The 41,308-nt window shown below is 64.0% G+C and carries 36 protein-coding genes (1 of these 36 only partly in view); 18 read left to right on the top strand and 18 right to left on the bottom strand.

Annotation, left to right across the window (positions count from 1 at the left end; translation table 11 throughout):
* Positions 1–54 precede the first annotated feature (54 nt).
* The 5 genes from clpB to ACTNAU_RS06755 all read right to left on the bottom strand — a co-directional run bounded on the left by clpB (position 55) and on the right by ACTNAU_RS06755 (position 7,687).
* Positions 55–2,679: an ATP-dependent chaperone ClpB gene (clpB, locus tag ACTNAU_RS06775; RefSeq protein ID WP_441097949.1), complete on the bottom strand. Its 2,625-nt coding sequence runs from the start codon at positions 2,677–2,679 to the stop codon at positions 55–57.
* Positions 2,680–2,887: 208 nt separating this feature from the next.
* Complete coding sequence (locus tag ACTNAU_RS06770; protein WP_441097948.1) at positions 2,888–3,517, bottom strand: ABC-2 transporter permease; 630 nt, start codon at positions 3,515–3,517, stop codon at positions 2,888–2,890.
* Positions 3,514–4,380 (bottom strand): ABC transporter ATP-binding protein, encoded by an 867-nt coding sequence (locus ACTNAU_RS06765; RefSeq protein WP_256136370.1) that lies wholly within the window; start codon positions 4,378–4,380, stop codon positions 3,514–3,516. The genes ACTNAU_RS06770 and ACTNAU_RS06765 overlap by 4 nt, the downstream gene beginning before the upstream one ends.
* Positions 4,381–4,384: 4 nt before the next feature.
* On the bottom strand, positions 4,385–4,759 hold the full coding sequence (locus ACTNAU_RS06760; RefSeq protein WP_021660241.1) for a GntR family transcriptional regulator: 375 nt from the start codon (positions 4,757–4,759) through the stop codon (positions 4,385–4,387).
* A 405-nt stretch (positions 4,760–5,164) separates the two neighbouring features.
* Positions 5,165–7,687 carry a YDG domain-containing protein gene (locus tag ACTNAU_RS06755; RefSeq protein ID WP_441097947.1) on the bottom strand — a complete coding sequence of 841 codons (2,523 nt, stop codon included), beginning with the start codon at positions 7,685–7,687 and terminating at the stop codon, positions 5,165–5,167.
* Between the two features lie 210 nt (positions 7,688–7,897).
* Here ACTNAU_RS06755 and ACTNAU_RS06750 point away from each other — a divergent pair, with 210 nt between their 5' ends.
* Positions 7,898–9,121, top strand: a complete 1,224-nt coding sequence (locus ACTNAU_RS06750; protein WP_441097946.1) for an RNA polymerase sigma factor — start codon at positions 7,898–7,900, stop codon at positions 9,119–9,121.
* Positions 9,122–9,205: 84 nt separating this feature from the next.
* Here ACTNAU_RS06750 and ACTNAU_RS06745 read toward each other — a convergent pair whose 3' ends face one another.
* Together ACTNAU_RS06745 and ACTNAU_RS06740 are read right to left on the bottom strand one after the other, a co-directional pair.
* A complete protein-coding gene (locus ACTNAU_RS06745) occupies positions 9,206–9,850 on the bottom strand; it encodes an ECF transporter S component (RefSeq protein ID WP_441097945.1) in 645 nt (214 codons plus the stop codon).
* A gap of 74 nt (positions 9,851–9,924) precedes the next feature.
* Positions 9,925–10,719 carry a type III pantothenate kinase gene (locus ACTNAU_RS06740; protein WP_441097944.1) on the bottom strand — a complete coding sequence of 265 codons (795 nt, stop codon included), beginning with the start codon at positions 10,717–10,719 and terminating at the stop codon, positions 9,925–9,927.
* 403 nt (positions 10,720–11,122) lie between these two features.
* On the opposite strand from ACTNAU_RS06740, the gene ACTNAU_RS06735 reads away from it, so the two are divergent.
* The 4 genes from ACTNAU_RS06735 (at position 11,123) to ACTNAU_RS06720 (ending at position 14,303) form a co-directional block, all read left to right on the top strand.
* Positions 11,123–11,737: an ECF transporter S component gene (locus tag ACTNAU_RS06735; protein WP_185914931.1), complete on the top strand. Its 615-nt coding sequence runs from the start codon at positions 11,123–11,125 to the stop codon at positions 11,735–11,737.
* A 117-nt stretch (positions 11,738–11,854) separates the two neighbouring features.
* The gene (locus ACTNAU_RS06730; RefSeq protein WP_207721196.1) at positions 11,855–12,643 is read left to right on the top strand and encodes an energy-coupling factor transporter transmembrane component T family protein; all 789 of its coding nucleotides are present in this window, start codon (positions 11,855–11,857) and stop codon (positions 12,641–12,643) included.
* Entirely contained in the window at positions 12,640–13,494 is an 855-nt protein-coding gene (locus tag ACTNAU_RS06725; protein WP_216401837.1) for an energy-coupling factor ABC transporter ATP-binding protein, read from the top strand. The genes ACTNAU_RS06730 and ACTNAU_RS06725 overlap by 4 nt, the downstream gene beginning before the upstream one ends.
* Complete coding sequence (locus ACTNAU_RS06720) at positions 13,494–14,303, top strand: energy-coupling factor ABC transporter ATP-binding protein (RefSeq protein WP_207721195.1); 810 nt, start codon at positions 13,494–13,496, stop codon at positions 14,301–14,303. The genes ACTNAU_RS06725 and ACTNAU_RS06720 overlap by 1 nt, the downstream gene beginning before the upstream one ends.
* A 93-nt stretch (positions 14,304–14,396) precedes the next feature.
* Here ACTNAU_RS06720 and ACTNAU_RS06715 read toward each other — a convergent pair whose 3' ends face one another.
* The 4 genes from ACTNAU_RS06715 to ACTNAU_RS06700 form a co-directional block, all read right to left on the bottom strand.
* Complete coding sequence (locus ACTNAU_RS06715; protein WP_441097943.1) at positions 14,397–14,537, bottom strand: OadG-related small transporter subunit; 141 nt, start codon at positions 14,535–14,537, stop codon at positions 14,397–14,399.
* A gap of 12 nt (positions 14,538–14,549) precedes the next feature.
* Positions 14,550–15,674, bottom strand: coding sequence for a sodium ion-translocating decarboxylase subunit beta (locus tag ACTNAU_RS06710; RefSeq protein ID WP_021658325.1), 1,125 nt, complete (start codon positions 15,672–15,674; stop codon positions 14,550–14,552).
* 268 nt (positions 15,675–15,942) lie between these two features.
* A complete protein-coding gene (locus ACTNAU_RS06705; protein ID WP_185914929.1) occupies positions 15,943–16,212 on the bottom strand; it encodes a hypothetical protein in 270 nt (89 codons plus the stop codon).
* A 265-nt stretch (positions 16,213–16,477) separates the two neighbouring features.
* A complete protein-coding gene (locus tag ACTNAU_RS06700; protein ID WP_441097942.1) occupies positions 16,478–19,807 on the bottom strand; it encodes a hypothetical protein in 3,330 nt (1,109 codons plus the stop codon).
* 189 nt (positions 19,808–19,996) lie between these two features.
* Between ACTNAU_RS06700 and ACTNAU_RS06695 the strand changes: the two genes are divergently transcribed.
* On the top strand, positions 19,997–21,205 hold the full coding sequence (locus tag ACTNAU_RS06695; RefSeq protein WP_441097941.1) for an RNA polymerase sigma factor: 1,209 nt from the start codon (positions 19,997–19,999) through the stop codon (positions 21,203–21,205).
* A 70-nt stretch (positions 21,206–21,275) separates the two neighbouring features.
* Here ACTNAU_RS06695 and ACTNAU_RS06690 read toward each other — a convergent pair whose 3' ends face one another.
* Complete coding sequence (locus tag ACTNAU_RS06690) at positions 21,276–22,559, bottom strand: hemolysin family protein (RefSeq protein ID WP_441097950.1); 1,284 nt, start codon at positions 22,557–22,559, stop codon at positions 21,276–21,278.
* A 63-nt stretch (positions 22,560–22,622) separates the two neighbouring features.
* Between ACTNAU_RS06690 and ACTNAU_RS06685 the strand changes: the two genes are divergently transcribed.
* Positions 22,623–23,894, top strand: a complete 1,272-nt coding sequence (locus tag ACTNAU_RS06685) for a DUF368 domain-containing protein (RefSeq protein ID WP_441097940.1) — start codon at positions 22,623–22,625, stop codon at positions 23,892–23,894.
* A gap of 88 nt (positions 23,895–23,982) precedes the next feature.
* Positions 23,983–24,435, top strand: coding sequence for a hypothetical protein (locus tag ACTNAU_RS06680; protein ID WP_185914924.1), 453 nt, complete (start codon positions 23,983–23,985; stop codon positions 24,433–24,435).
* Positions 24,436–24,516: 81 nt separating this feature from the next.
* Here ACTNAU_RS06680 and ACTNAU_RS06675 read toward each other — a convergent pair whose 3' ends face one another.
* Entirely contained in the window at positions 24,517–25,077 is a 561-nt protein-coding gene (locus ACTNAU_RS06675; protein ID WP_441097939.1) for a zinc-ribbon domain-containing protein, read from the bottom strand.
* 211 nt (positions 25,078–25,288) lie between these two features.
* Between ACTNAU_RS06675 and ACTNAU_RS06670 the strand changes: the two genes are divergently transcribed.
* From ACTNAU_RS06670 to ACTNAU_RS06655, 4 genes are all read left to right on the top strand, one after another.
* The gene (locus ACTNAU_RS06670; RefSeq protein WP_185914922.1) at positions 25,289–26,890 is read left to right on the top strand and encodes an ABC-F family ATP-binding cassette domain-containing protein; all 1,602 of its coding nucleotides are present in this window, start codon (positions 25,289–25,291) and stop codon (positions 26,888–26,890) included.
* A 469-nt stretch (positions 26,891–27,359) separates the two neighbouring features.
* Positions 27,360–28,307 carry a D-alanyl-D-alanine carboxypeptidase family protein gene (locus ACTNAU_RS06665; protein ID WP_185914921.1) on the top strand — a complete coding sequence of 316 codons (948 nt, stop codon included), beginning with the start codon at positions 27,360–27,362 and terminating at the stop codon, positions 28,305–28,307.
* A gap of 58 nt (positions 28,308–28,365) precedes the next feature.
* The gene (locus ACTNAU_RS06660) at positions 28,366–29,883 is read left to right on the top strand and encodes an NAD(P)H-hydrate dehydratase (protein ID WP_441097938.1); all 1,518 of its coding nucleotides are present in this window, start codon (positions 28,366–28,368) and stop codon (positions 29,881–29,883) included.
* Positions 29,884–29,914: 31 nt separating this feature from the next.
* A complete protein-coding gene (locus tag ACTNAU_RS06655) occupies positions 29,915–30,586 on the top strand; it encodes a hypothetical protein (protein ID WP_441097937.1) in 672 nt (223 codons plus the stop codon).
* A gap of 63 nt (positions 30,587–30,649) precedes the next feature.
* Here ACTNAU_RS06655 and ACTNAU_RS06650 read toward each other — a convergent pair whose 3' ends face one another.
* Positions 30,650–31,780: a PfkB family carbohydrate kinase gene (locus tag ACTNAU_RS06650; protein WP_256136358.1), complete on the bottom strand. Its 1,131-nt coding sequence runs from the start codon at positions 31,778–31,780 to the stop codon at positions 30,650–30,652.
* A 125-nt stretch (positions 31,781–31,905) separates the two neighbouring features.
* Positions 31,906–33,633 carry a DUF4080 domain-containing protein gene (locus tag ACTNAU_RS06645; RefSeq protein ID WP_441097936.1) on the bottom strand — a complete coding sequence of 576 codons (1,728 nt, stop codon included), beginning with the start codon at positions 33,631–33,633 and terminating at the stop codon, positions 31,906–31,908.
* 275 nt (positions 33,634–33,908) lie between these two features.
* On the opposite strand from ACTNAU_RS06645, the gene ACTNAU_RS06640 reads away from it, so the two are divergent.
* Positions 33,909–34,451 (top strand): NADH peroxidase, encoded by a 543-nt coding sequence (locus ACTNAU_RS06640; protein ID WP_021658517.1) that lies wholly within the window; start codon positions 33,909–33,911, stop codon positions 34,449–34,451.
* 169 nt (positions 34,452–34,620) lie between these two features.
* Here the strand turns inward: ACTNAU_RS06640 and ACTNAU_RS06635 are convergent, their stop codons facing one another.
* Together ACTNAU_RS06635 and ACTNAU_RS06630 are read right to left on the bottom strand one after the other, a co-directional pair.
* Positions 34,621–34,974, bottom strand: coding sequence for a helix-turn-helix domain-containing protein (locus ACTNAU_RS06635; RefSeq protein WP_441097935.1), 354 nt, complete (start codon positions 34,972–34,974; stop codon positions 34,621–34,623).
* The gene (locus ACTNAU_RS06630) at positions 34,967–35,314 is read right to left on the bottom strand and encodes a helix-turn-helix transcriptional regulator (RefSeq protein WP_441097934.1); all 348 of its coding nucleotides are present in this window, start codon (positions 35,312–35,314) and stop codon (positions 34,967–34,969) included. Before ACTNAU_RS06630 ends, ACTNAU_RS06635 begins: the two co-directional genes overlap by 8 nt.
* Positions 35,315–35,479: 165 nt before the next feature.
* On the opposite strand from ACTNAU_RS06630, the gene ACTNAU_RS06625 reads away from it, so the two are divergent.
* The 3 genes from ACTNAU_RS06625 to ACTNAU_RS06615 all read left to right on the top strand — a co-directional run bounded on the left by ACTNAU_RS06625 (position 35,480) and on the right by ACTNAU_RS06615 (position 39,006).
* The gene (locus ACTNAU_RS06625) at positions 35,480–36,169 is read left to right on the top strand and encodes a hypothetical protein (RefSeq protein WP_441097933.1); all 690 of its coding nucleotides are present in this window, start codon (positions 35,480–35,482) and stop codon (positions 36,167–36,169) included.
* A 119-nt stretch (positions 36,170–36,288) separates the two neighbouring features.
* A complete protein-coding gene (gene dinB / locus ACTNAU_RS06620; protein WP_441097932.1) occupies positions 36,289–37,566 on the top strand; it encodes a DNA polymerase IV in 1,278 nt (425 codons plus the stop codon).
* A gap of 222 nt (positions 37,567–37,788) precedes the next feature.
* A complete protein-coding gene (locus ACTNAU_RS06615) occupies positions 37,789–39,006 on the top strand; it encodes a CPBP family glutamic-type intramembrane protease (protein WP_441097931.1) in 1,218 nt (405 codons plus the stop codon).
* Positions 39,007–39,232: 226 nt separating this feature from the next.
* Here the strand turns inward: ACTNAU_RS06615 and ACTNAU_RS06610 are convergent, their stop codons facing one another.
* Positions 39,233–40,171, bottom strand: coding sequence for an alpha/beta hydrolase (locus ACTNAU_RS06610; protein WP_441097930.1), 939 nt, complete (start codon positions 40,169–40,171; stop codon positions 39,233–39,235).
* 265 nt (positions 40,172–40,436) lie between these two features.
* Here ACTNAU_RS06610 and ACTNAU_RS06605 point away from each other — a divergent pair, with 265 nt between their 5' ends.
* Together ACTNAU_RS06605 and ACTNAU_RS06600 are read left to right on the top strand one after the other, a co-directional pair.
* On the top strand, positions 40,437–40,775 hold the full coding sequence (locus ACTNAU_RS06605; protein ID WP_441097929.1) for a PadR family transcriptional regulator: 339 nt from the start codon (positions 40,437–40,439) through the stop codon (positions 40,773–40,775).
* Positions 40,762–41,308, top strand: the 5' portion of a protein-coding gene (locus ACTNAU_RS06600; protein ID WP_185914908.1) for a hypothetical protein. It continues 113 nt past the right edge of the window; 547 of the gene's 660 nt are visible here — the first part of the coding sequence; the start codon lies at positions 40,762–40,764; the stop codon falls past the right edge of the window. The genes ACTNAU_RS06605 and ACTNAU_RS06600 overlap by 14 nt, the downstream gene beginning before the upstream one ends.

The raw sequence follows: 41,308 nt of genomic DNA, 5'->3' as shown, positions 1-41,308 counted from the left end.
CGGCAGCGGCACTCTCGCACCCGCTGCCGGGCCCCCTTTCTGTCTGTCGAAAAATCAGAGCGCCTGCAACTCGCCCTTGGGCTCGGCGGTCAGCTGGTGGCCGTCATAGTCCACCACAATAGCGGTGCGGGGCGCCAACTCGGCGCGGATGATCAGCCGGGCAATCAGGGTCTCCACCTTGCTCTGGATGAAGCGCTTGAGGGGTCTGGCGCCGTAGACCGGGTCGTACCCCTGGGCCACCACATACTCCTTGGCGGCGGCGGTCAGCTCCACCGACAGCTGCTTGTCGGCCAACCGGCGGCGCAGGTCTGCGATCTGCAGCTCCACAATGCCGGATATCTCCTCCCTGGTGAGGGGTTTGTAGAAGACGATTTCGTCCAGCCGGTTGAGGAATTCGGGCCGGAACTGGCGGCGCAGCAGCCCGCTGACCTCCTCCTTGGCGCCCTCGGAAATCTGCCCGTCGGAGCCGATCCCCTCCAGAATGGCGCCGGAACCCAGGTTGGAGGTGAGGATGATGATGGTGTTCTTAAAGTCCACCGTCCGCCCCTGGGAGTCGGTGATCCGCCCGTCGTCGAGCACCTGCAAGAGGATGTTGAAGACGTCGGGGTGGGCCTTCTCCACCTCGTCAAAGAGGATGACGCTGTAGGGGTGGCGGCGCACCTGCTCGGTCAGCTGGCCCCCCTCCTCGTAGCCCACATAGCCCGGAGGCGCGCCGATGAGGCGGGAGACGGCGAACTTCTCCATGTACTCGGTCATGTCGATGCGCACCATGCTGCGCTCGTCGTCGAAGAGGGCCTGCGCCAGGGCCTTGGCCAGCTCGGTCTTGCCCACGCCGGTGGGCCCCAAAAAGAGGAAGGAACCGATGGGGCGATCCGGGTCCTGGATCCCCGCCCGGGAGCGGAGGATGGCCTCGGAGACCTTCTCCACCGCCTCGTCCTGCCCCACCACCCGGCGGTGCAGCTCTTCGGGCAGCCGCAGCAGCTTGTCGCGCTCCCCCTCCACCAGCCGGGAGACGGGGATGCCGGTCCAGCGGCCGACGATCTTGGCGATCTCCTCGTCGGTGACCCGGTCGCGCAGCAGGCTGCCCGCGCCCTTCTGTCCCTGCTCGGCGATCTTCTCCTCCTCTTCCAGTTCCTTTTTCAGGCCGGGCAGCCGCCCGTACTTGAGCTCGGCGGCCCGGTTCAAGTCGTATTGCTGCTCCGCCTGTTCGATCTCGGCGTTCACCTGCTCGATTTCAGCGCGGAGGTTCTGCACCTTGGAGATGGCGTTTTTCTCGTTTTCCCACTTGGCCTTCATCTCCTTGAACTGGGCCCGCAGGTCGGCCAGCTCCTTTTGGATCTCCGCCAGGTGGTCCTGGGAGAGGCGGTCGGTCTCCTTCTTCAGGGCCGCCTCCTCAATTTCGTACTGCATGATCCTGCGGGAGATCTCGTCGAGTTCGGCGGGCATCGAGTCGATCTCGGTGCGCACCATGGCGCAGGCCTCGTCCACCAAGTCGATGGCCTTGTCCGGCAGGAAGCGGTCGGTGATGTAGCGGTTGGAGAGGGTGGCCGCAGCGATGAGGGCGGCGTCCTGGATCTTCACCCCGTGAAACACCTCGTAGCGCTCCTTGAGCCCCCGGAGGATGGAGATGGTGTCCTCCACGTCCGGCTCCTCCACCATCACCGGCTGGAACCTGCGCTCCAGCGCCGGGTCCTTTTCGATGTACTGGCGGTACTCGTCCAGGGTGGTGGCGCCGATGCAGTGCAGTTCGCCCCGCGCCAGCATCGGCTTCAGGAGGTTGCCCGCGTCCATCGAGCCCTCGGTCTTGCCCGCCCCCACAATGGTGTGCAGCTCGTCGATAAAGAGGATGATCCGGCCCTCGCTCTTCTTCACCTCGCCCAAAACGGCCTTCAACCGCTCCTCAAACTCGCCCCGGAACTTGGCCCCTGCCACCAGGGACCCCATGTCCAGGGAGAAGAGCTTGCGGTCTTTTAGGTTGTCGGGCACATCCCCCCTGGCAATGCGCAGGGCCAGCCCCTCGGCAATGGCGGTTTTGCCCACGCCGGGCTCGCCGATGAGGACTGGGTTGTTCTTGGTCTTGCGCGAGAGGATGCGGATGGCGTTGCGGATCTCCGCGTCCCGGCCGATGACCGGGTCCAGCTTCTGGGCGCGGGCCAGCTCCACCAGATCCTGCCCGTACTTTTTCAGGGCGTCATAGGTCTCCTCCGGGGTGTCGCTGGTGACCCGGGTATTCCCCCGCACCGACGACAGGGCGGCCAGAAAGCCGTCCTTTTTCACCCCAAAACGGCTCCAAATCTCCCGCATGGAGGTGCTGGGCCGCTCCAGCAGCCCCAGCAGCAGGTGCTCCACCGAGACGTACTCGTCCTGCATCCGCCCCGCTTCGGCCTCGGCCTGCACCAGGGCCTGGTCCACCTCCTGCGAGACGTAGATCTTGTCCGGCTCCCGCCCGGGGCCCGAGACGCCGGGCATCCCCTCGATGCGCTGGCGCACGGCGGCGCGCAGGGCCTCCAGGTCGCAGCCCATCTTTTTGACAAGCGAGGGGATCAGCCCCTCGGGCTGTTCCAGCAGGGCCGAAACCAGGTGCTCCTGCTCGATCTGCACGTTGCTGTGCTCTATGGCCAGGCTCTGGGCGGTCTGCACCGCTTCCAGCGATTTCTGTGTCAGTTTGTTGGCGTTCATTGGAACCACCCTCCCATTCTCTTCACACTTTTAGCAGTCTATTCTCTTGAGTGCTAAATATAATATACCCGATACCTGTGTACAAATTGTGAACGCCGCAAAAATATTTTTGACTTTTTCTGACCTTTTGTTTTTCCCCTTTTCCACACCAAAAAAGGGCGCGCCCCTCCCTCTGTTTGGGGAGGGGCGCGCCCTTTGGCTCAGCCCTCTAAAACTCTTTCTTGGCGTAGATCCGGCAGGAGACGCCGTAGGAAATCAGGGTCAGCCCCACCATCACGGCGGCGATCAACCCCACCCAGAGCCCCGTCGGCAGCTGCGGCAGGGAAGGCAGCTTGAGGGCGGGGAGCTTTTCCGCGAGAAAGACGATGGCAAAGACGGCGGCCATGGCCGCATAGAGGATGATGCGGCTCTTCTCCGCCCCCCACTTAAAGGTGGGTGGCAGCAAAATCAGGTTGAAGAGCATCCCCACGCAGGCGGTCAGCCCCGCCGTCAGGGCGTTTTCCACCATGTTCTCCGGGCGGATAAAGGAGTACCCAACGGTGATGAGGAGGGCGACCACGCCCCCCAGCAGGGGCATCCCCATCCCCAGCGCGTACTTGGAGAGCACCACCTTGCCCCGGCTCACCGGCAGCGCGGCGGCATAGGCCGGCCAGCGGGCCATGTCGTCGTAGGAGAAGGTGCTGATGCAGAGGATGGAGAGCATCATCACCACGATCCCCACGATAAAGGCAGAACTCTTCATCCCCAGCCCCAACACCGCCATCCCGACCAGGTAGAGGATGTAAAACTTGGCCGATTTGCCGAAGATGCAGAAATCCTTGAGCAAAAGTCCCTTCATCTCTTCTTCCCCCTTATAAAGTAGAGCACCATTTCCTCCAGGGTGCAGCGGTCAAAGACCAACCCCTCAAAGCGGCGGCGGTTCTCCTCGCTGCGCTCCACCAGCGCGTCAAAGCCAAAGCTGGTCTCCCGCAGGCCGATCAGCTCGCTGCGGTCCAGCCGCTCCAGCTGTTCCCGGGTGCCCTTGAGCACGCTGTAGCCATAGAGAAGGGCGTCCTTCTCCTCGCAAAAAATCAGCTGGCCCTCATCCAGCAGGGCGATGTAGTCGGCCACCCGCTCCAAGTCGCTGGTGATGTGGGAGGAGATGAGGATCGAGTGCTCCCCATCGCCGATGAACTCGGCGAAGATGTCCAGTATCTCGTCGCGCACCACCGGGTCCAGACCGCTGGTGGGCTCGTCGAGCAGCAGCAGTTGGGGCGCGTGGCTCAGGGCCGCGGCGATGGAGAGCTTTGCCTTCATTCCCCGGGAAAAATTCTTGATGGAATCCCCCGGCCGCAGGCCGAAGCGCTGCAGGTAGTCGGCAAACTGCCTTCCGTCCCAGTTGGGGTAGATGCCCGCCATGATTTTGGAGACCTTTTGCGGGGTCAGGAAGTCGTGAAAGGCGCTTTCGTCCATCACCACCCCCAGCTGCCGCTTGATGGCCATCTCCTCTTTTAAATTGTCCATCCCCAGCACCGAAATCTCGCCGCTGTCCCGGGCAATCAGGTTTAAAATCAACTTGAGCAGGGTGGTCTTGCCCGCGCCGTTTTGCCCCACCAGGCCCATGATACAGCCCTTGGGCACGCTCAAATCCACGTCCCGCAGGGCAAAGGAGCCGTAGTTCTTGCCGACCCCGCGCAGTTCCAAACAATTTTGCGTCATCATACTCTCACTCTCCACTGTAAAGCAATGTCACCAGCTGTACCAACTCCCGCTCCGACACGCCGCAGCCCCGGGCCAGCTCCACGGCTTTGGCCAAGCTCTCCTCCAGGGCGCGCATCCGCTCTTCTCGGGCAAATTCCAGGTTTTTCTCGGCCACAAAGCTGCCCCGCCCGGGCTGGGTGGTGAGGAACCCCTCCCTCTCCAACTCCTCGTAGGCGCGCTTGGTGGTGATCACGCTGATCTTCAGCTCCCGGGCCAACAGCCGCATGGAGGGCAGCGCCTCCCCCGGCTGCAAAACCCCGGTCAAAACCTTGTCTTTGACCTGGTCGACGATCTGCTGGTAGATGGGTTTGTCGCTGGAATTCTGGATGATGATGTCCATGGGTCACCTCAAACACTCAAATATATCGATATATTGTATATACAGTATATATACAATCAGCACGGTTGTCAACACCCTTTTGTCCTTTGGAAAAAACTTTCTCTCCCCCCTTCCACCGCCCTCCCCCGGCGGTACCGAGGGGGAGCTCGGCAGACCAGCGGCGGCGCCACCCAGGCTGCCGGTGGCGGTGACCGGGAGGAGGCAGCTACCTGGCCGGATGAGGTCCGCCGCGAAAAAGCCCCCCGGCGCAGATTTTGCGCCGGGGGGCTGCCCGCCTGTACAAGCAGGAGCGGATTCTTGGGGTCCTTTTTCTATCGGCGAGGCGTGGGCGGTGGGAAGAGGGGGCCCACACCGCCCACTGGCCGCCTCAAACGGGAGGCCGCGCGGCCTCTGTCCGCAAAGTTTCTACCGCTTATACCGGCGGCCCTTTCGGCCGCCGAAGAGGGCGACCCCGCCCAGGGAGAGGGCGGCCAGGGAAGCCCCGGCCAACAGCAGGCCGCTGTCGCTGGGGGCAATGGCCCCGTCGCCGGTGATGATGGAGTTTTGGTGTCCGCTGTCCGAGTCGCTCTCCACCGTCGCCTGACCGCCGCTCGGGGGAGGGGTGGGTGTTTCGGGGGCGTCCGGCTCGCCCCCGCTGGGGTCGCCCGCGCCGCCGTCCGGCGGGGTCGGGGTCGGCTCCACCGGTTCCTCTACCAGGGTATAGGTCAGAAAAATGGTGGTGGTGTCGCCCAGACTGTCGGTGGCGGTGACCGAGAGGAGGTAGCTGCCCGGCCGGGTGAGGTCCACCGCGTCCGCCGCCGCGCCCCCTTTGAAGATGGTGGCCGCCGAGTAGGTCAGCGCGCCGTCGGGCAGGGCCGAGTCCACCTGGTAGCGGTCCATCAGCAGACCGAGCACCTCCAGCCGCGAAAGGCTGCCGCTGGGCCGTACCCGCTCGACCACCGCGTCCGCCACCACCGCGTGAACGGTCCCGCCGGCCCCTTCGGTGACGGCGTTGGGGACCAGGGGCCCCTGCTGTTCGCCCTGGGGGCGCACAGTGGGGGGATGGCGCTCCTTGATGAGCAGGGGAAGGGTGGCGCAGGTGATCTCGTAGTTTTGCCGCGCCAGCTCAGTGGCGTCGGGAAAGGTCACCGCCAGGGTGTACGACCCGGCAAGGGGGGCCTGCCTGTCCAGCTCCACCTTCCCTGCCCGGCAGCTGTAGGCCGGCTCACCCAGGGTGTCGGCCAGGGCGTCCCCCTCGCCCAGCATGCTGCCCCAGCTGCCGTCGGGGTCGTATTCCACCGCCGTGTGGCCGTAGTCGTGGGGCAGGGGCACCCCGGCCCAGCTCTCGCTGACGGCAAAGGTGGGGGCCACCGCCAGCGGCCGGGGGGTGATGCTGCCCGGCACCTCTATCTTGTCGTCGGCGAGGCCGGTGAGGGTGTAGTCCCCCGCGTCGTCGCCGGTGAGGGACAGCCCCGTCAGGGTGAGGGTATCGGCTGTGGCCACGTCCTTGCTGTTGAAGGTGGCGGTGCAGCGCAGCTGCACATCTGCCCCCTCTGGCAGGCCCGAGAGGAAGATGTCTCCGCCGTACCCGTTCGTGCCGTCATACACCTTGGCGTACGTGCCGTCCGCAGCGGGGGCGGGGGCCACCGAAATGTCCTTGGGCAGCACCTGAAAGGTATCGCTGTCCCCCTGGTAGCCGTCTTTGGCGGAGACCACCCGGTACTCCCCCACGTGTTCCGGGGCGGTCACCGGCTGCCAGCTGCCGTCGTCGGCCCGCCGGTAGTAGGTGTACACCACCGCCTCCACCGGGCTGCCGTTGGCCTTGCTCACCACCTTTGGCTCCTCCCCCACGGTGATGTCGCTGGCGCTGGTGGAGAGGGCCTTGCCGCTGGGGTCCAGGTTCACTTCTTCTTTGGCGCAGTCGTCGCTCTCCACCTTGTCGCCGGGCATGCCGCCGTACTCCACCACATAAACCATCGTCTGCGTGTCGCTTAAGTCGTTCCAGCCCAGGCTCCCGTTCTCCCGATAGGAGGACAGATAGGGCTCCGCCCCGGCTATCCCCGGGGCCCCGCCGTGATCGGGTCCGTTTACCGGCCAGCCCCGGCTCGTCTCGATCCAGTTGAGCCAACAGCCGTTGCGGCTGTTGGCCGGGTCGTTGGGGGTCGACGTGTTGCAAACCCCCTCCCAAAACAGCAGGGGCTTGCCGCTGTCGGCGATCCCCTCCGGCCCGGACACCCAGTACCAGCGGCCGGGGTTTGCATTCCCGCTGTCTGGGTCCTTGGTGTAGGCCGGGTCACAGCTGCCGCCCATCCAGGTGTTGATATTGGGGATGAGGGAGGCCACAAAGTCGTTTTCCTCCTGGGTGGTGATGGTCACCAAATACCCCTGCATCCCCAGATATTTCCGCTGGTCCGCGTCGGCCATCGCCGCCTTCCAGCTACTTCCTGACCGCACCACCTGGTAGTAGTGCCCGGTCTCGGCGTTGTAGTCGTAGATGTCGGTGGCCTCGCTGTAGCTGGCAATCAGCCGCAACCGCTTCATCTCGCTGCCGGCGAGGGTCACCCGCAGGTTGTCCCGCAGGTACTGGGTCCACTCCTGGGCGCTCTTGCCGCTGGCGTTGATCGCCACGTTCCCGCTCTTGCTGCCAGCCAGCTGGACAAAGCCCCCGGAGGGGGGAAGGGAGATGTTGTCGGCGCTGGCCACCGCGCTGGAAAACTGCACTGTGACGCTCTTGACCTGGGCGCCGTCCGGCACCCGCAGGACCAATTCGGGAAAGGAAAAGCGCCCGTCGGACCCCTTGACCGCCGGGCCGGTCTCGATGGACAGGGCCGTCGCCTCTCCCCCCGCCGCCTTTGCCCGAAACCCCTGCCAGACTGCACCCGCCGACAGGGCCATCACCGCCGACAGCAGCAGGGCGCCAAGCTGGCGCCCGCTCTTTTGATGCTTCACTCTTTCCGCCTCCTATTGTTGGGGGGTAGCGCCGCCGCTGAGCGCAGCGCCCCTCTCGCCCTCTACAAAGGCTTGTGCAAAACACAAGCTCATCAATAATTCGCAGTTTTGGCAAAAACGGGTCACATTTTGGCAAAAAAATTTCCCGCTTGCACCCGGCGGGGCGGCCGTGCTATATTGGCAGAGAGATTGGGGACAGGGGGACGCCAGGTGAAGACATATAGCCACGCCGAACTGGGGGAGTTGGCCCGCAGGGCCGCCGCGGGGGACCGGACCGCCTTTGACCGGCTCTACGCCGCCACCGCCCGCTTTCAGTACTACCGCATCCTGCAGATGGTGGGCAGCGCCCAGGTGGCAGAGGACCTGCTCCAGCAGACCTACCTGCACCTCTGGCAGAAGATCGCGGAGATCGACCCGCCCGAGCTGGTGGCCGCCTATCTCAGCGGTATCAGCCGCAACCTCTGTTTGCAGCACCTGCAGCGGCAGCGGCGGCAGCAGGCCCCCCTCTCCCTCTCCGGGGGCGAGGCCGCCAACGCGGCCGACCTGAGCCCCACCCCCCAGCAGTGGGCCGACAAGAAGAGCGACGTGGAGAGGATGCAGGCCGCCCTCACCGCCCTCACAGAGGAGGAGCGGGAGGCGGTGCTGTTGCGGTATGTGCAGCGGCTGAAGGTGCGGGACGTCGCCGCTGTCATGGGCCGCTCTGAGAGCACGGTCAAGCGGCTGCTGCGCCGGGCCATGGGCAAGCTGCGGGGGGCCATGGGGCTGGGGGGACTCTTGGCAGGGCCCGCCGTCGCCCGCATCGCCCGCCAGAGCTGGCGGCAGGCGGGCGGTCAGGGCAGGAAAGAGCGCGCTTCCCGCCGCCCCCCTCTCCGCCTGCTGGCGGGGCTGGCCGCCACTCTGTCCGCCCTGGCAGTGGGGACCGCCGCCACAGCCCCCGTTCAGATCGATTGGGTGGAGTGGCCCGACAGCGTCCCCCAGACCCAGCCGGTCCAGGTGAGCGCCCAGGTGTCCTGCCCCGCGGGGCTGCGGGAGGTCTATTTGGAGGGGGAGGGCCTCCGCCTGCCCCTGTCGCACCGAGACGGGCGCTATGCGGCGGCCGTTCCCCGCAGCGGCCGCTACACCCTGGTGGCCCGGGGGAAAAATGGCAGCGCCGCCAGCCGGGAGGTGTCGGTCACCTGCATCGACGACCAACCCCCAGTTTTGCAGGGCAGCGCGTGGGAGGAGGGTCTCACCGTCTTCACCTTTGCCGACCCCAGCGGCGTGGCCGAGATGTACTGCACCGGCGAGGACGGCCGCCGCATCGACCCGGTGCAACAGGACCTGGCCGACGGCTGGTTTGCCTTTGCCCTGCCGCCGGGCAGCTACACCACCTGGGTGCGCGATGCGCTGGGCAACCAGGGCAGGGGGAGCACCCGGGTATCCGCGCGGCAGTAGCGCCCTCTGTATCTCCCCCCTCTCCACCCAAAAGGGCCCCCGGCACAGCGCCGTGCCGGGGGCCCTCGCTTTTACTGCTCCATTCTATCGACCGGCCTGGGGGCTGCCCCGCCCCTGCAATGCCAGCAGCGGCCGGCAGACAGCGGTGGAGAGGACGGCCGCCACCAGGGCCTCCGGCACCCCCACAGTGCCCACCAGGGCGGCGATCCAGCCGAAGAGGGCGCCGTAATCCACCCCCTGGGCCGCCGCGTAGGCCGGCCCGAAAAAGAGGTAGATGCCCCCCATCACCAGCAGGGTGTTGCAGAGGGAGCCAGCCACCGCCGCCACGGCCATGGCCGCCGTCTTTCGCCTGCCACCCCGGGCGATGGCCCGGTAGCAGAGCCCCGCTGTCACCCCGATGAGGATGCGGGGCACCAGACAGATCACCAGGCTCCACAGGTTGCCGTGGGTCTCCCCCACCCCGTAGAAGGGGGAGAAGACAAAGCTGCTCAGGTTGGGCTGAAAGGTGTTTTTCAGCAGGCTGGTGAGCCCGAAAAAGCCCCCCAGCACCCCGCCCGCCTTGGGCCCCAGCAGGATCCCCCCGATGATCACCGGGATGTGGACGGTGGTGGCGTTGATGAACCCCAGGTTGATGTACCCCAGCCAGGGCACCGCCGACAGGACCGCGATCAGGGCGGCCAGCAGCGCCATCTGCACCAGGGTGGTTGTCTTTCGTCTCGTCTTTGACACAGCGCATTCCTCCTGCTGCCGTTCCCGCATGAAGGGCGGGATACAGCGCATATTCTGGGAAAGAAGGGCCGGGGCTATTCGCCCCGCTGCCGCTCCGCTGTATTTTTCCGATAGATGGCCGCGAGCCCCCGCAGCAGCAGGTGCTCTTTTAAGAGGAAAGGCACCCGGCAGTAGGGCTGCACCAGGGCTGCCCACCGCCCGCAGAGGTAGAGGGGGCAGTCCGTCCCCAGCGCCTCCTGCAGCCGCTCGGCCATCCCGTCGAGCATGGCGGCGTGGCCGTGGAGCAACCCGCCCCGCATGGCCCCCACCGTGTCGCTTCCCAGGGGGGGCGCAAAGCCCCCCTCCAGGGCGATTTCCGGCAGGCAGGCCGCCCGCTCCCGCAGGGCCTCCAGCGAGAGGGCCAGGCCGGGCATCACGGCGGTGCCCCGCAGAGCGCCGCCCTCCCCCAGGGCCACGGCGGCGGTGGCCGTCCCCAGGGAGAAGGCCGCGCAGGGCCCCCCTGCCAGGGTCAGCGCCCCCACCGCCAGGGCCACCAGGTCGCTGCCGGTGGCCGCCGGGTTCTGGGTGCGGATGTCAAGCCCCGTCTTGACGCCGGGTCCCAACACCAACCTGCGCCCCCCCGGCCGCACCAGCAGGTCGGCCGCCTCAGCCGCCGCCTGGCGCAGCGAGGGCACCACGCAGGAGAGGATCGCCCCCGAAAAGGGCTCCTCTCCCCCGCCGGCCAGGGCCAGCGCCTGGCGGATGTGCAGGGCCAGGTCAAAGGCGGTCGCGCCCTTGCGGGTGGCGGTCTGCGCGACAAATCGCAGCTCCTCCCCCGCGAACGCCCCCGCCGAGATGGCAGTATTGCCCACATTCAGCACAAGCAGCATAGCAAGGCCCTCCCCCTTGTGACGATCGATCGGAAAACCAGCTGATTTCCCGGTGTCAGTGTACCCCATTTCGGGCAAATTGGCAAGGGCGCGTCGCCCCTCTCCACAGACCCGGCCCCCTGTTTTCCGGCCACCGGCTCCCCCCGCCCCGCCCCCGGTGCGGGCCGACAGGCCGCACCGGGGACGGCGCGAAAAGAGGACTCGCTATCCTGTCAAAACCGCCCTCTCTTTTTTGGTAATATCGATAAAATAAAAGAAAATGATTGATTTTTTTGTTGACTAACACTATACTGTGGGTAGTAGTATTTACAGTTTGTTAACAAGAGGGAAGTGCTTGTCGAGGTCGTTTCCCGCCTTGTTTGGCAGGCCGAACGGATTACAACTTCTGAGGAGGTACGCATCCATGAAAAAAATGAACAAACTGGTCATCTTCTTGATTCCCATCGGCATTGCAGTCAACTTCGTGGGTGGGCAGATCGCCATTCTGCTCAAACTGCCGCTCTACCTGGACGCCATCGGCACCATTGTGGTGGGCGCGCTCTGCGGCGGCGTCCCCGGCGCCCTGGTCGGTCTCATCACCAACCTGCTCAACGCCATCACCTCGCCAACCACCCTCTACTACGCGGTGCTCAACGTGGCCTTCGGCTTTGTGGCCGGCTGGTTCTCCAAAATCGGCGTCTTTAAGAGCCTGTGGAAAACCCTGCTGTCCGCCCTGGTCTTCGGCTTCATCGGCGGCGTCATCGGCCCCTGCATCACCATCCTCTTCCTAGGTGGCTACGGCGCCAACGCCACCGGCCTCATCACCGGCGCCCTGGTCGCGGCCGGCTGGTCGGTCGCTCCCGCCTGCTTTGCCTCTGAGGCCTTTGCCGACTTGCTCGACAAGGTCCCCACGGTGATCATTGTCTTTATCATCCTCAAGAGCATGCCCAACCGCTTCCTCACCAAGCTGCCGCTCGGCCACGTCTACATCGGCGCCAGCGGCGCCGACGAGGACGACGAAGAGGAAGAGACCCTCTAGCGTTTTCCGTCCCCCTTCCCAACCTCGACTGCAAAAAAAGACAGGCCGCTGGGTGAGCAGCGGCCTGTCCCTTTTCCCAAGGCAGCCCCAAATTTTGACACAAAGGAGTGGATCGGTTTGGATCTGGATTTTGCCTATTCCTTTAAAAAGCCCCAGCTCTACGGGAACTGGCTGATGGACGTCAATCCCCTCAACAAGTTCAACTTCTGCGCGGTGATGGCGGCCGTGGGCTTCATCCTCCCCTACTGGTGGATTGGCTACGCCATGATGGCGGGTTTCCTCATCCTGGCGGCCATCGCCGGCAAATTCGGCCCCTTTTTCAAGATGTTTTACAAGGTTTTCCTGCTGGTGGGCGCCATCCTCTTTTTGATGCGCGCCATGTTCACCGAGGGCACCACCGTCCTCTTCAGCTGGGGCAACATCCACGTGACGGTGGAGAGCATCTTCTACGGCCTGCGGGTGGCGGGCACGGTGGTCGCCTTCTGCGCGGCGGTCATCCTCTTTTACAACATCACCCCCATGCGCGACCTGATGTACTCCCTCGAGCGCATCGGCGTCTCCCACGAGACCTCCTACATCTGCCTGGCCTCGATGCAGGCCATCACCGATTTGGGGGAGAGCTCCAAGGTCATCATGGACTCCCAGAAGGCCCGCGGCATTGAGACCGAGGGCGGTCTCATCAGCCGGATGAAGGCCTTTATCCCCATCATCGGGCCGCTGGTGCTGGGGGCCATCTCCAACACCGAGGAGAAGTCCATCGCCATGGACGCCCGCGCCTTCTCCGCCCCGGTGAAGCACACCTTCCTGCGGGAGCTGCGCAAGACCCCGGCTGCCGAAAAGGCGGTCATCATTCTCATCGACATCGCCCTCGTGGCGGTCATTGTGGGGAGGATCATCTGGCTATGAGTTTTATCACCTTACAAGACGTCTCCTACAAATACCCCCTGGCCAAGACCTTTGCCCTCAAGCACGTGGACCTCTCCTTTGAAAAGGGGAAATTCTACGGCATCATCGGCCAGAACGGGGCCGGCAAGACCACCCTGTGCAACCTGGTGCGGGGACTGGTCCCCCACTTCTACGGCGGCTCCCTCACCGGCAAGACCATCATCGACGGCACCGACGTCAAAAAGTGGGACACCGACCAGCTGGCCACCCAGATTGGCTATGTCTTTCAAAACCCCTTTACCCAGATCAGCGGCGTCAAGGAGACCGTCTTTGAAGAGATCGCCCTGGGCCTTGAAAACCTGGGCATCCCCAAAGATGAGATGATCGAGCGGGTCATTCGGGTCTGCAAGCTGCTGAAAATCGAAGACCTCATCAAGCGCGACCCCAATGCCCTCTCCGGCGGGCAGCGGCAGCGGGTGGCCTTTGCCGCCATCATCGCCATGGACTCCGACACCCTGGTCATCGACGAGCCCACCTCCCAGCTCGACCCCGAGGGGACGGCCGACGTCTTCGCCATCATCCAGCTGCTCAAAGAGCAGGGGAAGACGGTGCTCCTCGTCGAGCACAAGATCGACCTGCTGGCCGAGTACGCCGACGAGATCGTGGTGCTGGAAAAGGCCCAGGTGGCCTTTCACGGCCCCGCGCAGGAGGTGCTGCAAAACCCCGCCCTCTTAGAGCACGGCGCCCAGATCCCCCAGGTGGCGCTGCTGGGCAGCAGGCTGGAGAAAAGGGGAATTGGGCTGGCGCGCATCCCCATCACCCAAAAAGACGCCATCGCGGCCATTGAAGAGAGATTGGGGGGAGAGAGCTGATGGCAATTGAACTGAAGGACGCATCCTTTACCTACCCCAACGGCTACACCGCCGTTGAGCACCTGGACCTGCTCATCGAGAGCGGCGAAAAGGTGGGCATCGTCGGCCAGAACGGGGCCGGCAAGACCACCGCCGTCAAGATGATGAACGGGCTGCACAAGCCCTCGGGCGGCGACGTCATCGTCGACGGGGTCAACACCAAGGAGAAGACCACCGCCCAGATCTCCACCTACGTGGGCTATGTCTTTCAAAACCCCGACGACCAGATCTTCAACAAGAGCGTCATCGCCGAAATCGAGTACATGCCCCGCTACCTGAAGATGGAGGAAAAGGAGATCAAGCGCCGGGTGGACCGGGCAGTCGAGCTCACCGGCATCGCCAAATACCTGAAGAAAAACCCCTTCGACATCCCCTACTCCACCCGCAAGTTTGTGGCCATCGCCGCCATCCTGGCCACCGAGACCCCCTACCTCATCCTCGACGAACCCACCGCCGGGCAGGACGCGGAGGGGATCGCCATCCTCTCCCACCTGATCGACGCCCTGCAGGCCGAAGGGCGCAGCGTCATCACCATCACCCACGACATGGAATTTGTGGCCGACAACTTCGACCGGGTGGTGGCCATGGCCCAAAAGCACATCATTGCCGACGGCAGCGCCCGCGACATCTTCTGGAATGAAGAGGTGGTCAGCACCTCCCGCATCCGCAAGACCGCCATCGGCGAACTGGCCAAAGAACTGAAAATCGGCGAGCGCATCCTCTACTGCGACGAGATGGTGGAGGAGATCGCGCGGCGGCTGGGGCGGTAGTTCCCCCTTCTGCCCAAAAGAGAGCTAGCCCCGGACACCCAATCAGGTGCCCGGGGCTAGCTTGTTGCGGAGAAAGGCCTTCCAGCTGGGGGGCTACTTCTCCTCCCCCCGCTCGGGGAAGAACTTGCACAGCAGCTTGATGCTCAAATAGATGACGAGGATGACGGCAAAGATGCCGCCCATCCCGTAGCCCATGATGGGCAGGGTCGATAAAAATTCGGGAATGTGAAACACAGCGCGCCCTCCTTACTTGGCAATCAGGCTGATGATCAGCCCGCCGGCGATGACCGAGGCGATCTGCCCGGCCACGTTGGCCCCAGCCGCATGCATCAGCAGGAAGTTCTGGGGGTCCTCCTTGAGGCCCATCTTGTGAATGACCCGGGCCGACATGGGGAAGGCCGAGATGCCGGCCGCCCCCACCATGGGGTTGACCTTCTTTTTGCAAAAGAGGTTGAGCAGCTTGGCGAAGAGCACGCCCCCCACCGTGTCGAAGATGAAGGCCACCAGCCCCAGCCCCATGATGAGCAGGGTCGCCGGCTGCAGGAAGTACTCGGCCTGCATCTTGGTGGCGATGGTCAGCCCCAGAAGCAGGGTGATCAGGTTGGCCAGCACCTTCTGCGCGGTCTCGGAGAGCATCCCCAGCACCCCGCACTCGCGAATGAGGTTGCCAAACATCAAAAAGCCGATCAGCGAGACCGATTTGGGGGCAATCAGCCCGGCGATGACAGTGATGAGGATGGGGAACAGGATCTTGGTCGTCTTGGAGATGGAGAGGGGGTTGTAGGGCATTTTGATCCGCCGCTCCTTTTGGGTGGTGATCAGGCGGATCACCGGCGGCTGTACAATGGGCACCAGCGCCATGTAGGAGTAGGCCGCCACGATGATGGCCCCCACGTAGTTGGACTCAAAATAGTTGGCCACAAAGATGGAGGTGGGGCCGTCGGCCGCGCCGATGATGGCGATAGAGGCCGCGTCGTGCAGCTCAAAGCCAAAGAGCGAGGCGATGCTCAGGGTGAAGAAGATGCCGAACTGCGCCGCCGCGCCGAAGAGCAACATCTTGGGGTTGGACAGCAGCGGCCCAAAGTCGATCATGGCGCCAATGCCGATAAAGAGCAGCAGGGGGAACAGCTCGTTGGCGATCCCCGCCCGAAAGAGGGTGTCGATGGCCCCCTGCTCCACCCCGCTGCCGGCCACCTGGTCCACCGCGCCCGAGAGGGGCAGGTTCACCAAGATGGCGCCAAAGCCCATGGGCAGCAAGAGGGTGGGCTCCATCTCCTTTTTGATGGCCAGCCAAATCAGCAGCCCGCCGATGACCCACATGACGATTTGGCCCGGGGTGATGTTGAGAATGTTTTCAAACAAAACTTCCATTGTGCACTCCCATTTCTTCGCTCTGCAGTTGCACCGCCCAAAACTGTGCAAAAAAAGAGACTTTCACCGTGAAAACCACAGTAAAAGTCTCACTTTTTATAGTATGTGCGGATTTTTTTGCAAAAATCGGATTGACGCACCATACGACGGCGCAGGGCGCCGCAAGTTACTCCCTTTTGGGCGGTATGCAGTTGTTACCGGATAAGAATACCACAAGCCGTCGCCCAATTGCAAGGCCCCTCTGTAAAGTCTGGGTAAAATTCGCCTTTTAAAAAGTCCAGTCCTGTTCTCTGCGGCAGGTGAGGAGCCCCATCTCCGCCACAAGCAGCCCCATCCAGACGGTCAGCAAACCCCCGTCAAGCCCGCAGCGACGAGCAGAGTAGAGGATGGCCGCCACTCCCGCCAAAAAGAGGAGGAAGCAGCCGTCCCCCAGGGGCAACTGCAGCCCCTCCCCCTCTCTGCGGGGGCGGGTGCCACAAAAGCGCAGCGCCAGATAGGCAAGGGAGACGGCCATTCCCAACAGGGCCAGCCAGTGCACTAGGCACCCCTCCCCGAAAAATTGCGCGGTAAGAGATGAAATTGTCCCCTGTTGAAAGGTCACCGCCGAATCACCCCCTTGTCACTTCTCTAACAATAGGTGTTCAAAGTTGGGGCGAAACGGTCACTTTTTTCCGTTTTGCTTTTATTTTCTCTGTTTTGGTGTATTTTGCCGTCCCCAATCGACAAAAAACTGCACAAAAAGGCGGTCGATGACCAGTCATCGACCGCCTGGGACCGCTCTCACCTCAAATTTTTGCGGCGAGTCAGCGCGCTGTCCCTCCCCGCCGCTGTGTGCGACCAGCCAGCAGGGCCAAATCAGCCAGCACCACTGCTCCCCACAGCGCCGCCAATGGCAGGTCCCACGCACAGCTGTGCAGCGCCGCCAGGTAGAGCGCCGCCCCCGCCATCAGCGAGAGAAAGCCGCTGTCGCCCCAGGAGAGGCGCGCCGCCTCTCCCCTCTCCCGCGGGCAAGTTCCCCGCAGCCGGAAGGCCATATGGGTCAGGCAGAGGAGAAGGCCCGCCAGTTCCAGCCAGTGCAGCAGACAGCCGTTCCCCAAACTGCCCTGTGGCCCCTCTCCGGTGTGCGGAGCGCCGTCGGACCCGTTGTCGTGGGCGCCCCCCTGCCCATCTTGGTTGCCGTCGGGCAATGTGTCGGCTGACGCCCCTCCCTCCTGCAGGACAAACTGCAAAAAGAGGGTGGTGCGGTTGCCGGAGGAGTCCTCTAAGGTGTAGGTGACAACGTACTCCCCCGGTTTGGTGGTGTCGATCCCACCCACCGCCTTGCCGTTTTGGGTCACGGCAAAGCGGATTTCTTTGAGCCCCCCGTCCGGCTGGGTCGAGGTGAACCGGTAGCGGCCGGAGAGGAGACTGCGGATCTCCCCCTCGTCTAGCCAGCCCCCTGACAGGGGCGGGACGGTCACGGTCTGCACCAGCCTGTCCTTCACCGTGGCGTACTTGGTGCCGCTCTGCCAATCCTCCACCACCTCCGGGCCGTCGGGCCGGCTCCCCGGCTCCACCGTGGGGTCGTTGGGGTCGTACTCGATCACCGGCGGGACCCCCTGGCCCACAAAGGTATATTGCAGGTGAACGGTGGTCTGGTTGCCCTGGCTGTCGGTCACCGTCTGGGTGATGACGCAGCTGCCGGGCTTCGAGGTGTCCAGCCCCGCGGTGGAGATGTCTTTTCCGCCCGCCGTCACGGCGACCGGGCCGCGGGTGAGGACCCCGTCCCCCTGGGCGCTGCCGAACTGGTAGCGGCCCTTCAGTATCTCTGTCGCCACCTGGGCCGTCAGCCTGCCGCTGTAGGCGGGAGGCGTGTCCACCACCTCGGTGATGCTGTCGTAGAGGTGGGCGTGATTTTTCCCCGTTTCCGGGTCGTCTTTGATCGCCGGCTTGGGGAGGGGCTTCAGGGGGTCGAAGGAGGGGCCCACCGGCGGGTCGGGGTCCTCCCCCCAGTCCACCACCGGCGGGGCGTCCCGGTCGATGAGGGTGTCGGTGAGAATGACGGTGGTGGTGTTCCCGTCCGCATCGGTGGCGATGCAGGTGACGGTGAAGCTGCCCGCCTGGGTGGCGTCCACCCCTTCCCCGGTGACGTCCTTCCCGTCTTGGGTGATGGCGTAGGCATAGGTCAGGCCGGTGTCCCCGGGAATATGGGAGGAGAAGCCGTAGCGGCTGTCAAACAGCTTTTGGGCTTCCTCCACTGTGAACCGCCCACCGTAGAGGGGGGCCTCTCGGTCGATGATCTCCTGAATGTGGTCGCGGATGGTAATGTGCACCAGGCCGTTTTCATCCACCTCCTTCTCTGGGTCGGAGGGGGTGACGCTGGGGTCGCTGGGGTCCACCGAGGGCGGGTCGTTGACGGTGATTGCCAGAGGGGGAGAGGCGTTCCCCGCCGCGTCCACCGCCCGGTACTTGCCGTTTTGGGCGACGGCAAAAGTCTGGCTGGCGGCGCCGTTGCCGTCGGTCAGGGCAAAGGCCTTGGCGCCGACCCAGCGGCCGGTCTTGGCGTCGTACCGCTCCAACTTCCAGACGCCTGAAAGGCTGTCGGTCAGGGTGAGGGTCTTCCCCGAGACGGAGAGGGTGGGGGCGGTGGCGTCGATCTTCACCTGGTCCTTCACCGTGGTGGAGACCTCTTTGGTGCCGCTGTTTTTGGCCTGGTAGACCGTCTCAGTCCCCCCGGTCTCCTCGCCGTAGACCTTTTTGGGGGTGGCCTGGTCCAGGGTGGCGGCCAAATCCGCCCCCTCTTTGATCTCGAACTGGTCAAAGTCCCCGGGGCAGAACACCACCTCCACCGGGCTGTTGTTCCATCCGTTTTGGTTGGCCGGGGTGCGGGTAAAGTGGTAGTCCTTCCCCGCCGTCCCCTGCTCCTCCGCCGGTTTCTCCGGGTCGTAGGGCACCAGGGGCACCGCCGGGGCCAGCTCGGTCTTGGAGTACTGTTTGGACAAGAAGAAGTCGTCCTCGATCATCTGGCCAATGGTCACCGCTTTGCCCTCTGGGTTTGTCACCTTGGCCCGATAGGTGACCTCTGTTCCGCCGGGTTTGCAGGAGAGGGGGATGCCGGTCCCGGTGATGTTGACGTTGTTCACCACATGTCCGTCCACCTTTACCTCTTGCGTCTCCCCTGTGGCCCAGGTGCTGCTGTCGAAGTTGAGCATGGCGGTAGGGTAGTCGGCGCTGTCCGCCAGCTTGAGGTGAACCGGCACCGGATCGCCGCCCACAAAGGTGTTGTTCACCTTGGCCCGGATGGTGACGATGTCCCCATCCTGCACCTGCCTTTTCTCCTCCTCGCTCATGGGCTGCCCACTGCTGTTGAGGATGGTGGTCTCCACAAACTTCGGGTTGTACTTGGTGTACTTGACCTCTTCAAACTGGGCGCGCACCATGGAGGTAGGCACCGCCGACTCTTTCCTCCAGGTCGTCTGTCCGCAGAGCCTGAGGTAGGAGCTGTCCTGCTGCAGCACGTCGCACTGGTCTTTTTTCAAAGAGATGGAGGTGTCGCCGTATGTACAGGTAAGCGTTCCCGTCGCCGCGTTGTAAGAGAGGACGATGGGGGTACCGTCCACCACCTTGGCGGCCGGAATCACCTTTGAGTCGTAGGTCGCCACGATGGTGGCGCTGATGTTGTTCCACTTGCGAAAGCGGAGGGTCAGATCAGAGCTGCCGTTTAGAAACACCGCTTCGATGAGCAGCTGGCTGTTGTCCACCAGGCCGTGGATGGAGTACTTGAAGATCGTCTCCGTCGCGGTGGGGCCGCTCTTCATGATGAACTTGCTGGCCATCTGCCAACTCGCCTTCAGCGAGATTTTCCGCTTGCTGGTCACCAAGGTCAGTTGAGACATAAAACTGGTATTGTGCGCCACCACCTCGTTCCTGTCCGGGTGGCCCGACGGGTCGCTGAAGAAGATGTCATTTTTGTCCATCTCCAGCGGGGTGTAGTGCGGGTCATTATCGGAAAAAATATCCTTCAGGTTGAAGCTGCCCACAAAATTGTCGTCTTTCGTCTCCGTCGCCAGGACAGCGGGAAAGGCAAGTCCCCCCAGTGCCACCACAGTGGCCAGCCCCAGGGCTGCCAGGCGCCGTCTCTTTTTATATCGCATCGCCCATCGCTCCTCCTATTTTTTACTTATCAAGAGTAAGCGTCACAATCCCCCGCAAGTTGGTCAGATTTTTTGCAAAATTCAGCAGAAAATTTTTACAGCGCGAAAATTGTCAAATTGCCCTTTGGAAAACGGCATTTTCGTGTTACAATAAGGCCAATTTTATCAAATTAGTAGGGGGATAGCGCGATGCGGGAACTGAGCCACCGCCGGCTGGCAGAACTGCTCGACCGGGCCAGAGCAGGCGACCGAGAGGCCTTTGACGAACTCTACCGGGCCACCGCGCCCATTCAGTACCGAAAGGCGCTGGGGATGTTGGTCCGGCCCGACCTGGCGGAAGAGGCGGTGCAGGAGAGCTATTTGACCCTGGTGAAAAAGTGGGAACAGCTGCACTCGCCCCAGGCCCTAGTGGCCTATCTCAACCGGGCTACCTACCTCAACTGCCTGGCCATCCTCCGCCGGCAGACCCGCCAGCCCGAATTGCGGGAGGACGAGAGCCTGGCCTCCATCCCCGATGTGGACGAGCTGGTGCAGCCGGAAGAGGCCACCCAGGGGCGGGACGAGCAGGAGCGGCTGCTGGGCGCCCTGGCCGCCCTTCCCCCCGACCAGCGCCAGGCGGTGCTGCTGCGCTACTGCCAAAAGCTCCCCCTCGCGCAGATGGCCCAGGTCATGGACTGCTCGGTGAGCACGGTGCAGCGACTGCTCGGCCGCGCCCTCTCCTCCCTGCAAAAGCAGATGGGCGGCCTTCCCGGCGTATTCGTGGGGCCCGCCGTGGCCCGGGCGATGGGACGGCTCTCCCCCTCGCCCGGAACTTCCGCCCCCAAAAAGGGGGCCTCTCTCCGCTGGGCGGCAGCGGCCGTTCTCACCGTCGCCGGGGTGGGGTTGGGTCTGGGGGTCGGGTCCAGACCCCGAATTCAGTGGGCACAGGGAGAGCGCGGCTGGCGCAACACCCCCTGCCCGGTGACGGTGGCGACGGCGGGCCCAGTGTCCACCGCCGCCTTCGCCGGGGAGGACGGCGCCATCTACCCCGCCCAGCGGCAGCCAGACGGCCGCTTTCTCGCCCTGTTGCCCCAAAACGGCAGCTACACCCTGACCCTGCGCTCATCCATTGGGCGGACGGCCGAGGCACAGCTCTGGGTGGAAAATCTGGACTGCTCCCCCCCGCTGGTGGGCGCAGTCGCCCGCCAAAACGGGCGGACCCGCATCCCCCTGACAGACGAGGGCGCGGGGGTGGACTGGGCCTCTGTGCGCCTTACCGGGGCAGATGGGGCGGAACACCAGCCGGTCGGACGGGAGGGGGAAGCCCTCCTCTACGCCCTTCCCAACGGCGGGTACACCCTGGAGGCGAGCGATCTTGCCGGCAACACCCTAAGGGCCAGGGTGAGCGTCTTTGACTGAAGCGGCCTCAAATAGGAAGAGGGGGCAGCCACGGGTGGCTGCCCCCTCTTTTTTCTCTCTGCCGGCGCGCCTACTCGGCGGCCGCCTGGGCCTGCGGCTCCTCTTTCCAGACCAAGACCCGGTCGATGCGCCGCTCCTCCATCCGCGCCACCCGGGCGCAGTAGCCCCCTCCCAGGGGGAGGACGGTGGCGTCCCCCTGCTGGGGGATGTAGCCCAGCTCTTCAATGAGCAGGCCGGCCAGGGTGTCGTACTCGCCCCCGTAGTCCAGCGCAATGCCGAGGATCTCCTCCACCTCTTCCAGCTCAATAGAGCCGGCGAAGAGATAGCGGCCGGGCGCCAACTCCTGGCAGTCGGCCTCTTCCCTGTCGTACTCGTCGGCGATGTCGCCGACGATGTCCTCCAGCAAGTCCTCCATGGTGACGATGCCGGCGGTGCCGCCGTACTCGTCCACCACAATGGCCATGTGGACCTTTTCCTTTTGAAAGGTGCGAAGCAGCTTGCTGCAGAGCATGCTCTCGGGCACATAGATGGGGGCGCGCATGCAGTCGGCCGCCTTTTCGACCTGCTTGGAGTCGTCCAGCAGGTCCTTTACGTAGAGGATGCCCACCACGTCGTCGGCCGTCTCGTGGTAGACCGGGATGCGGGAGTACCCCTCCCGCCTGGCCAGTTCCTTCACGGCGGCGATATCGTCGCTGTCCTCCACCATGCTCACGTCGGTGCGGTGGGTCATCACCTCGCCCACCGTCTTGTCGTCAAAGGCGAAGATGTTCTCGATGAGCTCTTTTTCATCGCCGTCAAACACGCCCTTTTTGGCGCCGGTCTCCACCATCAAAAGGACGTCTTCGGGGGTGATCTCCTCCTCGTCCTCCCCCGGCTTTTGGCCCAACAGCCGCAAAATGCCGTTGGTGGACTGGGCCAGCAGCCAGACAAAGGGGCGGGCGATGCGGTAAAACAGGGAGATGACCCCCGCCACCCGCAGCGCCACGGCCTGGGCCCTGCGCATGGCGATGCGCTTGGGCACCAGCTCGCCAAAGACGATGGTGAAATAGGACAGCAGCAGGGTGATGAGCACCAGGGAGCCGCCCTGCAGGATGCCCCGGTCCACCGGCAGGAAGGACAGGGCGTCCGCCAGCATCCCCGCAAAGTTGTCCGCCGCCACGGCCGAGGCCAGAAAGCCCGAGAGGGTGATCCCCACCTGAATGGTGGAGAGGAAGTTGGAGGGGGTGTGGGTGAGGAAGAGCAACTTCCCCGCCGCTTTGCTCCCCCCGTCGGCGAGTTTTTGCACCTTGGCCTCATTGACCGAGATGACGGCAATTTCGCTCATGGCAAAAAAGGCGTTGGTGGCGATCAGCACCAACAAAATGGCAATACTGAGAAAAAGACTACTGTCGGAGTCCATATCCGCTCCCTTTCCTTGATGGGTCAAATAGTGTCCGCCCGGTGGGCGGGCGGCCCGTCCGGCCGCTGTCCGCGGTCGCCCCACAGGGAGCGGCCGGGAGAAATGGTACAAGATGATTCTATTATAGCGAAACAGCGGCCCAACGCCAACAACCGGCCGGGCTTCCCCGGCGGTGCGGCGGCAAGGCAGCGAAAGGGAGAAGGTCTTCCCGCTCTCCGGGCGCACCATTCCCGGCCAAATCCACCCCAAAAGGGGGAAAATCGCCTTTGCCCGGCTGCTGCCAAGCGCCCGGTGGCCGCACTTGACACAAATTTTACAGGGCCCCCCGCCGAGCGGCGGCTCCGCCCGGCCCGCACCCCCGCCACCAGGGCGGAGAACTGGCTGCGGGCATTGACTTTTGCCCCCGCCTTTTTTACACTGGTACAAATTTCTGAAAATAGGAGCGAGACGATGAAACGCACCAAAGAGGGACTTTCCACCCTCCTCTCCGGCCTGGTGGTGGGCAGCAGCATGCTCCTGCCGGGGATGAGTGGGGGGACCATGGCGATTATTCTGGGCATTTACAGCCGGCTTATCCGCGCCATCAGCAGCCTGACCAAAGATCGGGGCGCCAAGCGCCGGCAGAGCCTGCTCTTCCTGCTGGTCTTCTGCCTGGGCTCGCTGGGGGGGATGCTGCTCTTCTCCAAGGCGGTCCTCTACCTGACCGAGCGCTTTGGCGACCCCATGCTCTTTCTCTTCTCGGGGTTGATCCTGGGCAGCCTGCCGGTTTTGTGGCGGCAGGCGGGCATCCGCCGCCCCACCCCCAGCTGCCTCGCCGGGGCCGCCCTCGGTCTGGGGCTGGTCTTTGCCCTGCGGCTGGTGCCCGACGGCCTCTTCGCCCCTGGCGAGGGCTTCTCGCTCCAGGGGGCCCTGCTCCTCTTTCTGGCCGGGGCGGTGGTGGCGGTGGCCCTGGTGCTGCCGGGCATCAGCGCCTCCCACGTGCTGCTTTTGCTGGGGCTCTACCAGGTGGCCCTCTCGTCGGTCAGTCAGCTCTACCTTCCCTTTCTCCTCCCCCTCGCCCTGGGGCTGGTGGGGGGGATCCTCGCCACCACCTCCCTGCTGGACAGGGCCATGGAGCGGCGGCCCCAGTTCACCTACGCCCTGATTATCGGCTTTGTGCTGGGTTCGGTGGCCGAGGTGTTCCCCGGCTTTTCCGGCGGCTGGGGGGCTGCCCTCACCGGCCTCGTCTGTCTGACAGCCGGGTGCGCCGCCACCCTTTTGCTGGGGCGGCTGGGGCGGGCGCAGGAGTAGTCACACCATTCGGGCCGGGCGAACATATAGTGGAGCGTGACCAGATCGTCACGAGATTTGTTCGTCTGCTTGAAAGGAGTGTCTATCCGTGTACCGTTCCAAATACATCTGCGGTTTCCTGGCCTTCGCCAGCGCAGTGTTGGGCGCCATCTTTGCAGCTCTCTACTATACGGGCATCGCCGCTGTTTTGGTGTATGTGGCGCTGGGCTTTATCGCTGTTCTCTCCGCCATTGCCCTGCTTCTGCTGCTGGTCTTCGCCCTGCACCGCCCCTGCTGCGACAACTGCGAATTCTCCGACAGCATCTGCGGCTACCTGCCCTGCTTCCTCTTCTCCGCTCTGGGCGCCCTGATCCTCTCCCTCTTCACCGCCATCGTGGCGGTTGCGGGAGTGGCGAGCGTAGCCGCCATCATCCTCCTCTTCTTTGCCAGCGCCTTCGCCTTCATGATGCTGTTTACCCTGGCGGCCCTGGTCCATGGGATCATCAAGGACAACTGCCCCACCTGCGACTGCCACTACAGCTGCAACTGCGAGCGCCACTGACCCCTGAACGGCCGGCACAGCCTGCCATTGCCGCACAAAAAGGGACCGGACGACTGTCCGGTCCCTTTGCTTTTGCCCAGTCTAGCGGACAAGGTTGCTGATGACGGCGGCGAGGGAGTTGAGCGCAGCCACGCAGATGGCCACGATGTTGAGGACCTTGCCCACCGTGTCCCTCTCCCCAGTATAGGGGTTTTGCCCGGCCATCACCAGCCCGGGGATGGAGCAGCAGTAGGTGACGATGGGCAGCAAAACCGAAAAGACCAACCCGACGATCCCCAGCGTCAGGGTGGTGTTCTTTCTGTTTTTGCGGGGTCTCGGGATCTGGTAGGGCATCTGCTGGGGCGGCTGGTAGGGGGACTGGCCGCTCTGCTGGGGAGGGATCTGCCGGTAGGGCGGCTGCTGCGGGGGCGAGGGCGGGTACTGGTAGTTTGGCTGGTCATTTTGCGCCTGCTTGCCCGCACAGGGGTCGCCCACATAGGTGGCGGGCGGCGGCGGGGGTGGCGGGGCGTAGGCCGGCCGGTTGGCGGCGGCGCTGGGGTCCTGGGGCGGGGTGCTGCCGTCCAGCGCCGCGCCGCAGGTCTGGCAAAAGCGGGCCCCCACCTCTGCGACGGCGCCGCAGGTGGGGCAATATCTGGTGTCCATCTCTGAAACCTCCATTTTCAGGCGGCCCTTTCCGCCGGGTGGGCAGAGGGCGGCCTGTCGGTACTCCAATGTATCCAGTATACTGAAAAGCGGCGTGGGGAACAAGTTTTTTTGCCCCCTTTTGGGAATTTTCCCTGTTTTTTTGCGGCAGTATATGGTAGAATGGCAACCGTCGGCGGATGCCGAGGAGTATGCCAACGCGGAGGATTTTATGATTACCGTACAAAATGTCAGCCTGCAGTTCGGCGGGCAGAATCTCTTTAAAAATGTGGATCTGAAGTTCACCCCCGAAAACTGCTACGGCATCATCGGGGCCAACGGCGCGGGGAAATCGACCTTCCTGCGCATCCTCTCGGGGGAGCTGGAGCCCTCTACCGGGGAAATCATCATTCCCCCCGGCACCCGGATGTCGGTGCTGAAGCAAAACCACTTTGCCTACGACGAGTTCACTGTGCTAGACACCGTTTTGCAGGGCAACCCCCGGCTCTTTGAAATCATGAAGCAGAAGGACGAGCTCTACCAAAAGCCCGACTTCTCGGAGGAGGACGGCATCCTCGCCTCCGAACTGGAGGGGGAGTTCGCCGAGCTCGGCGGCTGGGAGGCCGAGACCGAGGCCCAGCAGATCTTGCAGGGGCTGGGCCTGTCGGCCGAGCTGCTCTACGAGGGGATGGCCGGCCTGGCCGAAAAGGTCAAGGTCAAGGTGCTGCTGGCCCAGGCCCTCTTCGGCCGCCCGGACATCATTCTCCTGGACGAGCCCACCAACGGCCTGGACATCGACGCCATCAACTGGCTGGAGGACTTTCTGCTGGACTTTGTGGGCACGGTGATCGTGGTCTCCCACGACCGGCACTTCCTCAACGTGGTCTGCACCCACATGGTGGACGTGGACTACGGCAAAATCAAGATGTACGTGGGCAACTACGAATTTTGGTATGAGTCCAGCCAGCTGATGCAGCGGCTGCTAAACGACCAAAAGCGCAAGCGGGACGAGAAGATCAAGGACCTGCAGGACTTTATCTCCCGCTTTTCGGCCAACAAGTCCAAGGCCAAGCAGGCCACCTCCCGCCGGAAGCTGCTGGACAAGCTGACGGTGGAGGAGATGCCCGCCTCCTCCCGCCGGTACCCCTTTGTGGGTTTCACCATGGACCGGGAGCCGGGCAAGGAGATCCTGACGGTGGACCGCCTCTCCAAATCGCTGGAGGGGGTGCCCGCCCTGCAGGAAATCAGCTTCACCGTCAACCGGGGGGACAAAATCGCCTTTGTGGGCGAAAATGACCTGGCCTTCACCGCCCTGTGCAAGGTGCTCACCGAGGAGGAAGAGCCCGACGGCGGCAGCTTCAAGTGGGGGGTCTCCACCAGCCGCAGCTACTTCCCCCAGGACAACACCGCCTACTTCGAGGGGGAGGACAAAAACCTGGTGGAGTGGCTGGCCCAGTACTCCCTGGGGGACACCACCGAGACCTACCTGCGGGGCTTTTTGGGGCGGATGCTCTTTTCGGGCGACGACGTGTACAAGCCGGTGAGCGTCCTCTCCGGCGGCGAGAAGGTGCGCTGCATGCTCTCGCGGATGATGCTGGGCGGGGCCAACGTGCTGCTGCTGGACCAGCCCACCAACCACCTGGATCTGGAATCCATCACCGCGGTGCAGAAGGGGCTGCAGAGCTTTGGGGGCATCCTCCTCTTTGCCTCCCACGACTACCAGACAGTGCAGTCGGTGGCCAACCGCATCATCGAGATCCGCCCCGACGGCATTCTCGACCGCCAGGGCAGCTATGAGGAGTTTTTGGAGTACAAAAAAGAGCGGGGCCTGTGAGGGGCCGCTCTTTCCCAATAAAGAAGGAGGGCGAGGCAGATGCCTCGCCCTCCTTCTTTGTCTCGATGCATATACTACAATTCCCCGCAGGCAAGTAGTTTTCCACAATACCTCATATTCAAAGCATATTGTCTTGCCAAAAAACCATAACAGTCATTAAGACGACACAGTACGGATGCCGTCTGCTCTACATCATATAGTTCTAGCCAAATAGCCGCTTCCCTATCCCCTTCTTTTGCCCGTATGAGCTCATCTGGCGCATTTCACTGCGCGCTGACCCCACATCTTTCAGTGGGGCTTTTTTTGTTACCTCGCCCGCAAAAAGCGGACCGCCATCCCCCCCGCGGCTCCATTTCTTTCAAAACTGCAATGTTTTCTCCATCACTTCTCAAGAAATGCGCCAGAAAGAGTTCAAGTGCCCCCCGCTCTTTTCTGGTTTGATGGAGGGGAGAAAGGAGCTGCATTGCCAATGACAAGACAGGGAAAGAAGAGGAGAGGGAGAGCGCTGCTGGCAGCCGCCGTTTTGCTGGCGGCCCTGGGGGGCGGGCTGGCCCTGCGCGCCGTGGGGGGCGACGCGCATCCCCGCCCCACCCCCGTGCAGAGCGCCCCCCGCTTTGACGACCGGGGGGTGGACAACCCCCTGGAGCTCTACAGCCCGGTCGCCTTTCTAGTGGAGTGCGGGGGCGGACAGGTGCTGCTCTCCCAGCGGAGGAAGGAGCGCATCTACCCCGCCTCCCTCACCAAAATCATGACGGTCATGCTGGGGATGGAGGCCCTTCCCGACTGGAACGCGGCGGTGCGCCTGCCCTCAAACTTTCAGCCCCTCTATGCGGCAAACGCCTCGATGGCCGGGTTCCTCCCCGGCGAGGAGGTGCGGGTGGCGGACCTGTTCTACGGCGCCCTCCTCCCCTCTGGGGCGGACGCCTGCCTGGGCATCGCCACCGCCGTCAGCGGCTCGGAGCCGGCCTTTGTGGAGCGGATGAACCGGCGCGCCCGGGAGCTGGGGATGGAGGACACCCACTTCGTCAACGCCGACGGGCTGCACCACCCCGACCACTACAGCACCGCGGCGGACATCGCCCTGCTGCTGGACAGCGCCCTGCAAAACCCCGCGTTTTGCCGCGTCTTTACCGCCCACAGCTATACCACCGCCCCCAGCTCGGCCCACCCCGACGGCCTTTTCCTCACCAGCACCCTGTTTGATGTGGGGATCCCCGCCCAGCTGGGGGGCGGGGCGATTTTGGGGGGCAAGACCGGCTACACCGAAGAGGCGGGCCTCTGCCTGGCCACCCTGCTGCAAAAGGGGGACAGGCGCTACCTGTTGGTGACGGCAGGGGCGCCCGGCTCCCACCAGAGCGCCCCCTACCACGTGGAGGACGCCCTCAACATCTGCCAAAACGCCCTGCCCGACGACTGACAACCCCCACCCCCTTGTGCTATACTGGTACCAAGTTGCCGCACAGGGGGGATTTTTTGTGAAGCTGATCGACACCGCCTCCATGAAAGAGGCGGAGCGCCGCGCCGACGCGGCGGGGCTCTCTTACTACCAGATGATGGAAAACGCCGGGCAGGCGGCCTTCTCGCTGCTGGCCGGGCGATTTTCCCTGCCGGGCAGGCGGGTCTGCCTGCTCTGTGGCAGGGGGAACAACGGGGGCGACGCCCTGGTCATGGCCCGGCTGCTGGCAGGGGCGGGGGCCGAGGTCTGTCTCTACCTCACCGACGGGGCCCCCCGCACCGCCGAGGCAAAACAGGCCCTGCAAAACCTGGCGGGGGCGGTCTCTCCCACCCCGCTGGAGCAGGTGCCCCAGGGGGAGCGCTTTGACCTGCTGGTGGACGGGGTCTACGGCACCGGCTTTCGGGGGGAACTGGACCCCTTTCACCGGGCCCTGTTTGCCTGGGCGCGGGGAGCCGCCCCCTTTGTGCTGGCACTGGACATCCCCTCCGGGGTGGAGGCGGACACCGGCCTGGTGGCCGACGGGGCCCTGCGGGCAGACCTGACCGCCGCCTTTGCCGCCGCCAAACAGGCCGCCCTCCTCCGCCCCGGCCGGGAGTGGATGGGGGAGTGCGCCGTGCTGGACATCGGCATTGAAGAGGGGCAGCTGGCCGCCCTCACCCGCGCGGTGAAGGCGGCCGACGAGGGATACCTGCGGGCGCAGCTCGCCCCCCTCTCCCCCCTCTCTCACAAGGGGACAAACGGCAGGCTGGCGGCTGTCTGCGGCAGCGACCTCTACCGGGGGGCCGCCGCCCTGGCCGCCGAGGCGGCCCTGCGGACGGGAGTCGGCTACCTGACCCTCTGCTCCACCGAGCGCGTCTGTCAACTGGTCTCCCTCCGCTCGCCGGAGACGGTGCTGCGCCCCCTGTCCGGGGGCGAGGAGGGGCAACTCTGTCCCGGCGACCTGACCGACCTCTGGGCGGGGGTGGAGGGGGCCAACGCCCTGCTCATCGGCCCCGGCCTGGGGCGCAGCGAGGGGGTCGGGGAGCTGGTGGGGGAACTGCTGGGGCGCTTTGCGGGCCCGGTGCTGGTGGACGCCGACGGGCTCTACCACCTCGCCCGCCACCCCCAGTGGCTGGCAAAGCGGCGGGGGCCCACCGTGCTCACCCCCCACCTGGGGGAGATGGCCCGCCTCACCGGCGAGAGCGCCGGGGAAATCGGCAAAAACCCGCTGGCCTGCGCCGCCTGCTGGGCCGCCGAGTGGGGGGCGGTGGTGCTGCTCAAAGGGCACAACACCGCCATCGCCGGGCCGGACGGGGCCCTGGCCGTCAACCCCACCGGCGGGGCGGGTCTGGCCAAGGCCGGCAGCGGCGACACCCTCTCGGGCATCCTGGCGGCCCTGCTGGCCCAGGGCACGCCCCCCTTTGTGGCGGCGGTCTGCGCCGCCTGGCTCCACGGCCGGGCGGGGGACCTCTGTCAGGCGGACCGTTCGGCCCGCTCCACCCTCCCCCGGGACCTGCCCGGGCGGCTGGGGGACATCTTCGCCCAGCTGGGCATATAGACTTTTTAGCAGAGAAAAAGGAGAGATCGCTGTGCAAAACGGGATACTCCCCCAAAAGGGCGGCCGGTACGCCCTGCGGGTGGTGGGCAGCTGCGGGGTCTTCACCCCCGACGCGCTGCGGGCGGCGGCCCTGGTGGCCGAGCGCTGCGGCGGCGGGCGGGTGACCGCCACCAGCCGGGGCACCCTGGAAATCGACCGCATCCCCGCCGAGCGGCTGGACGAGGCGGTGGCCCTGGCCGGAGAGCTGGGGCTGCAATGGGGGGGCACCGGCGCCACCGTGCGGGCGGTGACCGCCTGCAAGGGGACCGATTGCCGCCGGGGCGTTTTTGACACCCACCGGCTGGCCCTTCAACTGGACCGGGCCTTCTTCGGGACCCCCGCGCCCAAAAAGTTCAAAATCGGGGTCTACGGCTGCCCCAACAGCCTGGGGAAGGCCCGCGGACAGGATGTGGGCATCCTCCCCGCCCCCGGCGAGGCGGGACGGTTCCTCCTCTTTGTCGGGGGGATGATGGGCCGCCGCCCCCGCCTGGGCGACGAGCTGGGGTTTGCGCTGCCAGAAAGCGCCCTGGTGGAGGCGGTGGGGCGGATCCTGGCCTTTTACCGCCGCCAAGGCGCGGAGGGACAGCGGCTGGGCGACCTGCTGGAGGAAGGGGGCGCGCCCCTTTTGGAGCGGCTGCGAGCGGAGCTGAAAGAGCTGACTTAAAAACAAAAGAGGGTCCAGACCCCGGGCTGTCCCCGCGGGTTTGGACCCTCTCTTTTGGCAATCTCACTGTTCCCGGCTCAGCTGCTGCGCCAAGTCCTGCACACTCTTGAGGCTGAGGTTGTGGTTGACGGCGCTCTCCCCCTCCAAATTGAGGGCAGCGCAGGCCAGGGCGTGGAAGATGGTGTCCTCTTCCGAATAGTCGTAGGCCAGGCCGTAGCAGAGGCCGGAGGTAAAGGCGGTGCCCACCCCCGCGTCGCTCACCGGCTTGACCGGGCGGGTGCGGTAGATCCCCTCGCTGCTGGCGGTGGACAGGGCGGCCCCCCGGGGCCCCATGGTGACCACCACCCGCTTGGGCCCCATCCGGCCGATCTGCTTGGCCGCCCGCAGGGCGTCCTCCTCGGTGCTGATGGCGACGCCGGAGAGGTACTCGGCCTCCGCGCTGTTGAGCTGCAGGGTGGGGATGGCGCCTATCAGGTGGCGGATGGAGGACAGTTTGGCCACCGACCCGGCGTCGACGACGATCTCCTTGCCGGCAAAGGCGGTGAGGAGGTACTCGATGCTCTCCACCGGCAGGCCGCTGCCCACAGACATCACCTTCGCCCCGGCCAGGGCGCCCCAGCGCCCCTCCAAAAAGGCGGGGGTAATGCACTGCTCGATGGTCATGTCCGACAGGCCGAGGGCCATCTCCCCGTCGGGGCTGACGATGCCGATGAAGAGGGAGGAGTTCTCCCCCGGGAGGATGAGACAGCCGGTGACGTCGATGCCCAGGGAGCGGCAGTCGGCGAGGATCTTCTCGCCGAAAACATCGCCGCCGATGGCGGAAATCAGCTTGACCCCCACCCCCAGCCGGGCCAGGTTCTCCGCCAGGTTGCGGGCCTCGCCGCCCGGCTCGAGGCGAATTTTGCCCGCGTTGAAGTTTTGGGGGATCAGGGGGCCGGAGGAGAAGCCGTTGACGTCCATGTTGGCGCCGCCGATGACCACGGCGTAGTTGGGCTGTTCGAGGATGTAGCCCCGGCCGATGATCTTTCCCTTTTTGGCCAGGTTGGTCAGGTGGACCGACGCCGCCGAGCGGGTGATGCCCAGCCGCTCGGCCAGCTCTTTGTGGGAGATGGTGGGATTTTTGCGGAGGATGGTCAAAATCTGCGCCTCGCGCTTGGTGACCCCCGTCTCTCCGCCGGTGGTGTTTAAATGCATGGACAGTTCCCTTCTGGGCCCTGGGGCCCCTTTTTCACTTTCCGATATTAGTATAGAAAAGCCCTTTTGGCCGGTCAAGGAGAGACGGCCCTTTTTGGGGAAATGCCCTGTTTCAGGCGGGGTTTTTAGGCAGTTGTGCCAACAGTCCCCTCCAGGGGGACCACCTGCCAGCGAGCGCCGCCCCAGATATCCCGCCGCCGGTAGTCAAAGGCGATGGCCACCGGTCCGGGGGCACCGGTGAGGGGGTGGCGGGCAAACACCTCCAGGTGGGCGGTGCGGGCGATGTGGCCGGGGTGCTCGCCCAGGTAGGAGGGCAGGTAGCGGGCGACCTTCTCCCCGTCCCCAAAGAAGTCGCCGGCGGCGCGGCGGTAGCGGGGGGTCAGGCTGCTGTCGTCGAGGAAGGGCAGCCGCTTGCGGGGCTTTTCGCAGCAGAGCCAGTCCAGCCGCAGGGCCTCCCGCAGCCGCTGTTCGTCGACCCCGGGACGCCCCCTGCCAAAGCGCCAGAGAAAGGCGTGCTTCCCCTCCCGGGAGAGGGCGGGCTCCTCCGCCAGGGCATCCCCCATCTGGCAGAAGAGGGCGAAAGGGCTGCCCTGGCAGGCGGCCAGGTAGGCGAGCGACGCCCGGTAGCGACCGCTGTTGGAAAAGGTCTCCAGCGCCCCCTCCGCCCGCTTGAGGGCGCAGATGTCTTCGTAGGAGAGCCAGCGGGTTTTCAGCACCTCGTAGGGGGGCAGGTCGGGGCAGAAGACGATGCCGTAGTCCCCCGCCTCCGCCCGCAGGCGGCTGCCGTGGAGGAGTTTGAGAAAGCCCAGCTGCAATTGGTGGGGCCCCAGCGCATATACCTGGTCAAAGGAGCGGCCGAAGGTCTTTTTATCCTCAAAGGGGAGCCCGGCGATGAGGTCCAGGTGGAGGTGGATGTTCTCCCCCGCCAAAAGTCCCCGCACCGCGCGGGAGATGGCCGCAAAGTCGTGCACCCGCTGCACCGAGGCCACCGTTTGGGGGTTGGTGGACTGCACCCCGATCTCAAATTGAAAGAGGCCGGGGCGGGCGGCGCGCAACAGCTCCACCTCCTCCGGGCCCAACAGGTCGGCCCCCAGCTCAAAGTGAAAGTTGGTCACCCCGTTGTCCCGCTCCATCAGGTGGCGCCAGATGGCCCTGGCCCGCTGCCGGTCGCAGTTGAAGGTGCGGTCGACAAATTTGACCCGCACCACCCGCTGCTCCAAAAAGAAGTCGAGCTCCTGCAAGGTCTGTTCCAGGGGTTTGAAGCGCACCCGCCCCCCGGCCCCCGAGAGGCAGTAGTGGCAGGAAAAGGGGCAGCCCCGGCTGGACTCGTAGTAGATGTGGCGGTGGGGCGGCAGCTCCCCCTCGCCGTAGACAAAGGGGAGCTCCTCCAGGGGAAGGGGCGGCGCGGGGGGATTGCGGCGGAGGCTCCCCCCCGCGCAGTAGAGGAGGCCGGGGACCTCCCCCTCGGGCCGGCCGGCGGCGAGGAGGGGGAAAGCCCCCTCCCCCTCCCCGCAGAGCACCCCGTCGCACCAGGGGTGCTGCTCCAAAAACTGGGGGTCCCACTCGGCCTCGGGGCCGCCGCAGTAGAGGCGCAATTCGGGGCGGACCAGCTGCAGCCGCCGGGCCACCAGGTCGATGAATGCGCGGTTCCAGATATAGCAGGAAAAGGCCACCCGCTCCCCCGCCAGGCGGGCGATGGCGGCGGTCACCTCGTCGGGCTGCAGGTTGATGTGGTACTCGGCAAAGCCGCAGCCCTTTACGCCGGCACGGCGGGCACAGGCGGCGAGATAGCGCACCGCCAGATTGGTGTGGGTGTACTTGGCGTTGACGGCCACCAACAGGGTGGAAAGCATGGGCGGGGTCCCCCTCATCTCTCTAAAATCGACAGCGGGAGGAGGGCGTCAGGGGCGCCTCTCCCGGCTCTCTCTATTGTACCACTTGCAGGGTCGGAAGTCATGGCCCGCCGTCCCCTGGAAGGGCCTCCCAAAACAAAAATGAGAATTGTTATTATTTTTTTCGCAAAACCTATTGACGTAAGTGGATGCTCGTGGTATAGTTAAGCCATGGTAAGAAACCCCAGAAAAACAATCAAAACAACAATTTCATTTTGAAGTAGGAGGAACGAAAAATGTCTAAATTTGTTTGCACCGTCTGCGGTTATGTGTTCGAGGGCGAGGCTGCTCCCGAGAAGTGCCCGGTCTGTGGCGCCCCTGCTGAGAAGTTCAAGAAACAGGCCGAGGGCGAGCTGTCCTACGCCGACGAGCATGTGGTGGGTGTGGCCCAGGGCGCTCCCGAGGAGATCATCGAGGGCCTGCGCCAGAACTTTAACGGCGAGTGCAGCGAAGTCGGGATGTACCTGGCCATGAGCCGGGTGGCCGACCGCGAGGGCTACCCCGAGATCGCCGAGGCCTACAAGAGATACGCCTTTGAAGAGGCCGAGCACGCCGCCAAGTTCGCCGAGCTGCTGGGCGAGGTGCTGACCGACAGCACCAAAAAGAACCTGGAGATGCGGGTGGACGCCGAGCACGGCGCCTGCGAGGGCAAAAAAGAGCTGGCGACCCTGGCCAAGAAGCTGAACCTGGACGCCATCCACGACACCGTGCACGAGATGTGCAAGGATGAGGCCCGCCACGGCCGCGGCTTCGCCGGGCTGCTGAAGAGATTCTTCTAAGCTTCTCCCATCGGTTTTTCCTGAACGATTTGCTTTTTCTCTTGAGAGGGAAACGGCTGCCTTCCCCGGGCAGCGGTTTCCCTCTTTTTTTGCGGCCCTCCCCTCTCCGTTGGGGCGAAATGGGGAGGGACACAAAAACGGCCGGCGGGACTTCCCCGCCGGCCGCTATTCACTTTTCGGAAGGGGCGCACTCTCTGGCCTGTTCCAAATCGGTCAGGATGGTGTCGAGGACGTTGCAGACATGGCGGGCCCGGTCCGGCGGCAGCTCCCTAATCGACAGCAGCCGCGAATCAAGGGCGGTCTCGTCCACCGGCCAGGGCTCGCCCCGGAGCAGCTCGTTGGCCGAGCAGCCCAGAACATTGACCAGCTTGACAAAGGTCTCCACGCTGGGGTAGGCTTTGCCGGAAAATACACCATTGAGAAAACCGACACTGACATCTGTCTTTTCGGCCAAAAGCTCCGTTTTTATCCCCGTCTTTTTGCGAATTTTGTTGAGGCGCTCGCCGAATTCCGCCCTAGTCATCTGCCTCTCCCTCCTTTCGCATGGCACCGACAAAGTACCGCGCGGCGGCGTACAGATACTCCCTTTCCGCCTCCGGCAAACTGTCTATGCGCGCCGAGATGTCTTTGATTCTGTAAAGGATGCCAACATCCAGAACATCACACAGAATGTCCTCAACTGCGGTATCCGCATAAACCTCTGTCAATTTGATAAAAGTTTCAAATACGGGTACAGTCTTTCCCGTTTCTATCTTCCCAATCGAAGGCACTGACAACCCTATCATTTTTGAAAGTTCTTTCTGTGTGAGACCGTGTACTTTCCTCATTTTGCGAAGCCGCTTGCCCAATAAGCTTTTCAACATATTACAACCCACACTTTACATCAAATACTATTGACTTATAAAGCGTAGGTGAAACAAACTGTCTCTTAAATATACCTATAGTTATTCACTCGTAATATTAGTTGTATTTTCTCTGCTTTTTTGCTATAATAATAAAAAATTTGTCGAATACAGGGGGATTTGCAGATGTTGAAAGGATATTGGCGTCACTGGGGGTCCTTCCACGGGAAAAAGCGGAGGCGGCGTGCGGCCCAGGCGACCGCGGCCGAGGCAGCAGACTTTTTTCTGCCGGAAACCTTCCGGCAGCCGCTGTGCTACCTGGACGAGCGCGACGCCTGCTTTCGCGCCCGGCGGCAGGGCTTTGGCCGGGACTGGGCCGCCTTTCGCCGCCAGGTGGAAAAACAGGGGGTGCTGACCGGAGCATACTGTGCGCTGTTTGAAAAGCGGCTGGCCCACCTCTGCTACCTGTACAGCGCCGGGGCCATTCTGGCGGGGATGCAGGAAGTGGTCGCCTTTGGGGTGGAGGGGGTGGCGCTGGCCCCGTTTGCAGACGACGAGGGCGGGCGGGCCGCCCTGCACGACGCCATTTTGTGGAAGGCGGGCTCCCTGGACCGGGAGGCGCTGGCCTGCTGGCCGGTGGCGGAGGCCGATTTTTGCACCGTGCTCACCCCGCAGGCGCGCAAGGCGTACCAAGGGATGCAAGGGATGCTGACCAGTTGTTTTCGCAGTTGGCTGCCCGTCTGCTTTATCGCGGGGTTTGAGGTGCTTTTGGCCGACCAGCAGCACCCGGTGGGAGCGGCGCTGGTGGACCAGGTAGAGCGGATCTACCGCCTGCTGGGACTGGCGCGGGAGGCGGACTGCCACTGGGAATTTTGAGCGCAGTCGAACAGGGGGCAGGACAGCCCCCTATTTTTTACGGGCAAAACCGGCGCGCTTGTGGTATCATAAGGGGTGAAAAAGGGCGGCGAGCCGCCCGGGGAAAGGGGGCGCGCCGGATGGACGACCGGGTCATTTTGCACTGCGACTGCAACGGCTTTTACGCCTCGGTGGAGTGCGCCCTCAACCCGGCCTACCGATCGGTGCCGATGGCCGTCTGCGGCGACCCGGAGAGCCGCCACGGGGTCATTCTGGCCAAAAACGAGCTGGCCAAGGCCTTTGGCGTGCAGACGGCGGAGACGGTGTGGCAGGCCCGGCGAAAGTGCCCGGAGCTAGTGCTGGCGCCGGCCCACCACAAAAAGTACCGGGAATTTTCAGAGGCGGTCAACGCCATCTACTGCCAGTACACCGATTTGGTGGAGCCCTTCTCCATCGACGAGTCGTGGCTGGACGTGACCGGCAGCCGGACCCTCTTTGGCAGCGGGGTGCAGATCGCCGACGAGCTGCGCCGCCGGGTGAAAAAGGAGACCGACCTGACCATCTCGGTGGGGGTGAGCTTCAACAAAATCTTTGCCAAGCTGGGCAGCGACTACAAAAAGCCGGACGCCACCACCCTCATCACCCGGGAGAACTACCGGCAAATCCTCTGGCCGCTGCCGGTGAGCTCGATGATCTACGTGGGAAAGGTGGCGGCGGAAAAGCTCTCCCGTGTGGGGATCGACACCATCGGCCAGTTGGCCCAGGCCGACGAAACCCTGATCGAGCGGCTGCTGGGGAAAGCCGGCATGGCGGTGCAGCTGTACGCCCGGGGCGAGGACGAGGAGCCGGTGCGCCCCGCCGGGGCCGAGCGGGAGGTCAAGAGCGTGGGCAACGGCATCACCTTCCGCCGCAACCTGGAGGGGGAGGAGGACGTGCGCGCCGGACTGCTGATGCTCTGCGACACGGTGGCGGCCCGGCTGCGCCGCTACGGCCTTTGCTGCCAGACGGTGCAGGTGCAGATCAAATCGCCCCAGTTCAAGGTGATTTCCCGCCAGCGGCAGTTGGAGCGGGGCACCGACCTCTCGCGGGAGCTGTTTGCCGCCTCCATGGAGCTGGTGCGGCAGAACTGGGACCTGCGCGCCCCCATCCGGATGCTGACGGTGACCGCCGCCGGTCTGGGCGGGAAGGACAGCGGGGAGCAGCTCTCCCTCTTTGCCGACCAGGCGGTCCTGGCCCAGCGGGAGAAGCAGCGCCAGCTGGAAACGGCCATGGACAGGGTGCGCTCCAAATACGGGGAGGGGGCGCTCTCCTTTGCCTCCCTGCTAAAGACCGACATCGTCAGCAAGAGCCAGGGCGAAAAGCTGCGCGTCGAGGGGAGCGAAGGGCCCGACTCCCCCGCCGGTCCCCCCGAACAATAGCGGGGCCCGCCAAAAAATCTACAAAATTCCCCCTTAACATTCCGGGTCCGCAGGGTCCGCCGAGGCCCATCACAAGCCCCTTTCAGGCCGTTTTTCAAGACTTTCTCCATCTTCTGGACTTGTTCACATTTGGGTGTTACAATAGGGGACAAATGCCAAAACCGCCCGCAAAAGGGCGTTTTCTCACAACTTTATTTTCCGCAACAAAGGTGGTCGTAACTGATGGAAGAAACCAACTTCACCCCACAGCCCCCCCTCTCCCCCCAGCCGGGAGAACCGTCCGGCGCGCCGGAGGCGGCGGAGAGCCCCTCCCCCGCCCCGGCCTTTGACCGCCCCGAAGGGGCCGTCGACTTCCCCCCTCCCCCCACCGCAGGGGGCGAAACACCCCCCGTGCCGCCGGTCGCCCCCCCTCTCTCCCCCGTAAAACAGGCCAAAAAGGCGCTGCGGCGCTGTTCCAACCGCAACAGCCTGCTGCTGCTCTTGCTGGTGGTGGGCACCAACCTGGTGGCCCTGGGGGTGCTGATGGCGATGAAGCTGCTGGGGGTGCGGATGAGCACCACCGCCTTCGACACCGTGGCCAACCTGATCTCCTACGGCTCGCTCTACCTGGTGATGGCCCCCCTGCTGCTGCTCATCGGCAACGCCGGTCAGCCCCACAAGGTGCGCACCTACTTTACAAAGCCCAAGGCCAGCGGCAAGGAGATCGCCAAGTGGACCCTCATCGGGGTGGGACTCACCTACGGCGTCAGCTATGTCTTCAACTTTCTCTTCACCATCATCCAACTGCTGTTCGGGGTGGAGCTCGCGGCCCCCAGCCTGGTGACCGACACCGGCTTTGCCAACGCCCTCATCTCCTTCTTCTTCATGGCTCTGGCCGCCCCGCTGATGGAGGAGCTGATTTTTCGGGGGACCCTTCTCTGCCACACCCTGCCCTTTGGCAGTTGGTTTGCCATTGTGGTGGTGGGCGTCTCCTTCGGCTTGACCCACATGAACTACCAGCAGCTGTTCTACGCCATCATGATGGGGATCGCTGCCGGGTTTGTGGCGGTCAAGGCCCAGTCCATCTGGCCGGCCTTGGGGATCCACCTCTCCATCAACCTCATCGGCGCCACCCAGTCCATCCTGGCCGGGCACATCGACCTGTCGGTGCTCACCGGCGGGGGCAGCAGCCGCTATGTCATGACCTACCTCCTCTCCAAGCTGCCCTACCTGCTGCCGATCCTGCTCCTCTCCCTCCTCTGTCTGGCGGCGGCGGTGAGCGGGTTTGTCCTCTTCGTCATCGAGGCGGTCAACCACAAGGACACCTTCCGCCTGGAAAACCCCTGCACCGTCCTCACCCCGGCACAGAAGGCGGCGACCTACCTGTCGGCCCCTGGCACCATCCTCACCCTGGCGGTGATGCTCGGCATGACCATCTGCAACGCCCTGGGCGTTTTGTAACCGCCTGCTCCCTGCCAGTAAAAAGGGCCGCTCCTCATCGGAGCGGCCTTTTTTTGCCCCCATTGCAGTGAGGGCGCTGCTGTTGGGATTTGGCAAACCCGCCTTCGCCAAAATGGGGAAACAGGCGGGCAGACCCCTTTTTACGTCGCGGCCTCTGCCGATGTTCCCACCCGCTCGAAAACGCCCCGCGTCCATGCGGGGAGGCGACCTGGCAAATTGGAACCAATCAGGCCGGGGGACCGCCGCCAAACCCTTTTCTCAAAAACAGGATGCGCTTTTCGATATTTTCAGCCGCTATTTTGGTGTTTATGGCGCAGTCATATCCGTGAATGGTCCCTCTGGTCTCGCTTATCTCCACATTCGCCCCCGCCTTTCGCAACCTCTCTCCGTACAGAACGCCCTCGTCGTGCAGACAGTCGTATTCCGCTGTTTCAATATAGGTGTCGGGGATGACCTGGGGCAAGCGGCTGTGCATCGGCGAGGCGTCATACCTCTCTTCCGCCTTCAAGGTCTTGCCGTAATACGACCACATCCGCCTGTTGTTTTTGGAATTCCATATCGGCGTATCCGAAAACCGTTTCATCGAATCCGTCTGCATCTCCACATCTGTCACAGGGTACACCAGCATCTGCACACAGGGCGGCTTCAGCCCTTCCCGTTCACAGCGGTTGCAAATCAGCGCGGCAATCGACGCGCCGGCGCTGTCCCCCGCCACGCCGATCCTCCCCCTGTCCACGCCAAACTCCCCCGAACGGTCCACAACGCATCTGTACAGGGCCAAAACATCGTCGTAGGCAGCTGGATAGGGGTATTTCGGCGCCAAGTGATAGTCTGGAAAACACACCCTGCACCCCGCCTTCCCCGCATAGAGCGACGCGAGTTTTTTGTGATAGGCGGAAGCTCTATAGCTAAACGCCCCTCCGTGCACATAAATCAAGCAGGGCAGCTTTTCTGTTCTATTCTCCGGCTCAAATATCTCTACCTTTAAGGGAAGCCCTCTGTGCCCTTTTATCACGACCTGTCTGCTGGTCACCCCCCTCGGGAGTTTTGTCAGGCGAAAGGACAGCCCCTGAAAGAGGTTGGCGCACCCGATCACCGCCCGGTTATAGGGCACCTTTCTTGCAATCCGCCTTAGTTCAGAGTGAATTTGTTCTCTGTAGTCCATCCACAGACACGCCCCTCTTTTTTCATCTCGACCGATTTCAATTTGTGGGTTCCCCTTGTCCGCCCGGGGTGCACCCATTTTCTTTCCATCATACTATACCCATGCGCGCGCCTCAAGGCGGCTGGACAAACTGGCAAACCTTCTCCCCCAACGGGGATCGGCATCACTGTCCTTTTGGGGGCAAGGGGTTGACAAAAACAGTATCTTGCAATACAATGTAGTCTCTGTACATTGCATTGCAAGATACCAAAAGGGAGGCCAGGTGATGATTCCTTCGCAGATGCTCAAAGGGACTTTGGAGGGCTGTGTCCTCAAGGTCATCTCCCGGGAGGAGACCTACGGATACGAAATCTCGCAGAAGCTGCGGCAGTACGGGCTGGCCGACATCTCAGAGGGGACCATCTACCCCCTGCTGCTGCGGCTGGAAAAGGGCGGCCTGATTGCCGCCACCCACCGGGTCTCCCCTGCGGGGCCCAGGCGAAAGTACTTTCACATCACCCCGGCAGGGAGGGCGGAATTGGTCCTCTTCGAGGGGCACTGGCAGGAGATGGCGGCGGCTGTGGGCCGCCTGTTGAGAGGGGGAAACAGAGATGAAGAGAGATAGCGAGGTCGCCTGTCTCACCGAGGAGGGCCAGCGCTACCTGGCCGACATCCTCACCTATCTGCGGCTCAAGCAGATGGACGAGGGAGAGCTGGAGGCGGTGGCCGACGACCTGAAGGCCATGTTCTGGGAGGCCCAACAGCGGGGCGAGGGGCCGCAGCAGGTGCTGGGGCGGGACTTTCGGGCTTTCTGCGACGACATCCTGGCCGGGGCCGGCCGCAAGCGGCGGAGGGCCGTCCTCTGCGACTGGGCGGACACGGTGCTGCTGGGCCTGTTGCTATTGGTGGGGCTCGACTTTCTCTTTTCGGGGGCAATCGGCCAGGCGGCAAACGCCCTGCTGCACGGCAGCGCGTACGACTGGCGCTGGGCCATCACCGCGGGCGACCTGCTCACCTGGGGGGTGCTGGCGGCCGCGGTGGCGGGCCTCTACCTCTGGGTGGGGCGCACCCCCCTGGCGGAGAGGGGGACGACCCGGCGCACCCTCTCTTTTGGCATGGGGGCAGGGGTGATGGTCCTCTGCCTAGCTTTGGCGGCCG

The organism is Bittarella sp. HCP28S3_D9, assembly GCF_052065655.1.
GTDB classification, from domain to species: domain Bacteria; phylum Bacillota; class Clostridia; order Oscillospirales; family Ruminococcaceae; genus Bittarella; species Bittarella massiliensis.
Note: the sequence above shows the minus strand (reverse complement) of the source record. Positions and strands in the feature narration are given on the sequence as shown.

Excerpts from the sequence above, each read along its gene's own strand:
- ACTNAU_RS06740 (WP_441097944.1), bottom strand. The coding sequence starts at position 10,719 with ATGCTGCTTGTGCTGAATGTGGGCAATACTGCCATCTCGGCGGGGGCG.
- ACTNAU_RS06685 (WP_441097940.1), top strand. The coding sequence starts at position 22,623 with ATGGGTCAAATAGTGTCCGCCCGGTGGGCGGGCGGCCCGTCCGGCCGC.
- ACTNAU_RS06640 (WP_021658517.1), top strand. The coding sequence starts at position 33,909 with ATGTCTAAATTTGTTTGCACCGTCTGCGGTTATGTGTTCGAGGGCGAG.
- ACTNAU_RS06700 (WP_441097942.1), bottom strand. The coding sequence starts at position 19,807 with ATGCGATATAAAAAGAGACGGCGCCTGGCAGCCCTGGGGCTGGCCACT.
- ACTNAU_RS06635 (WP_441097935.1), bottom strand. The coding sequence starts at position 34,974 with ATGACTAGGGCGGAATTCGGCGAGCGCCTCAACAAAATTCGCAAAAAG.
- ACTNAU_RS06615 (WP_441097931.1), top strand. The coding sequence starts at position 37,789 with ATGGAAGAAACCAACTTCACCCCACAGCCCCCCCTCTCCCCCCAGCCG.
- ACTNAU_RS06710 (WP_021658325.1), bottom strand. The coding sequence starts at position 15,674 with ATGGAAGTTTTGTTTGAAAACATTCTCAACATCACCCCGGGCCAAATC.
- ACTNAU_RS06735 (WP_185914931.1), top strand. The coding sequence starts at position 11,123 with ATGAAAAAAATGAACAAACTGGTCATCTTCTTGATTCCCATCGGCATT.
- ACTNAU_RS06720 (WP_207721195.1), top strand. The coding sequence starts at position 13,494 with ATGGCAATTGAACTGAAGGACGCATCCTTTACCTACCCCAACGGCTAC.
- ACTNAU_RS06675 (WP_441097939.1), bottom strand. The coding sequence starts at position 25,077 with ATGGACACCAGATATTGCCCCACCTGCGGCGCCGTCGCAGAGGTGGGG.
- ACTNAU_RS06695 (WP_441097941.1), top strand. The coding sequence starts at position 19,997 with ATGCGGGAACTGAGCCACCGCCGGCTGGCAGAACTGCTCGACCGGGCC.
- ACTNAU_RS06665 (WP_185914921.1), top strand. The coding sequence starts at position 27,360 with ATGACAAGACAGGGAAAGAAGAGGAGAGGGAGAGCGCTGCTGGCAGCC.
- ACTNAU_RS06630 (WP_441097934.1), bottom strand. The coding sequence starts at position 35,314 with ATGTTGAAAAGCTTATTGGGCAAGCGGCTTCGCAAAATGAGGAAAGTA.
- ACTNAU_RS06650 (WP_256136358.1), bottom strand. The coding sequence starts at position 31,780 with ATGCATTTAAACACCACCGGCGGAGAGACGGGGGTCACCAAGCGCGAG.
- ACTNAU_RS06725 (WP_216401837.1), top strand. The coding sequence starts at position 12,640 with ATGAGTTTTATCACCTTACAAGACGTCTCCTACAAATACCCCCTGGCC.
- ACTNAU_RS06645 (WP_441097936.1), bottom strand. The coding sequence starts at position 33,633 with ATGCTTTCCACCCTGTTGGTGGCCGTCAACGCCAAGTACACCCACACC.
- ACTNAU_RS06605 (WP_441097929.1), top strand. The coding sequence starts at position 40,437 with ATGATTCCTTCGCAGATGCTCAAAGGGACTTTGGAGGGCTGTGTCCTC.
- ACTNAU_RS06760 (WP_021660241.1), bottom strand. The coding sequence starts at position 4,759 with ATGGACATCATCATCCAGAATTCCAGCGACAAACCCATCTACCAGCAG.
- clpB (WP_441097949.1), bottom strand. The coding sequence starts at position 2,679 with ATGAACGCCAACAAACTGACACAGAAATCGCTGGAAGCGGTGCAGACC.
- ACTNAU_RS06670 (WP_185914922.1), top strand. The coding sequence starts at position 25,289 with ATGATTACCGTACAAAATGTCAGCCTGCAGTTCGGCGGGCAGAATCTC.
- dinB (WP_441097932.1), top strand. The coding sequence starts at position 36,289 with ATGGACGACCGGGTCATTTTGCACTGCGACTGCAACGGCTTTTACGCC.
- ACTNAU_RS06610 (WP_441097930.1), bottom strand. The coding sequence starts at position 40,171 with ATGGACTACAGAGAACAAATTCACTCTGAACTAAGGCGGATTGCAAGA.
- ACTNAU_RS06625 (WP_441097933.1), top strand. The coding sequence starts at position 35,480 with ATGTTGAAAGGATATTGGCGTCACTGGGGGTCCTTCCACGGGAAAAAG.
- ACTNAU_RS06770 (WP_441097948.1), bottom strand. The coding sequence starts at position 3,517 with ATGAAGGGACTTTTGCTCAAGGATTTCTGCATCTTCGGCAAATCGGCC.
- ACTNAU_RS06765 (WP_256136370.1), bottom strand. The coding sequence starts at position 4,380 with ATGATGACGCAAAATTGTTTGGAACTGCGCGGGGTCGGCAAGAACTAC.